47 protein-coding genes (2 of these 47 cut by a window edge) are annotated in these 57671 nt (G+C 57.0%); 38 read left to right on the forward strand and 9 right to left on the reverse strand.

The annotated features are described in order from the left end of the window. Window positions 1-533, reverse strand: the 5' portion of a protein-coding gene (locus NR126_RS09980; protein WP_027620075.1) for a hypothetical protein. 52 nt of this gene lie to the left of the window's left edge; only the first 533 of its 585 coding nucleotides appear in the window; it begins with the start codon at window positions 531-533; its stop codon lies off the left edge, out of view. 287 nt (window positions 534-820) lie between these two features. Between NR126_RS09980 and NR126_RS09985 the strand changes: the two genes are divergently transcribed. The 3 genes from NR126_RS09985 (at window position 821) to NR126_RS09995 (ending at window position 4027) form a co-directional block, all read left to right on the forward strand. Continuing rightward, window positions 821-1177 carry a DUF3302 domain-containing protein gene (locus NR126_RS09985; RefSeq protein ID WP_027620076.1) on the forward strand — a complete coding sequence of 119 codons (357 nt, stop codon included), beginning with the start codon at window positions 821-823 and terminating at the stop codon, window positions 1175-1177. 3 nt (window positions 1178-1180) lie between these two features. Next, window positions 1181-2140 carry an HlyD family secretion protein gene (locus NR126_RS09990; RefSeq protein WP_027620077.1) on the forward strand — a complete coding sequence of 320 codons (960 nt, stop codon included), beginning with the start codon at window positions 1181-1183 and terminating at the stop codon, window positions 2138-2140. A 120-nt stretch (window positions 2141-2260) separates the two neighbouring features. Then, window positions 2261-4027, forward strand: a complete 1767-nt coding sequence (locus tag NR126_RS09995; protein ID WP_027620078.1) for a SulP family inorganic anion transporter — start codon at window positions 2261-2263, stop codon at window positions 4025-4027. A gap of 2 nt (window positions 4028-4029) precedes the next feature. Here the strand turns inward: NR126_RS09995 and mnmC are convergent, their stop codons facing one another. Continuing rightward, window positions 4030-6018 (reverse strand): bifunctional tRNA (5-methylaminomethyl-2-thiouridine)(34)-methyltransferase MnmD/FAD-dependent 5-carboxymethylaminomethyl-2-thiouridine(34) oxidoreductase MnmC, encoded by a 1989-nt coding sequence (gene mnmC / locus NR126_RS10000; protein WP_256830113.1) that lies wholly within the window; start codon window positions 6016-6018, stop codon window positions 4030-4032. 195 nt (window positions 6019-6213) lie between these two features. On the opposite strand from mnmC, the gene pap reads away from it, so the two are divergent. From pap to NR126_RS10015, 3 genes are all read left to right on the forward strand, one after another. Next, window positions 6214-7737 (forward strand): polyphosphate:AMP phosphotransferase, encoded by a 1524-nt coding sequence (pap, locus tag NR126_RS10005; protein ID WP_027620080.1) that lies wholly within the window; start codon window positions 6214-6216, stop codon window positions 7735-7737. Between the two features lie 105 nt (window positions 7738-7842). Further along, window positions 7843-9027 (forward strand): thiolase family protein, encoded by a 1185-nt coding sequence (locus tag NR126_RS10010; protein ID WP_256830114.1) that lies wholly within the window; start codon window positions 7843-7845, stop codon window positions 9025-9027. A gap of 114 nt (window positions 9028-9141) precedes the next feature. After that, window positions 9142-10107 carry a DMT family transporter gene (locus tag NR126_RS10015; RefSeq protein ID WP_027620082.1) on the forward strand — a complete coding sequence of 322 codons (966 nt, stop codon included), beginning with the start codon at window positions 9142-9144 and terminating at the stop codon, window positions 10105-10107. 37 nt (window positions 10108-10144) lie between these two features. Here the strand turns inward: NR126_RS10015 and NR126_RS10020 are convergent, their stop codons facing one another. Next, window positions 10145-11539 (reverse strand): class II fumarate hydratase, encoded by a 1395-nt coding sequence (locus NR126_RS10020; protein ID WP_105753781.1) that lies wholly within the window; start codon window positions 11537-11539, stop codon window positions 10145-10147. Between the two features lie 193 nt (window positions 11540-11732). On the opposite strand from NR126_RS10020, the gene NR126_RS10025 reads away from it, so the two are divergent. The 5 genes from NR126_RS10025 (at window position 11733) to NR126_RS10045 (ending at window position 16057) form a co-directional block, all read left to right on the forward strand. Beyond that, a complete protein-coding gene (locus NR126_RS10025; RefSeq protein WP_027620084.1) occupies window positions 11733-12254 on the forward strand; it encodes a DUF2059 domain-containing protein in 522 nt (173 codons plus the stop codon). 12 nt (window positions 12255-12266) lie between these two features. Further along, window positions 12267-12566, forward strand: coding sequence for a BolA family transcriptional regulator (locus NR126_RS10030; RefSeq protein WP_027620085.1), 300 nt, complete (start codon window positions 12267-12269; stop codon window positions 12564-12566). A gap of 100 nt (window positions 12567-12666) precedes the next feature. Then, on the forward strand, window positions 12667-13608 hold the full coding sequence (locus NR126_RS10035; RefSeq protein ID WP_027620086.1) for a rhodanese-related sulfurtransferase: 942 nt from the start codon (window positions 12667-12669) through the stop codon (window positions 13606-13608). Between the two features lie 36 nt (window positions 13609-13644). After that, the gene (locus tag NR126_RS10040) at window positions 13645-14247 is read left to right on the forward strand and encodes a DsbA family protein (RefSeq protein WP_177327275.1); all 603 of its coding nucleotides are present in this window, start codon (window positions 13645-13647) and stop codon (window positions 14245-14247) included. Next, window positions 14240-16057 carry an ABC transporter ATP-binding protein gene (locus NR126_RS10045; RefSeq protein ID WP_256830115.1) on the forward strand — a complete coding sequence of 606 codons (1818 nt, stop codon included), beginning with the start codon at window positions 14240-14242 and terminating at the stop codon, window positions 16055-16057. Before NR126_RS10040 ends, NR126_RS10045 begins: the two co-directional genes overlap by 8 nt. A 1-nt stretch (window position 16058) precedes the next feature. On the opposite strand, the gene NR126_RS10050 is transcribed toward NR126_RS10045, so the two are convergent. Further along, entirely contained in the window at window positions 16059-20522 is a 4464-nt protein-coding gene (locus tag NR126_RS10050; protein WP_256830116.1) for a deaminase domain-containing protein, read from the reverse strand. 207 nt (window positions 20523-20729) lie between these two features. On the opposite strand from NR126_RS10050, the gene NR126_RS10055 reads away from it, so the two are divergent. Both NR126_RS10055 and NR126_RS10060 read left to right on the forward strand, forming a co-directional pair. Next, window positions 20730-23192 carry an EAL domain-containing protein gene (locus NR126_RS10055; RefSeq protein WP_256830117.1) on the forward strand — a complete coding sequence of 821 codons (2463 nt, stop codon included), beginning with the start codon at window positions 20730-20732 and terminating at the stop codon, window positions 23190-23192. A gap of 44 nt (window positions 23193-23236) precedes the next feature. After that, complete coding sequence (locus NR126_RS10060) at window positions 23237-24031, forward strand: TenA family transcriptional regulator (protein WP_027620091.1); 795 nt, start codon at window positions 23237-23239, stop codon at window positions 24029-24031. 45 nt (window positions 24032-24076) lie between these two features. On the opposite strand, the gene NR126_RS10065 is transcribed toward NR126_RS10060, so the two are convergent. The 5 genes from NR126_RS10065 to NR126_RS10085 all read right to left on the reverse strand — a co-directional run bounded on the left by NR126_RS10065 (window position 24077) and on the right by NR126_RS10085 (window position 28731). Beyond that, the gene (locus NR126_RS10065) at window positions 24077-25003 is read right to left on the reverse strand and encodes a GGDEF domain-containing protein (RefSeq protein ID WP_256830118.1); all 927 of its coding nucleotides are present in this window, start codon (window positions 25001-25003) and stop codon (window positions 24077-24079) included. Window positions 25004-25139: 136 nt separating this feature from the next. Then, window positions 25140-25880, reverse strand: coding sequence for a YciK family oxidoreductase (locus NR126_RS10070; RefSeq protein ID WP_027620093.1), 741 nt, complete (start codon window positions 25878-25880; stop codon window positions 25140-25142). 82 nt (window positions 25881-25962) lie between these two features. Then, the gene (mupP, locus tag NR126_RS10075) at window positions 25963-26634 is read right to left on the reverse strand and encodes an N-acetylmuramic acid 6-phosphate phosphatase MupP (protein WP_027620094.1); all 672 of its coding nucleotides are present in this window, start codon (window positions 26632-26634) and stop codon (window positions 25963-25965) included. Window positions 26635-26638: 4 nt separating this feature from the next. After that, window positions 26639-27337, reverse strand: a complete 699-nt coding sequence (gene ubiG, locus NR126_RS10080; protein WP_256830119.1) for a bifunctional 2-polyprenyl-6-hydroxyphenol methylase/3-demethylubiquinol 3-O-methyltransferase UbiG — start codon at window positions 27335-27337, stop codon at window positions 26639-26641. 62 nt (window positions 27338-27399) lie between these two features. Further along, window positions 27400-28731, reverse strand: a complete 1332-nt coding sequence (locus NR126_RS10085; protein WP_027620096.1) for a TRZ/ATZ family hydrolase — start codon at window positions 28729-28731, stop codon at window positions 27400-27402. Window positions 28732-28839: 108 nt separating this feature from the next. Between NR126_RS10085 and mtnA the strand changes: the two genes are divergently transcribed. The 25 genes from mtnA to NR126_RS10215 all read left to right on the forward strand — a co-directional run. Further along, window positions 28840-29916, forward strand: coding sequence for an S-methyl-5-thioribose-1-phosphate isomerase (gene mtnA, locus NR126_RS10090; RefSeq protein WP_256830120.1), 1077 nt, complete (start codon window positions 28840-28842; stop codon window positions 29914-29916). 349 nt (window positions 29917-30265) lie between these two features. Further along, on the forward strand, window positions 30266-32920 hold the full coding sequence (gene gyrA / locus NR126_RS10095) for a DNA gyrase subunit A (RefSeq protein WP_256830121.1): 2655 nt from the start codon (window positions 30266-30268) through the stop codon (window positions 32918-32920). A 213-nt stretch (window positions 32921-33133) separates the two neighbouring features. After that, window positions 33134-34219 (forward strand): 3-phosphoserine/phosphohydroxythreonine transaminase, encoded by a 1086-nt coding sequence (gene serC / locus NR126_RS10105; protein ID WP_027620099.1) that lies wholly within the window; start codon window positions 33134-33136, stop codon window positions 34217-34219. Next, on the forward strand, window positions 34219-35313 hold the full coding sequence (gene pheA, locus NR126_RS10110; RefSeq protein WP_027620100.1) for a prephenate dehydratase: 1095 nt from the start codon (window positions 34219-34221) through the stop codon (window positions 35311-35313). Before serC ends, pheA begins: the two co-directional genes overlap by 1 nt. Window positions 35314-35324: 11 nt before the next feature. Beyond that, on the forward strand, window positions 35325-36437 hold the full coding sequence (gene hisC / locus NR126_RS10115; protein WP_027620101.1) for a histidinol-phosphate transaminase: 1113 nt from the start codon (window positions 35325-35327) through the stop codon (window positions 36435-36437). Between the two features lie 28 nt (window positions 36438-36465). Continuing rightward, entirely contained in the window at window positions 36466-38673 is a 2208-nt protein-coding gene (locus NR126_RS10120; RefSeq protein WP_027620102.1) for a bifunctional prephenate dehydrogenase/3-phosphoshikimate 1-carboxyvinyltransferase, read from the forward strand. Then, the gene (cmk, locus tag NR126_RS10125) at window positions 38670-39359 is read left to right on the forward strand and encodes a (d)CMP kinase (RefSeq protein WP_027620103.1); all 690 of its coding nucleotides are present in this window, start codon (window positions 38670-38672) and stop codon (window positions 39357-39359) included. Before NR126_RS10120 ends, cmk begins: the two co-directional genes overlap by 4 nt. 119 nt (window positions 39360-39478) lie before the next feature. After that, window positions 39479-41173, forward strand: a complete 1695-nt coding sequence (gene rpsA / locus NR126_RS10130) for a 30S ribosomal protein S1 (protein ID WP_027620104.1) — start codon at window positions 39479-39481, stop codon at window positions 41171-41173. Window positions 41174-41364: 191 nt separating this feature from the next. Then, window positions 41365-41646 carry a hypothetical protein gene (locus NR126_RS10135; protein WP_256830123.1) on the forward strand — a complete coding sequence of 94 codons (282 nt, stop codon included), beginning with the start codon at window positions 41365-41367 and terminating at the stop codon, window positions 41644-41646. Between the two features lie 161 nt (window positions 41647-41807). Next, entirely contained in the window at window positions 41808-42104 is a 297-nt protein-coding gene (gene ihfB / locus NR126_RS10140) for an integration host factor subunit beta (RefSeq protein ID WP_204934187.1), read from the forward strand. A 27-nt stretch (window positions 42105-42131) separates the two neighbouring features. Beyond that, window positions 42132-42374, forward strand: a complete 243-nt coding sequence (locus NR126_RS10145) for a lipopolysaccharide assembly protein LapA domain-containing protein (RefSeq protein ID WP_256830124.1) — start codon at window positions 42132-42134, stop codon at window positions 42372-42374. Window positions 42375-42586: 212 nt separating this feature from the next. After that, complete coding sequence (gene rfbB, locus NR126_RS10150) at window positions 42587-43663, forward strand: dTDP-glucose 4,6-dehydratase (protein ID WP_256830126.1); 1077 nt, start codon at window positions 42587-42589, stop codon at window positions 43661-43663. Further along, entirely contained in the window at window positions 43660-44553 is an 894-nt protein-coding gene (rfbD, locus tag NR126_RS10155) for a dTDP-4-dehydrorhamnose reductase (RefSeq protein ID WP_256830128.1), read from the forward strand. Before rfbB ends, rfbD begins: the two co-directional genes overlap by 4 nt. Continuing rightward, a complete protein-coding gene (gene rfbA, locus NR126_RS10160) occupies window positions 44550-45434 on the forward strand; it encodes a glucose-1-phosphate thymidylyltransferase RfbA (RefSeq protein ID WP_256830129.1) in 885 nt (294 codons plus the stop codon). The genes rfbD and rfbA overlap by 4 nt, the downstream gene beginning before the upstream one ends. Before the next feature lie 220 nt (window positions 45435-45654). Next, window positions 45655-46704 (forward strand): LPS O-antigen chain length determinant protein WzzB, encoded by a 1050-nt coding sequence (locus tag NR126_RS10165; protein WP_256830130.1) that lies wholly within the window; start codon window positions 45655-45657, stop codon window positions 46702-46704. Window positions 46705-47234: 530 nt separating this feature from the next. Next, on the forward strand, window positions 47235-48380 hold the full coding sequence (locus tag NR126_RS10170) for a hypothetical protein (RefSeq protein WP_256830131.1): 1146 nt from the start codon (window positions 47235-47237) through the stop codon (window positions 48378-48380). Further along, window positions 48377-49588 (forward strand): hypothetical protein, encoded by a 1212-nt coding sequence (locus NR126_RS10175; RefSeq protein WP_256830132.1) that lies wholly within the window; start codon window positions 48377-48379, stop codon window positions 49586-49588. The genes NR126_RS10170 and NR126_RS10175 overlap by 4 nt, the downstream gene beginning before the upstream one ends. A gap of 69 nt (window positions 49589-49657) precedes the next feature. Beyond that, on the forward strand, window positions 49658-50380 hold the full coding sequence (locus NR126_RS10180; RefSeq protein WP_256830133.1) for a glycosyltransferase: 723 nt from the start codon (window positions 49658-49660) through the stop codon (window positions 50378-50380). Between the two features lie 12 nt (window positions 50381-50392). Then, on the forward strand, window positions 50393-51427 hold the full coding sequence (locus tag NR126_RS10185; protein ID WP_256830134.1) for a polysaccharide biosynthesis protein: 1035 nt from the start codon (window positions 50393-50395) through the stop codon (window positions 51425-51427). Window positions 51428-51430: 3 nt separating this feature from the next. Next, on the forward strand, window positions 51431-52549 hold the full coding sequence (locus NR126_RS10190; protein ID WP_256830135.1) for an NAD-dependent epimerase/dehydratase family protein: 1119 nt from the start codon (window positions 51431-51433) through the stop codon (window positions 52547-52549). A gap of 23 nt (window positions 52550-52572) precedes the next feature. After that, the gene (wecB, locus tag NR126_RS10195; protein ID WP_256830137.1) at window positions 52573-53703 is read left to right on the forward strand and encodes a non-hydrolyzing UDP-N-acetylglucosamine 2-epimerase; all 1131 of its coding nucleotides are present in this window, start codon (window positions 52573-52575) and stop codon (window positions 53701-53703) included. A 15-nt stretch (window positions 53704-53718) separates the two neighbouring features. Beyond that, entirely contained in the window at window positions 53719-54972 is a 1254-nt protein-coding gene (locus tag NR126_RS10200; protein WP_256830139.1) for a glycosyltransferase family 4 protein, read from the forward strand. Beyond that, a complete protein-coding gene (locus NR126_RS10205) occupies window positions 54972-55934 on the forward strand; it encodes an SDR family oxidoreductase (protein ID WP_256830140.1) in 963 nt (320 codons plus the stop codon). Before NR126_RS10200 ends, NR126_RS10205 begins: the two co-directional genes overlap by 1 nt. Before the next feature lie 2 nt (window positions 55935-55936). Then, window positions 55937-56956 (forward strand): glycosyltransferase family 4 protein, encoded by a 1020-nt coding sequence (locus NR126_RS10210; protein ID WP_256830141.1) that lies wholly within the window; start codon window positions 55937-55939, stop codon window positions 56954-56956. Between the two features lie 109 nt (window positions 56957-57065). Beyond that, on the forward strand, window positions 57066-57671 hold the 5' end (the start) of the coding sequence (locus NR126_RS10215) for a nucleoside-diphosphate sugar epimerase/dehydratase (protein WP_256830142.1). Its footprint extends 1389 nt past the window's final position; the window shows 606 of its 1995 coding nt (coding positions 1-606); it begins with the start codon at window positions 57066-57068; its stop codon lies off the right edge, out of view.

Consider the following 57671-nt stretch of genomic DNA (forward strand, 5'->3'; position numbering starts at 1 on the left):
ACCGTCTGCCCCACCTGCAGCTTCTTCATGCGCTCTTGAAGCTGCGGGTCCTCGACCTTGACCACCCTGACCTTGCCTTCTGGAGGCATCAGGGTCACTTCATGGGTCTTCAAATCGATCTGGGTAATCTTCGAGGTGACCTTGACCTGGCGTACCGCCTCGCCGCCGGGATTGGGGTTGTCTTTGGTGGCGCGAATGGTCATGGCTTCATCGCTGACTTTGGGTGCACCCCCCACCTGGGTGTCGAGTACATAGGCCACCGAGCGCAGCACCTGGATGTCGACGTTATCTCCGACTTTCAGGTTGGGCAGGGCTTTGGCTTGATCGGTCAGTTGCAGGGGAATCGGCTGCTTGTTGAGGCCTTCGATGGTGACCTGATAATTCGCCGCATCGACTGCCAGCACTTTCGTCACGAAGTGGCCTTCCATCGCGGTACTGCCCAACGGAATATCAGCCGCCTGGGCACTGATGCCGGCAGTCGACAGGAGAGTGGCAAACGCGACACGCAAGGCGAAGGATTTGACGGATTTCATGAGCTTGGTTTCCCTGTGATAGCTGACGGACACGCCCAAGAATAGTCGGTGTTCGGCAACTTGCCTGGTGACCTTATCGATTGAATTGCCGAGCATTTCGCCCTGCATGGGACTGTCTGCTATCTGCGATTTCACTGAGTTAAGTCAGCGAGCGATAGCCGGGCAGGCGATTAAACTTGAACTATTCTGATTTCGAACGGGCGCGCGCGGAGCAGCGACCGCAGTCGACCATCACAGCACTCACGTGGTGCGTACGCGCTGTTTTTGTTTTTCGGGAGGGGGGCGTCGTGCTCGACTACATTGCGCTGGGCATTCTTTTTTTTGCGGCAATCGTGTTGTTCTACGGGATTATCGTGCTGCACGACATACCCTACGAAATTGCCGTACACCGCAAACATCCGCATCAGGACGCCATTCATGCAGCAGGTTGGGTGAGTCTGTTCACCCTGCATGCGTTGTGGCCGTTCCTGTGGATCTGGGCGATGTTGTACCGGGAGGATCGCGGCTGGGGATTTCGCACGGATCCCGAGCAGTTGAAACTCGATGCGGAGCTGGTCAAGGAGCTGGCTGAACTGCGCCAACGCGTGCAGCGCCTGGAAGGGAAGACGCAGTCCGATGACTCTTCTATAGAAGGACGGCAATAAACCATGGACTTATTACTGATCCTTACCTACACCGCCATCTGCGTGGCAATCTTCAAGATTTTCCGTATTCCCCTGAACAAGTGGACGGTGCCGACCGCCGTGTTGGGCGGCGTGGTGTTGATTGGCGCGCTGATCTTCCTGATGAACTACAACCACCCGTATTCGGAGGTGGCGCGTTCGTACTTCGTCTCGGTGCCGATTATCCCGACCGTGACGGGCAAGGTGATCGAGGTGCCGGTCAAGGGCAACGAGCCGCTGAAAACCGGGGATGTGCTGTTTCGCATCGACCCCGAGCCGTTCCAGAACCGCCTCAAGTCGCTGAAAGCCCAGCAAATCTCCGCACGGGCTGATTTGTTCCGAATCAACGAACTGATCAAGCGCAACTTCGGTACGCGGCGCGAGCTGGATGCGGCCCAAGCCCTGGTGGACGACCTGCAGGGGCAGATCGACAACGCCCAGTTCGATTTGGACAACACCACCGTACGGGCACCGAGCAAGGGCTTCGTGACCCATGTTTCGCTGCGTGCGGGGATGATGGCGACCAAGTTTCCGCTGCGTCCGTCGATGGTCTTCATCCCGGAAGAGGGCCAATACTTTGCTGCCTGGATGCGCCAGAACAGCTTGCTGCGCCTGGTGCCGGGCGATGAGGCGGAGGTCGCCTTCGACGGCATTCCCGGACGAGTGTTTACCGGTAAGGTGAAGAATGTCATCAGTGTGATAGGCGAGGGGCAGATCCAGCCATCCGGCACCTTGCTCAGCTACACCGGATCGCCACCACCGGGTCGGGTGCCGGTGATCATCGAGATCACTGACCCGGATTATCCGGAGTACGCCAAGTTGTTACCCGGTGGCTCATATGGTCAGGCGGCGCTGTACAGCCAGCACTTCCACCATGTGGCGATCATGCGCAAGATACTGCTGCGCATGGCCGCCTGGATGAACTACATCTTCCCGTTCCATTGACAGATGAGGGGGGGAGACCGGCACTGGTCGGCTCCCCCTCGGTCATTCTCGCGATTCTTCACAAGTCCCTGAACAACGCTGACGGGCGCTACACATCTTCCACACTTAGGGGCCAGACCCATGAACCTTGCGGACTCGCCGTCGCCAAGTCCCGAGCCGGGGCGCATCGTGCGCAAGACCGGCGTCAACACCGGCTGGAACCGCTGGCTGCCCGGATTTCGCACCTTGCGCGAGTACCAGATCGCCTGGTTGCGCCACGACATCCTCGCCGGTCTGGTGCTGACCACCATGCTGGTGCCCGTGGGTATCGCCTATGCGGTGGCATCCGGGTTGCCTGGCATCTATGGCCTGTATGCGACCATCGTGCCGCTGATTGCCTATGCCCTGTTCGGTCCCAGCCGGATTCTGGTGCTGGGCCCGGACTCGTCGCTGGCGGCGGTGATCCTCGCCGTCATCCTGCCGCTGTCCGGTGGTGATCCGCAGCGCGCCGTGGCCCTGGCAGCGGCGATGGCGATTGTCTCAGGCGTGGTGTGCATCCTCGCCGGCATTGCGCGTCTGGGTTTTATCACCGAGTTGCTGTCCAAGCCGATTCGCTATGGCTACATGAACGGGATTGCCCTGACCGTATTGATCAGCCAGTTGCCGAAGATGTTCGGTTTCTCCATCGAGTCCGAAGGCCCACTGACCAACCTCTGGTCCATTGCCACGTCAATAGTCGACGGCAAGAGCAACTGGATCACCTTTGCGGTCGGCGCCACGACCCTGGCGGTGATCCTGCTGCTCAAGGGCAACAAACGCATCCCCGGCATCCTCATCGCCGTGGTCGGGGCGACGGTCGCTGTCGGCGTGCTGGATCTGGGGGCGAGTGCCGGGGTCTCGGTGCTCGGCGCGTTGCCCCAGGGCTTGCCGGCATTCGCCATTCCCTGGATTACTCGCGAAGACCTGGTCCCGGTGTTGATTGGTGGCTGCGCGGTGGCGCTGGTTTCATTCGCCGACACCAGCGTGCTGTCAAGAGTCTACGCGGCGCGCACCCGCAGCTACGTCGACCCCAACCAGGAAATGGCCGGTCTGGGCTTTGCCAACCTGGCGGCCGGGTTCTTCCAGGGCTTTCCCATCAGCAGCAGTTCGTCGCGGACCCCGGTGGCCGAAGCCGCAGGCTCGAAAACCCAGTTGACCGGGATCGTTGGTGCTTTGACGGTGGCCTTGCTGCTGATGGTGGCACCGAACCTGTTGCAGCACCTGCCCAATGCCGCACTGGCGGCGGTGGTGATTGCCTCGGCGATCGGCCTGATCGAAGTCGCCGACCTGCGGCGTATCTATCGCATCCAGCGCTGGGAGTTCTGGCTGTCGATTGTCTGCACCATCGGCGTTGCGGTGTTCGGTGCGATTGAAGGGATCGCCCTGGCCATCGTGCTCGCCGTGATTGAGTTTCTCTGGGATGGCTGGCGTCCCTATTCCGCGGTGCTGGGGCAGCCCGACGGGGTCAAGGGCTACCACGATATCCAACGTTATCCACAGGCCAGTTTGATCCCCGGGCTGGTGCTGTTCCGTTGGGATGCGCCGCTGTTTTTCGCCAACGCGGAACTGTTCAACGACCGTGTGCTGGACGCCGTGGCCGCCTCGCCGACGCCGGTACGCTGGCTGGTGGTGGCCGCCGAACCGGTGACCAGCGTCGACGTGACCTCAGCCGATGTGCTGGCGGAACTGGACGAAACCCTGCATGCAGCGGGCATCAAGTTGTGCGTGGCCGAGATGAAAGACCCGGTCAAGGACAAGCTCAAGCGCTTCGGCCTGTTCGCCCGTCTGGGCGAAGCGGCGTTCTTTCCCACAATTGACGATGCGGTCAGCAACTATCTGGCGCTGTATCCCGGCGACCGCCAGCACTGAAATCATTGGCCGGCCTTGCCCCTGATCAATTGGCGCAAAGCGAAGCGATTGGGGTGGCAGGCCTCAGCCACACCGCGCGGCAGCGGCAACGGTTCGTTGTCCAGCCAGGCGGCCAGCAATTCGCCGGACAGCGGCGCGGTGATCAAGCCGCGCGAGCCGTGGCCGCTGTTGGCGTAGAGGCCTTCTAGCCACGGGCAGGCGATGTCCGGAACCTGCCGCGCATCTCGGGCCAGGGCTGCATAGGCCTCTATGAAGGCCTGGCGATCGGCGAGCGGGCCAACGATGGGCAGGTAGTCCGGGCTGGTGCAGCGAAAGGCGGCCCGGCCTTGTAACTGCTGCGGATCGAGTTGATCGGCGTGCAGACGCGTCACCAGGTCAGTGGATATCTCTTTGAGCATTTCCAGGTTGCCTAGGTGTTCGGCGGTGGTCGGCGTCAGATCGTCGCTGTGGAAATCGAAGCTGGCGCCCAGGGTGTGTTCGCCCAAGCGGGCCGGAGCGACGTAGCCTTCGGCGCAGACCACCGTGGAAAGGCACTGGCTGTCGGCGGTTTGCGGCAGGCGGGTGATTTGCCCGCGAATGCGCTTGAGCGGCAGTTCGGCGCTTTGCGCGAAACGCTTGATTTCGGCGGCGCCGGCGAGGACCACCAACGGCGCGCTGGCCAATAAGCTCTCGCCGTCCCAGGCTTGCCACTGATCATCGACCTTGCGTAACTCCACGGCCTCGCGGTGACTCAGCAACTGCACGCTGGGGTGGGCCGCCTGCCATTGGCACAGCGCTGGCGGGTGCACCCAGCCGCCTTCCGGGTAGAACAAGCCGCCGTGCTCCAGGGCTACGCCTGCGCGGGCCTCGGCCTGCTGTTGATCAAGCTGATGCACCAGATCGGCGGGAAAGGCCGCTGCCAGTTGCGCCTGGCGCTCGGCTTCCTTGGCGTTGAACGCCAGTTGCAGCACGCCGCAGTCGTCCCAGTCGCTGCCGCGTTGCAGGTGTTCGAGCAGACGGCGGGTATGGCCGAAACCGCTGACGATCATCTGTGACAGGGCGGTGCCATGGGCCGAAAGCTTGAGGTACAGCACGCCCTGAGGATTGCCCGAGGCTTCCTGGGCCAGATCGGCATGACGCTCCAGCAGGCTGACCTGCCAGCCACGGGCTGCGAGGCTGGCGGCGCTGGCGCAACCGGCCAGGCCGGCACCGATCACCAGCGCGCGACGTTCACCGCGCCATGGCGCCGGGCGGGCGAACCAGGGTTTGGCGCTGGCGGCGGGCGGGATGTCTTCGGGCCAGCCAAGAAACGCCCCGCGCAGGATCTCCCATTTATGACCGATGCCCGGCGTGCGGCGCATTTTGAATCCCGCGGCATTGAGCAGGCGGCGTACCCAGCCGGTGCTGGTGAAGGTGCTGATGGTCGAGTCGGGGGCTGCCAGGCGCGCCAGTTCGGCGAACAGTTCGGCGGTCCACATGTCCGGATTTTTTGCCGGGGCGAAGCCATCGAGAAACCAGGCGTCGACCTGGGCATCGAGTTGCGGCAATTGCTCCAACGCATCACCTATCAACAGGGTCAGGGTCACGCGCCCGTTATCCAGCACCAGTCGCTGGAAACCCGGGTGGATCGCCACGTACTGCGCCAGCAGTTGATCGGCGAAAGGTTTGAGCTGCGGCCAGAGCGCCAGCGCTCGCTGCAGGTCGGGTGGGCTCAGCGGGTATTTCTCGACGCTGATGAAATGCAGGCGCGCACCGGCCACGGCCTGTTGCTCGAACAGTTGCCAGGCACAGAGAAAATTCAGCCCGGTGCCAAAGCCGGTTTCGCCAATCACCAGCTTTTCGTTTGCCTTAAGTGCGGCAAAGCGTTCACTCAAGCGGTTCTGCTCGATGAACACGTAGCGGGTTTCGTCAAGGCCCGACTGATCGGAAAAGTACACGTCGTCGAACACCCGCGAGCGCGGGCGGCCTTGGTCGTCCCAGTCGAGTTGGGCGTGGGGCAGTGCAGGATTCATGGCAGGCTCGGTGTGGGCAAGGCGGGCATTCTAGCTGATCGCGAAGAACGTCAACGATGACGCGGGCATTTTGAATAAACGCGGCGCTCTCGAGTTTTTCGCGAGCGGGCTCGCTCCTACAAAAAGCAGAGCAGCATTGCGCACACGAGGGCCATCAATCCGCTAGTCTTGAGCCATCTTGGAAGGGAGTCAGCCATGTTCGAATCCGCCGAAATCGGTCACGTGATCGACAAAGAAACCTATGAGGCCGAAGTCCCGGCGCTGCGTGAAGCCCTGCTCGAAGCTCAGTTCGAATTGCAGCAGCAAGCGCGCTTTCCGGTGATCGTGTTGATTAACGGTATCGAAGGCGCCGGCAAGGGCGAGACGGTCAAGTTGCTCAATGAATGGATGGATCCGCGGCTGATCGAAGTGCGCACCTTCGACCAGCAAACTGACGAAGAGCTGGCGCGGCCACCGGCCTGGCGCTATTGGCGAATGCTCCCGGCCAAGGGCCGCATGGGGGTGTTTTTCGGCAACTGGTACAGCCAGATGCTGCAGGGGCGGGTCCACGGCCTGTTCAAGGACGCAGTGCTCGATCAGGCGATCACCGGAGCGGAGCGCCTGGAAAAACTGCTGTGCGACGAAGGTGCGCTGATCTTCAAGTTCTGGTTCCACCTGTCCAAGAAACAGATGAAGGCGCGCCTCAAGTCGCTGCAGGACGATCCGCTACACAGCTGGCGCATCAGCCCGCTGGACTGGCAGCAATCGCAGACCTACGACAAGTTTGTGCATTACGGCGAGCGGGCGATCCGCCGCACCAGTCGCGACTATGCGCCGTGGCACGTTATCGAAGGGGTCGATCCCTATTACCGCAGCCTGGCGGTCGGCAAGATTCTGCTCGAGGGCCTGCAGGGGGCGCTCAAGCGCGCCAAGCTCAAGCCGGAGAAGGTCAGCGCCGCGCCATTGACCACCAGCGTCGACCATTTCAGCCTGCTCGACAGCCTCGACCTCAACCAGCGCCTGGACAAGAAAGACTACGAAGAGCAACTGATTACCGAGCAGGCCCGCCTGGCCGGCTTGTTGCGTGACAAGCGCATGCGCCGGCACGCGCTCATCGCGGTGTTCGAGGGCAACGATGCCGCCGGCAAGGGCGGGGCGATCCGCCGTGTGGCGGCGGCGCTGGACCCGCGTCAGTACAGCATCGTGCCGATTGCCGCGCCGACCGAGGAAGAGCGTGCGCAACCTTACCTGTGGCGCTTCTGGCGACACCTTCCAGCGCGCGGCAAATTCACCATCTTCGACCGCTCCTGGTACGGCCGGGTGCTGGTGGAGCGCATCGAAGGTTTCTGCACCCAAGCCGACTGGATGCGCGCCTACAGCGAGATCAACGACTTTGAAGAGCAGATCAACGCCTCCAATGTGATTGTGGTGAAGTTCTGGCTGGCCATCGACAAGCAGACCCAGCTGGAGCGTTTCCAGGAACGCGAGCAGATCCCCTTCAAGCGCTTCAAGATCACTGAGGACGACTGGCGTAACCGCGAGAAGTGGGACGACTACCGCACGGCTGTGGGCGACATGGTCGACCGCACCAGCACCGAGGTCGCGCCCTGGACGCTGGTGGAGGCCAATGACAAGCGCTGGGCTCGGGTCAAGGTGTTGCGCACCATCAACCGCGCCCTGGAAGCAGCGTTCGAGAAATCCGACCGGCATGCCAAAAAGCACAAGGACGACAAGAAGTAGTTCGATGGGTTTGCATACGCGAGGTGAATGATTGTCGCGGTCAGCGATCAGGTGGATCTATGCTCGATTCACTTCTTTCAATGACAACAACATTCGAGGTATGCCATGCGTGAAGTAGTGATCGTCGATAGCGTACGGACCGGCCTGGCCAAATCGTTTCGCGGCAAGTTCAACCAGACTCGCCCGGACGACATGGCGGCCCATTGCGTCAACGCATTGCTGCAGCGCCATGGCATCGATCCGGCCAGCGTCGAGGACTGCATCGTCGGCGCAGGCTCCAACGAAGGTGCCCAGGGTTTCAACATCGGGCGCAACGTCGCGGTGCTCTCGTGCCTGGGCACCGGCACTGCCGGCATGACCCTCAACCGTTTCTGTTCCTCGGGCCTGCAGGCCATTGCGATTGCCGCCAACCAGATCGCCTCGGGTTGCAGCGACATCATCGTCGCCGGCGGTGTCGAGTCCATCAGCCTGACGATGAAAAGCGTCAACACCGACAACCTGATCAATCCCTTGCTCAAGGAGCAGGTGCCGGGGATTTACTTCCCCATGGGCCAGACCGCTGAAATCGTCGCCCGACGCTATTCGGTCAGCCGTGAAGAGCAGGATCGCTATGCCTTGCAGAGCCAGTTGCGTACCGCTCAGGCGCAGGCGGCCGGGTTGTTCAGCGACGAAATCGTGCCGATGGCGGTGAAATACAAGGTTGAGGACAAAAACTCCGGGGAGGTGCAAATCCTCGATGGCATCGTTGACCGCGACGATTGCAACCGTCCCGACACCACCTACGAAAGCCTCGCCGGATTGAAACCGGTGTTCGCCGAAGACGGTTCGGTGACGGCAGGCAACTCTTCGCAGTTGTCTGACGGCGCCTCAATGACCCTGGTGATGAGTCTGGAAAAGGCGTTGCAACTGGGGCTCAAGCCCAAGGCGTTTTTCCGTGGCTTTACCGTGGCCGGCTGCGAACCGGACGAGATGGGTATCGGCCCGGTGTTCTCGGTGCCCAGGCTGCTCAAGGCCAAGGGCTTGCAGGTGGCGGATATTGATCTGTGGGAACTCAACGAAGCCTTTGCCTCGCAGTGCCTGTACAGCCGCGACCGACTGGAAATCGACAACGACAAGTACAACGTCAACGGCGGTTCGATCTCAATCGGTCACCCGTTTGGCATGACCGGCTCGCGTCAGGTCGGTCATCTGGTGCGTGAGTTGCAACGGCGCAATCTGCGCTACGGCATCGTCACCATGTGCGTCGGCGGTGGCATGGGCGCGAGTGGCTTATTCGAAGCGGTGCGCTAGCCTGGCAGCGACCGATACAGTCCCAGCAGCGGCTGGTCGCCAACTGTCACTGTGTGTGCGCGGCGAGGAAGCCTAGAATGGGCTTTTCTCGCCGTTGGTTCTTTTGGGGTTCGCATGCACATTTCGTCCGGTCGCTGGGGTTACGGTCTGTTCCTGGCGCTGTTGACCTCTTTCTTGTGGGGAATCCTGCCGATCAAGCTCAAACAAGTGCTGGTGGTGATGGACCCGATCACCGTCACCTGGTTTCGCTTGTTGGTGTCCGGCGGTTGCCTCTTCGTCTACCTGGCCGCCACTCGCCGGCTGCCGAGCCGCCAGGCGCTGGGGCCGAAAGGTGGCTGGCTGGTACTGATGGCGGTGTTCGGGCTGGTGGGTAACTACATCCTGTACCTGATGGGCCTGAATCTGCTGAGCCCCGGCACCGCTCAGTTGGTGGTGCAAGTGGGGCCGATCCTGCTGCTGCTCGGCAGCGTGGTGGTGTTCAAGGAACGCTTCACCCTCGGGCAGGGCATTGGCCTGCTGGTGCTGATGGTCGGTTTCGGCCTGTTTTTCAATGAGCGCCTGGCCGAGCTCCTGACCTCCTTGAGCGACTACACCGCCGGCGTGTTGCTGATTCTGGCAGCGTCGACGGTCTGGACCTTCTATGCGATGGGGCAAAAGCAACTGCTGACGGTGTGGAACTCGCTGCAGGTGATGATGGTGATTTACCTGTTCTGCGCAGCACTGCTCACGCCTTGGGTGCACCCGCTGGAAACGCTGGCGCTGACGCCTCTGCAAGGCTGGCTGTTGCTGGCGTGCTGCCTCAACACCCTGGTTGCCTATGGCGCGTTTGCCGAGGCGCTGGCGCACTGGGAAGCCTCGCGGGTGAGTGCGACCCTGGCAATCACGCCCTTGGTAACCTTCGCGGCAGTGGCGCTGGCGGCCTGGATTTGGCCCGAGTTCGTGCACGCCGAGCAGATCAACAGCCTGGCCTACGGCGGTGCGGTGCTAGTGGTGCTGGGTTCGGCGCTGGTGGCGTTGGGGCCTTCGCTGATTGCCGGGCTCAGGGCGCGGCGGTTGCGTGCGGTGGGTGGTCAGAGCTGATCGCCGCTGCTTATAAAAGCAGCGGCGAGGAGCGGAATCAGCCCTGCTTGCCGGCCTCGAGCATGTTTTCCGGGCGCACCCAGGCGTCGAACTGCTCGTCCGTCAGGTAGCCCAACTGCAACGCCGCTTCGCGCAGGGTCAGGTTTTCTGCGTAGGCCTTCTTGGCGATCTCGGCCGACTTGTCGTAGCCGATGTGCGGGTTCAGCGCGGTCACCAGCATCAAGCCACGTTCCAGATGGGCAGCCATTTGCTCGGCATCCGGCTCCAGTCCGGCGATGCAGTGCAGTTGGAAGTTACTGCAGCCATCCCCCAGCAGACGGATCGATTGCAGCAGGTTGTGGATGATCACCGGCTTGAACACGTTCAGTTGCAGGTGACCCTGGCTCGCCGCGAAGCCGATCGCCACGTCGTTGCCCAACACCTGGCAGGCCAGCATCGACAGGGCTTCGCATTGAGTCGGGTTGACCTTGCCCGGCATGATCGAGCTGCCGGGTTCGTTGGCCGGCAGCTTGACCTCAGCAAAACCGGCGCGCGGGCCAGAGCCGAGCAGGCGCAGGTCGTTGGCGATTTTCATCAGGGTCACGGCCAGGGTTTTCAGGGCGCCGGACAAGTTGGTCAACGGCTCATGGCCGGCCAGCGCAGCGAACTTGTTCGGTGCGGTGACGAACGGCAAGCCGGAGAGGGCGGCCAGTTCGGCGGCAATCGCCTCGCCAAAACCATGGGGCGAGTTGAGCCCGGTGCCGACGGCGGTACCGCCCTGGGCCAGCTCGCAGACCGCCGGCAACGCCGCGCGAATGGCGCGTTCGGCATAGTCGAGTTGGGCGATGAACGCAGAAATTTCCTGGCCGAAGGTGATAGGCGTGGCGTCCATCATGTGGGTACGCCCGGTCTTCACCAGCTTCATGTGGCGCGCGGCCAGTTCGGCCAGGCCGCCGGATAGCTCGTTGATCGCCGGCAGCAGGTGCTGTTGCACGGCCTGGACAGCGGCAATGTGCATGGCGGTGGGGAAGCAGTCGTTGGAACTCTGCGAGCGATTGACGTGATCGTTCGGGTGCACCGGAGTCTTGCCGCCACGCGGGTTGCCGGCCAACTCGTTGGCGCGACCGGCAATCACCTCATTGACGTTCATGTTGCTCTGGGTGCCGCTGCCGGTCTGCCAGACCACCAATGGGAATTGCTCGTCGTGTTCGCCGTCGAGCACTTCGTCGGCAGCTTGCTCAATCAGCCGGGCGATGTCGGCAGGCAGGTCGCCATTGCGATCATTGACCCGCGCCGCGGCTTTCTTGATCAGCGCCAGGGCGTGCAGGACAGCCAGTGGCATGCGCTCGGTGCCGATGGCGAAATTGATCAGCGAACGTTGGGTCTGGGCGCCCCAGTAGGCGTCATCCGGGACTTCAACCTGGCCAAGGCTGTCGGTTTCTATACGGCTCATGGGTCACATTCCTTTAGGGCTGATAGCGCAGTTTAGGTCCTGTTTGTCACCTGAGGTTCCATCAGTCGACTTTTCCACGCTTTTGTTGCTGCCCGTCAGGCCGGCCAAGGGGTGGGGGTTGAGCACGTGTGTTTTTTAGGCGCAGAATGGCTGCCCTTGGGGTTTAACCTCGCCAGCTAGAAAAGGACACTCGATGACCCGTCTTCGTGCCATCTGTACTGCGGTTGCTCTGGTCTGTGCCAGCGGCCAGGCTTTCGCCGATACCGCCAGCCACAACGCCAGCGCCGAGGCCTTCCTGACCCTGGCGCATGCTGACAAGCTGGGCACTCCGGTGTACATGCAGGTGCAGCAGATGTTCGCCCAGCGCTTTGCCCAGACCCAGGCACCGGAGTCGAAAAAAGCCCTGCTGGAAACCTACCAGGCCAAGGCCAACGCCGCGCTGGATCAAGCCATTGGCTGGAACAAGCTGAAGCCGGACATGGTCAAGCTGTACACCAGCAACTTTAGTGAATCCGAACTCAAGGACCTGGTGGCGTTCTACAAGTCGCCTCTGGGCAAGAAAGTCCTGGAAAAAATGCCTCAGCTGACCCAGCAGTCGGCCCAGATGACCCAGGCCAAGCTGGAAAGCGCAGTGCCGGTGGTCAACAAGCTGTTGGCCGACATGACGGCCGAACTTGATCCAAAAGCGGCCGCCGCCGCGAAGAAAAAGCCATAAGCGGAGCCCGCAATGACCATGCAACAACGTATTGAGTCGACGCTGAGCGCGTTGCAGCCTGCTCACCTGGAGGTGCTGGACGAAAGTCACATGCACAGCCGCGGGCTGCAGACCCACTTCAAGGCAGTCGTGGTCAGCGAGCAGTTCGCCGGACTCAACAGCGTCAAGCGTCACCAGAAGGTCTACGCCACCCTGGGTGACCTGATGGGCGAGTTCCATGCCCTGGCGCTGCACACCTACACCCCTGAAGAATGGGCAAAGATCGGCGTCGCGCCTGCGTCACCGACCTGTGCCGGCGGCAGCAAGCACTAAACTTCGGTTTTTGCTAGAATCCGCAACGCGCCGCACAGTCGGCGCGTTTTTTTTTGATCCGGTTCACCCTTTGCGAGGGTAGCCACCTGGAGAAATACCCATGACACAAGCCATTGTCGTGGCGGCACTGTATAAGTTCGTCACCCTGGAAGATTACGTCGCCCTGCGCGAGCCACTGCTGCAGGCAATGGTTGATAACGGCATCAAGGGCACCCTGCTGATTGCCGAAGAAGGCATCAACGGCACCGTTTCCGGCAGCCGTGAAGGGATCGATGGCCTGATTGCCTGGCTGAAGAACGACCCCCGCATGCACGATATCGATCACAAGGAATCCTACTGCGACGAGCAGCCGTTCTATCGGACCAAGGTCAAGCTCAAGAAAGAGATCGTCACCCTGGGCGTTGAAGGCGTCGACCCGAACAAAAAGGTCGGCACCTACGTTGATCCAAAAGACTGGAACGCGTTGATCAGCGACCCGCAAGTGCTGTTGATCGATACCCGTAACGACTACGAAGTGTCGATCGGCACCTTCGAAGGCGCCATCGACCCGAAGACCACCAGCTTTCGCGAATTCCCCGACTACATCAAAGCCAACTTCGACCCGGCGGTTCACAAGAAGGTCGCGATGTTCTGCACCGGCGGCATTCGTTGCGAAAAAGCCTCGAGCTACATGCTCAGCGAGGGTTTCGGCGAAGTTTTCCACCTCAAGGGCGGGATCCTCAAGTACCTCGAAGAAGTGCCGCAGGAAGAAACCAAATGGCAGGGCGACTGCTTCGTGTTCGATAACCGGGTCACGGTTCGTCACGACCTGAGCGAAGGCGACTACGATCAATGTCATGCCTGCCGTACGCCGGTAAGCGTTGAAGACCGTGTGTCCGAGCATTACGTGGCCGGCATCAGTTGCCCGCATTGCTGGGATACGCTGAGCGAGAAAACCCGCCGCAGTGCCATCGACCGGCAGAAGCAGATCGAACTGGCCAAGGCTCGCAACCAGCCGCACCCGATCGGCTACAACTACAAGCAACCATCGACCGAGGCCTGAACCATGTCCGCGCGCCTGCTCTATGTGATGGACCCGATGTGTTCCTGGTGCTACGGGTTCGCCCCGGTGGCCGAGGCATTGGTCGAGCAGGCGCAGGCCGCAGGCGTCGAGTTGCACATTGTGGTGGGTGGTCTGCGCACCGGTAGCGGCGCGGCGCTGGAGCCTACGACCCGACGGTATATCCTCGAGCACTGGCAGGCGGTCCATGAGGCCACCGGTCAGCCGTTCAAGTTCGACGGCGCGCTGCCCGACGGTTTTGTCTACGACACCGAGCCCGCGTGCCGGGCCCTGGTCGCGGCGCGCAGCCTGGCACCGGATTGTGCGTGGACACTGCTGAAGCTGATTCAGCAGGCGTTTTATGCACAGGGTCGCGACGTTACCCACGCCAGCGTGCTGGTGGAACTGGCCGAACAAGCGGGCCTGCCGCGTATCGAATTCGCCGACGTGTTCGACCGTGCCGAGCAGCATACGGCCACCGCTACCGATTTTACCTGGGTCCAGGATCTGGGCATCGCCGGCTTTCCGACCCTGCTGGCCGAGCGCAATGGTCAACTGGCTTTGTTGACCAATGGCTATCAACCGCTCAGCGAGCTGTCGCCGCTGCTCGGTCGTTGGCTGGAGCGCGCCGCCTGTGTATGACCAGCCTGACGGTGGGACACAATCCAAACGGGTAGATCGACTGAGTTGGGCCGAAATCCGTCGTCTGGCGCTGAAACACAAAAAAGCCTTGTGGATCGCCAACGGCGTCGCCGTGCTGGCGACCCTGTGCAGTGTGCCGATTCCTTTGCTGCTGCCGCTGCTGGTGGATGAAGTGCTGCTCGGGCATGGCGATGCTGCGTTGAAAGTCATGAACCACGCACTGCCAACGGCCTGGCAAAGCGCTGCTGGCTACATCGGCCTGATGCTGCTGATTACCCTGACGCTGCGTTGTTCAGCCCTGTTGTTCAACGTGGTCCAGGCCAAGCTGTTCGCCGGTCTGGCCAAGGACATTGTCTACCGCATTCGATTGCGCCTGATTGAGCGTCTCAAGCGTATTTCTCTGGGCGAGTACGAAAGCCTGGGCAGTGGCACGGTCACCACCCACCTGGTCACCGACTTGGACACCCTGGACAAGTTTGTCGGTGAAACCCTGAGTCGCTTCCTGGTGGCCATGCTCACACTGGTGGGCACCGCCGGGATACTGATGTGGATGCACTGGCAGCTGGCATTGCTGATCCTGCTGTTCAACCCGCTGGTGATCTACGCCACGGTGCAGTTGGGCAAGCGGGTCAAGCACCTGAAGAAGCTGGAGAATGACAGCACCTCGCGTTTCACCCAGGCGCTGACCGAAACCCTCGATGCGATCCAGGAAATCCGCGCCGGCAACCGCCAGGGCTTTTTCCTCGGCCGACTCGGGAGCCGCGCGCAAGAGGTGCGCAACTATGCAGTCAATTCGCAATGGAAGAGTGATGCGTCGAGCCGTGCCAGCGGTTTGCTGTTCCAGTTCGGCATCGATATCTTTCGCGCCGCGGCCATGCTCACCGTGTTGTTTTCCGACCTGTCGATCGGCCAGATGCTCGCGGTGTTCAGCTACCTGTGGTTCATGATTGGCCCGGTCGAGCAATTGCTGAACCTGCAATACGCCTATTACGCCGCCGGTGGTGCGCTGACGCGGATCAACGAGTTGCTGTCGCGCGCTGACGAACCGCAGTACCCGGCAGGCGTCGACCCGTTCAAGGGGCGAGACACCGTGGGCATCGAGGTCCAGGGCCTGAGCTTCAGTTATGGCGACGAACCGGTGCTGGACCAGATGAACCTGATCATCGCCCCGGGGGAAAAGGTCGCCATTGTCGGTGCCAGCGGTGGCGGGAAGAGCACCCTGGTGCAGTTGCTCCTGGGGCTCTACACGCCGCAAGCCGGGGCCATTCGGTTCGGTGGCGCAACGCAGCAGGAGATTGGCCTCGACACCATCCGCGAGAACGTCGCCGTGGTGCTGCAACACCCGGCGTTATTCAACGACAGCATCCGCGCCAACCTGACCATGGGCCGCGAGCGCAGTGACGAGGCGTGCTGGGCGGCTCTGCAGATTGCTCAACTCGACAGCACGGTCAGGTCGCTGCCGCATGGCCTGGACAGTATTGTCGGGCGTTCCGGGGTACGCCTGTCCGGTGGCCAGCGCCAACGCCTGGCAATCGCGCGCATGGTGTTGGCGGAGCCCAAGGTGGTGATTCTCGATGAAGCCACTTCGGCGCTGGATGCCGCCACCGAGTACAACCTGCACCAGGCCCTGGCCCGGTTTCTCAGTGGCCGGACCACCTTGATCATCGCCCATCGCCTGTCGGCGGTTAAACAGGCGGATCGGGTGCTGGTGTTCGATGGCGGGCAGATCGCCGAAGACGGCGACCACCAGCAATTGATTGCCGAGGGTGGCTTGTACGCCAAGCTGTATGGGCATTTGCAGCAGTTGTAGGTCAGTTCCACAACACCTGAAGTGCACCCTCGGTGCCGTCATGTCCGAACTGCTTCATGACCACGGAGCAGGATTCGCAAGGGCGCATGGTAGTGGCGATATCCACTGAGCTGATTTCCTTCGGGTCCGGGTATTTTTCCTGTATGACTCGAATCAGTTTGCTTTCGCTGTCGAGCGAGGTCGGGCGGGCGAACGTTGCCGCTGTGTACTTGCCTGGATCCTTGAGGGTCAAAGGCACTGCCAGCAACCGTCCCTCAAGGGTGACGTCCAGCGAGGTTTTCGGGACGCTGTTGCTGTAGTCGATGTTGATGTAGGTCGTATCCCCCATGCGTACATGATTGGCGCCCAGGTGCCGGAATAGCGGCAAACGGGTCGTGGAACCTTGGGCACCGGAGACGCTGACATAGACTTCTCTGTGGCCGCTCGCGGTGGTCACGTCGGCGTAAGCGATGTTGCGCGGATTCAGTGGACGTTCGTAGCGGGGCAGCAAGTTGTGCAGTTTCTGCATTGACTGTTCGATACGCAGCGCGGCGTCGGCACCTCTGTGTGTAATGGTTTCCGACAGAAAAAGTCTGTCGAAAATCTCCGCCGTTCGCTCCCGAAATCGCTGCGGAGCCTCCTTGCTGCGTGTCCAGTTGGCGGCACCTTTTGGCAAGCGAGCCACAATCATGCGCGTCGAGTGATCGAACATCAGCGCCTCACCGGGGCTGGTGTCGACTTTGATGAATCTCATATTGGCAGAAGGGTTAGCTGTGGTGCCAAGGGGGATGGCGATGTCTTCCATGGCCTTCATGGCTCGTTCGACAGCATCGGCGCCGTGGAAACGCACCATGTTGTTGGCATGCAGCGAGCCGGTATACACCTTCAATAATTCAGCACCGAGCGTGCCTTCTACCAAGTCATCAGGGGTCAGGCGCGTGAAGGTCAGCTCATTGGGCGATGTCCGGGTCTTGGGGACGGTCGCCAGGTAATACTCGCGGGTGTTCACCCGAAAGAATGCGTAGTTGGCCGTGTCATCGATGGCTGGCACCACAATGGCCCCCACCTGCTGCGTATCGTCGACACCTTGATACGTACCTTTGACACTCACGCGGGCATAGATACCTTTGCGAAACTGCCACGTCGCTTGTATCTGCGGTCTAGGCAGCAAAGGGCCGCGCTTGAGCCCAAGTCGGGCGAGATCGCCGGTGTAGCGTACCGGTCGGTCATCCAGTATCTGATAGAGCTGGGCATCCACGGCCAGAAATTCACCCTCACGGCGAGGGACGGAACCGGCTGCGGAAATCCGGTCGCCAAACCATGGTGCGTAGCCCTTGGTGCGGTCGATGGTCCCGACCTCCGGGGTCGGGGCGAGCCCGTCCCTGACATAGCTGACACGACAATCAGTGCTGCCCGGAGCGCGTCGGGGGCGACAGGGCAGTCGCTGCATGGCTGGGCTGTCATCGATCAGGTCGACGCGTCGTAACGTCCCGGCATCCAGTCGATAGGGGACTTCATCGATGAGTACTGTAGTGCGTCCATCGATTTCTGGAATGTGCTGAATGCGCGCCTGCTCTGGCATCTGGACGAAAACATGCTCCTCGTCTGTTTTCACTGTATTGAAGCGCGAGCGCCCGAGGGACATCCCAATATGTCGTGGTGACAGTCGTGGCCCGAACGGCAGGTCTGTCAGCGGGTCGACCATATGAAAACGCGGGAAAAGCCTGTCGACGTTGCGTACCTGAACATCTTCAATACCTCTGACGGTGGCCAGTTGATCAGTGGTGTTGAGCGGTTTCCAGCTTCCGGGATTGTCGATCTGCGGCAGCCTGCTGACGAATTCGTAGCGCCCGGCTCTTCCCCCCAGTTCCTTGATTTGGAAAAGGCCGACCCGGGCGATTTTCAGCCCTTTTGCCGCCAGTGCGCGGAGCAGCAAGACGATGCCGTCCACCGGATTCAGCGCTTGTATGCTTTGTGCCAGGAGTTCCGTGGTCAAGGATTTGAATGCCGGCAGTCTGGCGCTCAATGTCAGTCGATTGGCGTTGCTGAGTAGTTTCACCGAGCCCGAAACGAATTTTCCGATCGGCGTAACGAAGGGGATGAAATCGATGAACAGGCCGAAGGCACCATTGATCTGGCGGATCCTGTTGCCAGACATCAGGTCTTCAATGCTTCCCCAGAATGGCACTAGCCTTTTGTAAACATCGAGGATTTTGTTGTAAGCCTCATCCTTGCGTTCGAACAGGGTCTTGCCGTTGCAGAATACGCGCAGTTGCCGAGGGTCGTCGTAATGCAGGGAGCCAGTGATGCGCAGGCTGATCGCCTGGCAGCGTGCCGAGTCAAAGGTCAGGGGCGTTTGCTGATGGTCGGATGCCGCCGGAAATGCGTCGCCGAGTTGCTCGATGATCGCCTCGCAGGTTGCTCCCGCCTCGGGGGTGCTACCGGTCGAATGAGCATTCCAGTCGAACGGAAGTTGCCGGTTGCGCAACACCGAAACTGAAACTCTTCCCCCCTTCAAGCGCCAGTGTTCGATTGTTTTCAGGCCACCGAACAAGGACGACTCAAGATTGTTGATACGGCGTATAAGGCCTGCGCGGGGGATCAGTTCGTAGGTGCGTGTCAGTCCGGCCTGGCTGGTCAGAAAAATTAATCCGTTGCGGCTGCGCAGTGGCAGAACGTCTTCAGCCGTTTCATTCTGGGCTTCAATCCCGCGAGTTTCCTTTCTCAAACTGTAGATGCGCAGTTGTCCGCATTCGATGGCCACGCGATCTTCAAAGGGCAATGAGGTCAAAAGAGTGCGAAGCAGCGTTGAGTAAGCAGCGGTCTGTCGCTCCATATAGCTCTGGAATTGTTGGTGAAACATTGACTTGATGTTGGGAAAGTCTCCGTAAGTCAGCGGGATACCTGGTTTATCAAAGTAGTAGGGCGAGGTGATTCTTCTAGCCTTGTTGATACGGAAAAACCAGGGTGTGACGGCACGATCAGTTGTCGTGTAGTACCACTTCTCGTCATGACCCCATTTGTCCTCGGCAATGATGTCGACGAGCGAGTAGAAGTCATGCACTTCTCCTGGCGTGGTGTTCCATCGAATATAGTCAGGTCTTTTCCTGGCCAGTCTGGTGTTTCCCTCCACAAAGGTTTTTCCGAAGACCTTCTCGGCGAGATCTTTGGCCATCGTCAGGCGCTTGGGTGGGGCTTCGTTGATTTCGGTAATGGCGTTATTAAGTTCCGCGGTACGTTCATCCAGTTTGCGAATGGCCTGCTCAATCTCTGACTGGCTCAACGTCTCTAAGGCTTTTTCAGGGAGATAGCCTTGGGTGACAGCCCAGTTGAGTGTGGGTAGCAACCTTGCGAGGCTGATTTCCTTGAGTTTCTCATTGGTTGCACCTTCGGCTTGCTTGATGGGAAGGTCGAGCAACTGTTGAAAACTCATCCGGCATAGCGCTTCGGGTTGGTTGGCGGTGATCAAGTTGACGCCATTCAGAAAGTTCACCCAAACAACGGAGTTGCGGTAGCTGATTTCGGGCGGGATATCGGGCACTCGGAACTCGACCGGAAATCGATTTAAGAACAGCCGGGCCAAAATAATCGCCTCTTTCGCCGACGCGGCCTGGCGTGAGGTGAGCAAGTGGTTTTCGAATTCCCTGCGAAGCGTTGCGTAACTCTTTCCCCAATGAGTCCGCGCTTGGCAGTCAAAGCCGACTATCTGTTGGGGATTGCGATAGGCGTCTTCGAACCCGTTCACCAAGGCATTGGCCAAGGCTCTATTGCGGATATGAGGCGAGGTTTTTTCCGCGCTCTCCCCGCCGTACCACGTCAGTGTCGAGAGCACGGCAGTTGCCATGCTTTGGGCAAGTGGGCTTTGCAGGATTTTTTCCAGATAAACGCTGGGTGTAGCGCGCAGTTGTTCGATGTTGGCAGTCAACAGTATGTCGCGGGCCAGGTAACTGAATGGGGACGTTTCACCTTCGGGCAAAAGTGCTTTAAGGGTGTCAATGACTTCTCTGGTGATCACTGTCTTCTGGACTTCCTCCATATCGACACTGTCAGGATCAGCTGACGCCAGCCGTTCGGCAGCAAAGCGTTGGCGGTCCTTTTCGATAGGGGGGCGAATCAGGCCGTCGATGTTGGTGCTGTCTTCCAGCATCAGGCGATAACTTGCCTGTTTTTCCTCGAGGGCTTTGATGACGGCGCGAAGTGCCACAGGATTGGTCGTGTCCCAAGGCGCTATCCCATAAAACATGGCCATTTGCGTAACGCTGACCGTGCCGGCAATGTCGAGTTTTTTCAGTGCGGAAAACTCGGAAGGTTTTATCCGCAGCTTTGCCAGATCGATCATCTTGCTGAGTTTCGCAGGCGTTACGGACAGGAAAAACTCATAGGGACGCAACGCGTTCAACAGCAACTCATAATCCTGAAGTTGGCTGTTATGGCGTTGGGCAGCGGTGGGTGCGGTTTTTACTCTGTGGTTCGATTCGGTTTGCATGAGGCTGTCACTTATTCAGAGAGGCGCATGGCTCCACGTGCTCGGATGAGCATTGAAGATCGACTCCGATTACAGCGATCCCCGGAAACCATCGTGCGGTACACAGGTAGTGCGGGAGCCCATCCGACTTGCCGGGATCCTGAACGCACCCTAGGCTAGCTCTAGCGGTCTCCTTTCGATGATGGCAGCGCGCGCACTAAGGACCTCATGAAGCAAAAAAGGACTCTCGGAACACCACGCCTGCTGGGCATCGTCTGGCCATTTATTGCCGTTGTGCTGTTTCAAGCCCTTCTGGGCGGCGTCAGCCTTTATATGATGTCTGCGGTACGTGGTTACGTGGCCGGCGAAAGCCTTTGGTCCAAAGGTCAGAAAGACGCGATCTATTACCTGAACCTCTATGCCGACAGTCGTGACGAGTCGATCTTTGGCAAATATCAGAAAGCCATGGCGGTTCCCCAGGGCGGGCATGAGCTAAGGGTTGCCCTGGACCGTCAACCGCCCGACCTGGAAGCTGCCCGTCGGGCCATTCTGAAAGGGGGCAATCACCCCGACGACGTTCCGAGCCTGATCTGGCTGTACTTGAATTTCCGTCATTTCAGCTACCTGGAGCGGGCCATTGATCGCTGGATCGTCGGCGATGCCTATCTGGTCCAGTTGGACCAGGTCGCTCAAGACATGCATCAGCGGTTCGTTGCCGGCCAGGCTTCGGCTGCCGAAGTCGAGGGCTGGAAAGAGGAAATCTTTGCGATCAACGAGGCCGTAACCCCCGCCGCCCGAGCCTTCAGTGATGCGCTTGGGGAAGGGTCGCGCCTGATTCTGCGGTTGCTGCTGGTGGTCAACCTGGCAACGGCACTGGGGCTGATCGTGCTGGCCTTGTTGCGTACCCACAAGTTGCTGGCACAGCGGCATGCTTTCGCCGATGCCTTGCAGCAGGAAAAAGAACGCGCGCAGATCACGCTTCAGTCGATTGGCGATGGGGTGATTACCACTGACGTCGATGGCGCCATTGCCTATATGAACCCTGCGGCCGAAGTGCTGACCCATTGGAAGGCCGAACAGGCTGTTGGATTGCCACTGTCTGCATTGTTCAATCTGCTGGACGAAAACGCCCAGGCCGACAGCTTCACCCTGATCGAGCATATCCTCAGCGGCCAACTGAGCGGTGGCGTTAGTGATCATTCCAAGCTGATCCAGCGCCTGGATGGCAGTACGGTGTCGGTCACGCTGGTCGGCTCACCCATCCACACCACCGGCAAGGTCAGCGGCACCGTGCTGGTGCTGCATGACATGACCCAGGAGCGACAATACATCGCCAACCTGTCCTGGCAGGCAACCCATGATGCCCTGACCGGGCTGGCCAACCGTCGCGAGTTCGAGTTTCGCCTGGAGCAGACGCTGCATCAGTTGAGTCGACAGCCTGCCCGTCACGCGTTGATGTTCCTTGATCTCGACCAATTCAAGTTGGTCAACGACACCTGCGGGCATGCGGCAGGCGATGAACTGTTGCGACATATCTGCGCGTTGTTGCAATCGGGACTGCGCGAGGGCGATACCCTGGCGCGGCTGGGCGGCGATGAGTTCGGCATTCTCCTGGAAAACTGTACGGCAGAGGCGTCGGAGAAAATTGCCGAGAATCTGCGTCAGACTGTGCAGAACCTGCATTTTGTCTGGAAAGGCCGGCCATTCGTGACCACGGTCAGCGTCGGCCTGGTCCACATTACGCAATCGCCGGCTACGTTGGAGTCTCTGCTGCGCGCAGCGGACATGGCCTGCTACATGGCCAAGGAGAAGGGGCGCAACCGCGTCCAGTTGTACCATCCCGACGATTCCGAGTTGTCCTTGCGCTTTGGCGAGATGGCCTGGGTGCAGCGCTTGCACATGGCGCTGGAAGAAAACCGCTTCTGTTTATACGCCCAGGAAATCGCCAGCCTGGGGCATGTCGGAGGGGCGGGCGGGCATGTCGAGATTTTGCTGCGTTTGCATGACGAAGCCGGACGCATGATTCTGCCGGACAGCTTTATACCGGCGGCCGAACGTTATGGTTTGATGACTTCTCTGGATCGTTGGGTCGTGGAGAATGTTTTCAAGATCATTGCTCAATGTATGACTCGCCAAGACCCGCGGCCTATGGCTATGTGTGCGATTAATCTGTCAGGTAATACTATTGGTGATGATGAATTCTTAATCTTTCTACGCCAACAATTCGTAACTTATGCTGTGCCGCCTGAAATGATTTGTTTTGAAATTACAGAAACTAGCGCAATTTCAAATTTGGCCAGTGCAATTAAATTTATCAATGAGCTCAAAGACTTAGGTTGCCACTTTTCGTTAGATGACTTTTGTGCCGGAATGTCCTCGTTCGCATACTTGAAACATTTGCCTGTAGACTTTCTGAAGATCGATGGAAGTTTCGTCAGGGATATGCTGGACGACCCGATAAATCGGGCCATGGTCGAGGTGATCAATCACATCGGCCATGTCATGGGTAAACGCACAATTGCCGAGTTTGTTGAGACACCCCAGATTGAGCAGGCCTTGCTGGAGATCGGCGTGGATTATGCTCAGGGCTACATTATTCAACGTCCGCAGTTGTTTACGTGTGACAGTTTGCAAACCCGGCCGGCTCGTCCGCGGCCTTTGTTATTCAAGGCGCCAGGCACATTTCGTTGAAGTTTCCGTCGATCCGGACAATCACAATCAAAAGGAGTGCGACAGTGATCGAATCATTCAACAGATCTGGCCCGCTTATGGAAGCTGCAAGTTATCCGGTTTGGGCTCAGCAACTTATCCAGGCCTGCAGCGAGAGCAAGCGTCGGGTTGTCGAGCACGAACTGTATCAGCGGATGCGTGACAACAAACTCAGTGGCAAAACCATGCGTCAGTACCTGATCGGTGGCTGGCCGGTTGTCGAGCAGTTTGCCTCGTATATGGCGCAGAACCTGACCAAGACTCGCTTCGCCCGCCATCCCGGTGAGGATATGGCGCGTCGCTGGTTGATGCGCAATATACGGGTTGAACTTAACCACGCCGATTACTGGGTGAATTGGAGTGCAGCCCATGGCGTCAGTCTCGAGGACTTGCAGGCACAGCAGGTTGACCCTGAGTTGCACGCGTTGAGTCATTGGTGCTGGCACACCAGTTCTTCCGATTCATTAATCGTCGCTATTGCCGCGACCAACTACGCAATTGAAGGGGCGACAGGGGAGTGGTCGGCGGTGGTCTGTTCCAACGGCATCTACGCGGCTGCCTTCCCTGAAGACGAACGCAAGCGTGCGATGAAGTGGCTGAAAATGCACGCTCAATACGATGATGCCCATCCCTGGGAGGCGCTGGAAATAATCTGCACGCTGGCGGGCCTCAACCCAAGCAGGGCACTGCAGGCAGAGCTGCGTCAGGCCGTGTGCAAGAGCTATGACTATATGTACCTGTTCCTGGAGCGTTGCATGCAGTTGGAGTCTGCGCAAAAGGCTCCGTTGGCTCGGGAGCGATTGGCCTTGGTAGAAGGTTAAGCGTCCGCCCGTCGATAGCAGCTTGCCTGTTTGGCAAGCTGCTGTTTATCCCGCCATCGCCAACCGATTGCGCCCTTCGCGCTTGGCCGCGTACAGCGCATTATCGGCGCGGCGCAGCAAACTGTCCGCAGACTCCCCTGGCAACAAGGTTGAACAGCCCAGGCTGACCGTCAGCTCGATGCGTGTGTTGGCGGCCCAATAGTCATTGCTCTGCGCGGCATAACGCAGGCGCTCGCCGACCAGTGCGGCCGACTCTCGGCCGGTGTTGGAAAGCAAAATCAAAAACTCCTCGCCGCCATAACGAAACACCATGTCGACGTTGCGCAGTTGCTGTTTGATCGACGCAGCGACCTCCCTCAACACATGATCTCCGGCAGCGTGGCCGTGGGTGTCATTGACGCTCTTGAAGTGATCGATATCCAGCATCAGCAATGACAGGGGTTGCCGGTGACGCCTCGACATGTCGATTTCCCGTTGCAGGGTCTGTTCCATGGCGATGCGGTTGCCGGTACCCGTCAGCGGGTCGCGCAGCGCCCTTTGCGTCGCGGCACGATAGAGCAAGGCGTTGCGGATCGGGAACAGTAACGTCGATAACAGGGATTCAAGCTGGGCCTGCTCGTGATCGCTGAAGCGTTGATTACGCCGAAACACCAGGTCGCCCAGGTGCTGGCCCTCGTGGCTCAAGCTGTAACTCACCAAATGATGCCCGCGTTGGCCGAATTCCAGGCGTAGATCGCTCGCGGCGTGCTGATAGACCAGTGCGTCCACTGGCACCAGGCGTTGCAACTCACGAAAAAACAGGCCGAGGATGCGCTGCGGCTCAAGGCTGGTTTGCAGCTGCTGGCTCATCCGCTGACGCAACTGGGCCAGGCTCGCGGGCCGGGGCAACAGCGGGGGGATCTGTCCAAAGCCCAGGCGTTGTAATTTGGCGCTATCAAAGTCGATAGCCTGGGGCTGGGTAGGAGATTTCATGGTTTTTATCACTCAAACACTGCCTGCTTCTCGCCACTTAGAGCGAAAGACCGGCGATCGGTTCCTTTGAGCCTGAACCTACTGGAGTGACTTTTCCGAGCCTGGCTTGACGGCATGCCAGGCTCGGACGGCGCATTTACTGGGCGTCGAATGCCTGGCCGTTGATGCCGCTGCTGTCCGGACCCATGAGGTACAGGTAGACCGGCATGATGTCCTCTGGCGCAGGGTTGTTGGTCGGGTTTTCCCCTGGGTACGCTTGCGCACGCATGCTGGTGCGCGTCGCTCCGGGGTTGATGCTATTGGCGCGAACAGGCGCGACATTTTCCACTTCGTCGGCGAGGGTCTGCATCAGGCCTTCGGTGGCGAACTTCGACACGCCATAGGCGCCCCAGTAGGCGCGGCCCTTGCGACCGACACTGCTGGACGTGAAGATCACCGAGGCGTCGCTGGACAATTTGAGCAGCGGCAGCAAGGTGCTGGTCAGCATGAACATGGCATTGACGTTGACTTGCATGACGCGCATGAAGTTTTCACCGGACAACTGCTCGATCGGCGTGCGTGGGCCGATGATCGAGGCGTTGTGCAGCAGGCCGTCGAGATGGCCGAATTCGGTCTCGATCATGGCCGCCAGTTCGTCGTATTGGTGCGGCAGGGCGGTTTCCAGGTTGAAGGGGATTACCGCTGGCTGTGGATGGCCGGCGGACTCGATTTCATCGTAGACCTGGCTCAGGTTGGCCTCGGTCTTGCCCAGTAGCAGCACGGTGGCACCGTGGGCGGCGTAGGTCTTGGCGGCGGCGGCACCGATGCCGCGACCCGCGCCGGTCACCAGAATGACTCGGCCCTTGAGCAGTTCCGGGCGAGCGGAATAATCAAACATAAAAACCTCATGACAAATTCAACAGGAGGATGAACGCCGGACTCGTGGCGAGCACCGTGCCTTCATCTCGTGATCAGCCTGCTCAGCAGCCGCAAAGGGCGTTGTCCAGTACTTTGCGCAGTTCCAGCGGATGATCCACCACCACATCGGCGCCCCAGTTCCTCGGGTTGTCGTCCGGGTGGATGTAGCCGTAGGTAACAGCGGCGGTACGGGTGCCGGCATCGCGCCCCGACTCGATGTCGCGCAGGTCATCGCCGACAAACAGCACGCTGGCCGGATCGAGGTCGAGCATCTTGCACGCCAGGATCAACGGCTCGGGATCGGGTTTGCTGTTCTTTACGTGGTCCGGGCAGATCAGCAGGGCCGAGCGCTCGGCGAGCCCCAGTTGCTGCATGATCGGTTCGGCGAAGCGCAACGGCTTGTTGGTGACCACGCCCCAGATCAGCCTGGCCTGTTCGATATCGGCCAGCAATTCGCCCATGCCGTCGAACAGCTTGCTGTGCACCGCGCAGCCTTTGACATAGCGCTCGAGGAACTCCAGGCGCAGCTCTTCAAAGCCGGGCGACTCCGGATCCATCATGAAGGTGGCAGCGACCATCGCCCGGGCGCCGCCGGAGATCTCGTCGCGAATGCGCTTGTCCGGAATAGCTGGCATCTGGCGGTCGAGGAGCATGTCCTGGCAGATGGCGATGAAGTCCGGCGCGGTGTCGAGCAGGGTGCCGTCCATGTCGAAAAGAACTGCTCTGATTGCCATGGGCTTACTCCTCGCGCAGGGTCTGGATCATATAGTTGACGTCAACGTCGGCGGCCAGCTTGTAGTGCTTGGTCAGCGGGTTGTAGGTCAGGCCGATGATGTCCTTGACGGTCAGGCCGGCCGCGCGACTCCAGGCACCCAGTTCGGAAGGGCGGATGAACTTCTTGAAGTCGTGGGTGCCGCGAGGCAGCAGCTTCATGATGTATTCGGCGCCGACGATGGCGAACAGGTAGGCCTTCGGGTTGCGGTTGATGGTCGAGAAGAATACCTGGCCGCCGGGTTTGACCATGCGCATGCAGGCACGAATCACCGACGATGGATCGGGTACGTGTTCGAGCATTTCCAGGCAGGTGACCACATCGAACTGCTCCGGCATCTCTTCAGCCAGGGCTTCGGCGGTGATCTGCCGGTACTCGACGCTGACACCGGATTCGAGTTGGTGCAGTTGGGCGACAGCCAGCGGTGTCTCACCCATGTCGATGCCCATCACCGTGGCGCCACGCTGGGCCATGGATTCGCTGAGAATGCCGCCGCCGCAGCCGACGTCCAGCACCTTCTTGCCGGCCAGTTTGACGCGTTCGTCAATCCAGTTGACCCGCAGCGGGTTGATATCGTGCAGGGGCTTGAACTCGCTTTCGCGGTCCCACCAGCGATGGGCCAGGGCCTCGAATTTGGCAATTTCAGCGTGGTCGACGTTGCTCATGGATATTCCTCTGAATCTGAAAAATTCTGCTGTCAGCCTTGAGGGCGGCTCAAGGCTCCATTCTATTGGGTATGACCGCTGATGCGCTGGCCCCAGGCATTGGCTGTGGCGCACAGTTGTTGTTCATCGAGGCGCGTCAGGCGCCGGTCGTCGAGCAATTGCTTGCCAGCGACCCACAGGTGTTTCACACAATCGCGGCCAGTGGCATAAATGAGCTGGGACACCGGGTCGTAAATCGGCTGTTGAGCCAGTCCAGACAAGTCGAAACACACCAGGTCGGCCGCCTTGCCGACTTCCAGCGAGCCGATTTCGCTTTCCAGGCCCAGCGCGCGGGCGCCGTTGAGGGTGGCCATGCGCAGCGCGCGATGGGCATCCAGAGCTGCGGCCGAGCCGGCGACAGCCTTGGCCAGCAGGGCTGCGGTGCGGGTTTCGCCGAGCAAGTCGAGATCGTTATTGCTGGCCGCGCCATCGGTACCGATTGCCACATTGACGCCGGCCTGCCAAAGGCGTTCCACCGGGCAGAAGCCGCTGGCCAGTTTCAGGTTGGATTCCGGACAGTGGATCACGCTGCTGTTGCTTTCTACCAGCAGTCCGAGGTCGTCATCGCTGATCTGGGTCATGTGCACAGCCTGGAAGCGGGGTCCGAGCAGCCCCATCCGTGCCAAGCGCTCCAGCGGTCGTTCGCCGTGTTGCTCGACCGCCTGTTGCACCTCCGAGGCGGTTTCGTGGACGTGCATGTGGATGGGCGCATCCAGTTCCTCAGCGATCACCCGGATTTTTTCCAGGTTTTCGTCGCCGACGGTATAGGGAGCATGAGGGCCGAAGGCGATCTTGATTCGCGGATGGTGCTTCAAATCGCCGAACAGCTCGACGCCTTGGCGAATCGCTTCGTCGGCGTTGCTGGCTCCAGGGATCGGGAAATCAAGGATTGGAATGGCAATCTGTGCTCGAATTCCGCTGTTGTGCACCCGCTCACTGGCAACTTTCGGGAAGAAATACATGTCCGAAAAACAGCTGATGCCGCCTTTGATCTGCTCGGCAATCGCCAGGTCGGTGCCATCGCGCACGAACGCCTCGTCGACCCATTTGCCCTCGGCTGGCCAGATATGCTGCTCCAGCCAGGTCATCAGCGGCAGGTCATCGGCCAGACCGCGAAACAGCGTCATCGCCGCATGTCCGTGGGCATTGATCAGGCCGGGGCTGAGCAACGTGCCCGGCAACTCGCGGATTTCCCTGGCGGCAAGCTTCAGTGCTTCGCGGCGCGGGCCGATAAAGGCAATGCGCCCATCGCGAATGCCCAGGCCATGCTCTTTGAGGACCACGCCGGCAGGTTCGACAGGCACCAGCCAGGTCGGCAGCAGGAGAAGGTCAAGCGCAGCAACAGGGGTGGGCATCAAGAATTCGGTCCAGTGCTTTTATGAAGGATGGCGAAGTATACCCGAGCGTCTTCGCGGGGGGATCGCTATAATCGACGGCTTTTGTTCATGGCTACGGGGTAAGGGATGCGCGATCGACTGTTGGCTACTGAAAAGGTGAAAGCCATCGATTGGCGCGATGGCACGCTGTTCCTGCTGGACCAGCGTGTTTTGCCGTTCGAGCAGACTTGGATTGCCTGCACCGACGTGTCCGGCGTGGCCGAGGCCATTCGTTCGATGCAGGTGCGCGGTGCGTCGGCGATCGGCATCGCTGCTGCTTATGGCATGGTGCTCGCCGTGCGCGCGCGGATTGCCGAAGGCAGTGACTGGTACGCGGCGCTGGAAGAAGATTTCGCACTGCTGGCTGACGCTCGTCCTACGGCGGCACACCTGTTCTGGGCGCTGAACCGTATGCATGATCGACTGGATCGCCTAAAGGACAATGCCGATCCGGTAGCGACCCTGGAGGCCGAGGCCGTTGCCATCCATGAAAGCGACCGCGAAGCCAACCTGACCATGGCCCAGTTGGGTGTGGACGTGATCCGCAGGCATCAGGGCAATGCCCAGGCGATCCTGACCCATTGCAATGCTGGCGCGTTGGCCACGGGTGGGTTCGGTACTGCCCTGGGGGTGATTCGCGGGGCGTTCCTGGAAGGGATGGTCGAGCGCGTCTACGTCAACGAAACCCGTCCCTGGCTGCAGGGCTCGCGGCTGACTGCATGGGAACTGCTCAACGAAGAGATTCCGGTGATCCTGAATGCCGACTCCGCGGCGGCCCATATCCTCAAGGCCAAGGGTATTACCTGGGTCATAGTGGGTGCCGACCGGATCGCCGCCAATGGCGATGTGGCGAGCAAGATCGGTACCTATCAGCTGGCGGTCAATGCCATGCACCACGGCGTGCGTTTCATGGTGGTGGCGCCGAGTTCGACGATCGATATGCACACCGCCAGTGGCGAGGACATTCCGCTGGAAGAGCGCGATGGTGACGAATTGCTCGCCGTCGGCAGCGTGCGGGTGGGGGCGGATGTCGAGGTCTTCAATCCCGTGTTCGATGTGACCCCGGCGGACCTGATTGACGTGATCGTCACCGAAAAAGGCATCGTCGAGCGGCCAGATACCGCGAAACTGGCGCAGTTGATGTGCCGCAAGCGGTTGCATTGAGGGTGGGTGGGCCCCATCGCGGCGGTGCGATGGCGCCATAAAGTGCAATGAAATCGCCCGATTTCGGCACAATTTCCCCTCGCGAAACCTCTCAGAGCCCCTCAGCTCTTGCTCAAGCCTGTCATCGGTCAACTAACTATGCTCCATGCGCATCTGGGGGATAGGTGCGTGGCGGCTCTTGTGATAACATCCGGCGGTTTCCAAGGCAGCCCTGCGGGGATGCCTTCACTGCGCAGATCCATGGCTTAACTCGTTGATTTGTCGTAAGTCGATGTATGGCACTCAGCCTGCAGCGACGAGCTTCGTTGGTCCTGACGAAGTTTCACCAGAAAAAGGAATCAGGCTTCTCATGGGCGAACTGGCCAAAGAAATCCTACCGGTCAATATCGAAGACGAGCTGAAGCAGTCCTACCTCGACTACGCAATGAGCGTAATTGTCGGGCGGGCACTGCCTGATGCGCGCGATGGCTTGAAGCCCGTGCATCGGCGAGTGCTGTTCGCGATGAGCGAGCTGGGTAACGACTTCAACAAGCCGTACAAGAAATCTGCCCGTGTAGTCGGTGACGTGATCGGTAAGTATCACCCGCACGGTGATACCGCGGTGTACGACACCATCGTTCGTATGGCGCAGCCATTCTCGCTGCGTTACCTGCTGGTCGACGGCCAGGGCAACTTCGGTTCGGTCGACGGCGACAACGCCGCGGCGATGCGATACACCGAAGTGCGCATGACCAAGCTGGCGCATGAGCTGCTGGCTGACCTGCACAAGGAAACCGTGGACTGGGTGCCGAACTACGACGGCACAGAAATGATCCCGGCGGTCATGCCGACCCGTATTCCGAACCTGCTGGTCAACGGCTCCAGCGGTATCGCCGTGGGCATGGCGACCAACATCCCGCCACACAACCTCGGTGAAGTGATCGACGGTTGCCTGGCGCTCATCGACAATCCCGAGCTGACTGTCGACGAGCTGATGCAATACATTCCCGGTCCGGACTTCCCGACTGCTGCGATCATCAACGGTCGTGCCGGCATCATCGAGGCCTACCGTACCGGTCGCGGCCGCATTTACATGCGTGCTCGCTCGACCATCGAGGACATCGACAAGGTCGGCGGTCGCCAGCAGATCGTCATCACCGAACTTCCTTACCAGTTGAACAAGGCGCGCCTGATCGAGAAGATCGCCGAGCTGGTTAAAGAGAAGAAGCTCGAAGGTATCACTGAGCTGCGCGACGAGTCCGACAAGGACGGTATGCGCGTCGTGATCGAGTTGCGTCGCGGCGAAGTGCCTGAGGTCATCCTCAACAACCTCTACGCGCAGACCCAACTGCAAGCGGTGTTCGGTATCAACATCGTTGCGCTGATCGACGGCCGTCCACGGATCCTCAACCTCAAGGATCTGCTGGAAGCCTTCGTCCGTCACCGTCGCGAAGTGGTGACCCGCCGTACCGTGTTCGAACTGCGCAAGGCGCGTGAACGCGGTCACATCCTTGAAGGTCAAGCGGTTGCCCTGTCGAACATCGACCCGGTCATCGCCCTGATCAAAGCCTCGCCAACGCCGTCGGAAGCCAAGGAAGCGCTGGTCAGCACGCCTTGGGAATCCTCGGCCGTCGTTGCGATGGTTGAGCGTGCCGGCGCTGATTCCTGCCGTCCGGAAAACCTCGATCCGCAATACGGTCTGCGCGACGGCAAGTACTTCCTCTCACCAGAGCAGGCGCAAGCCATTCTGGAGCTGCGTCTGCACCGCCTGACCGGCCTGGAGCACGAGAAGCTGCTGGCCGAGTACCAGGAGATCCTCAACCAGATCGGCGAGCTGATCCGCATCCTCAATAGCGCCACGCGCCTGATGGAAGTGATCCGCGAAGAGCTGGAAGTGATCCGTGCCGAGTACGGCGATGTGCGTCGCACCGAGATCCTCGATGCCCGCCTGGACCTGACCCTGGGTGACATGATCCCGGAAGAAGAGCGCGTCGTGACCATTTCCCATGGCGGCTATGCCAAGACCCAGCCGCTGGCTGCGTACCAGGCCCAGCGTCGTGGCGGTAAAGGCAAATCGGCTACCGGCGTCAAGGATGAGGACTACATCGCCCACCTGCTGGTTGCCAACAGCCACACCACGCTGCTGCTGTTCTCCAGCAAGGGCAAGGTTTACTGGCTGAAAACCTACGAAATCCCGGAAGCGTCCCGCGCTGCCCGTGGTCGTCCGCTGGTCAACCTGTTGCCACTGGATGATGGTGAGTACATCACCACCATGCTGCCGGTCGAGGAGTACACCGAAGGTCACTTCATCTTCATGGCCACCGCCAACGGCACCGTGAAGAAGACCCCGCTGGAATCCTTCAGCCGTCAGCGCAGCGTTGGTCTGATCGCGTTGGAACTGGACGAAGGCGACGTGCTGATCTCTGCAGCCATCACCGATGGCGAGCGTGAAGTCATGCTGTTCTCCGACGGTGGCAAGGTAACTCGCTTCAAGGAATCCGACGTACGCGCCATGGGCCGTACTGCTCGTGGTGTTCGCGGCATGCGCCTGCCGGAAGGCCAGAAGCTGATTTCCATGCTGATCCCGGAAGAAGGTAGTCAGATCCTCACCGCTTCGGCGCGTGGTTACGGCAAGCGTACCGCCATCACCGAGTTCCCGGAGTACAAGCGTGGCGGCCAGGGTGTTATTGCCATGGTCAGCAACGACCGTAACGGCCGTCTGGTCGGTGCGGTGCAGGTGCTCGACGGCGAGGAAATCATGCTGATTTCCGACCAGGGCACGCTGGTTCGTACCCGTGTCGACGAAGTTTCCAGCCTGGGTCGTAACACCCAGGGCGTGACCCTGATTAAGCTGGCCAGCGACGAAACGCTGGTAGGCCTTGAGCGGGTACAGGAGCCGTCGGAAGTCGAAGGTGAAGAGCTGGAAGGTGAAGAGGGTGCAGTGTTCGAGGGCGAGATCGTGATTGACGATCTTGTCGAGGACCAGCAGCTCGACGCCGCCGCTGACGAAGAGCCGCAGGAATAAACAGGCAAGCAGGGGGCGGATGAGAATTCGCCCCCTTGTTGTTTATCCCTTTTGAATTTTTTGCCCCTGTAGGAGCGAGCTTGCTCGCGATGGACGACAACGATAACGCGGGAATTCTGGTATCGCGCAGCGTCCTCAGGTTTCTCGCGAGCAAGCTCGCTCCTACAAGGGTTGATTGAATGTAGATACCACCAAATCAGAGCGAGAGTGGATGTGAGCAAGAGAGCCTATAACTTCTGTGCCGGTCCTGCGGCGCTTCCCGAAGCTGTCCTGAAGCGCGCCCAGGGTGAACTCCTCGACTGGCACGGCAAGGGCCTTTCGGTCATGGAAATGAGCCATCGCAGCGATGAGTTCGTGTCCATTGCGACCAAGGCCGAGCAGGATCTGCGTGATCTGCTGAATATCCCCTCGAACTATAAAGTGCTGTTTCTGCAGGGCGGCGCCAGCCAGCAATTTGCCCAGATTCCGCTGAACCTGTTGCCGGAAAATGGCAGCGCCGACTATATCGACACCGGTATCTGGTCGCAGAAAGCCATTGAAGAAGCCTCGCGCTACGGCCACGTCAATGTTGCCGCGACCGCCAAGCCTTACGATTACTTCGCCATTCCCGGCCAGAACGAGTGGAAGTTGTCCAAGGACGCGGCCTACGTTCACTACGCGCCGAACGAAACCATTGGCGGTCTTGAGTTCCAGTGGATTCCGGAAGTCGGCGATGTGCCGCTAGTGGCCGACATGTCTTCCGACATTCTCTCGCGTCCTGTGGATATTTCGCGTTTCGGCATGATCTACGCCGGTGCGCAGAAAAACATCGGCCCGAGCGGCATCGTCGTCAACATCATTCGCGAAGACCTGCTGGGCAAGGCGCGCTCGCTGTGCCCAACCATGCTCGACTACAAGGTAGCAGCCGATAATGGCTCGATGTACAACACCCCGCCGACCCTGGCCTGGTACCTCTCGGGGCTGGTCTTCGAGTGGCTGAAAGAGCAGGGTGGTGTCGAAGCCATCGGCAAGCTCAACGACGTCAAGCAGCGCACCCTGTACGACTTCATCGACGCCAGTGGCCTGTACAACAACCCGATCAACAAGTCCGATCGCTCGTGGATGAACGTGCCGTTCCGCCTGGCCGATGATCGCCTGGACAAGCCGTTCCTGGTCGGTGCCGAGGCGCGCGGGCTGCTCAACCTCAAGGGTCACCGTTCGGTCGGCGGCATGCGTGCCTCTATCTACAACGCCGTCGACATCCATGGTGTCAACGCGCTGGTTTCGTACATGGCAGAGTTCGAGAAGGAACATGGCTAATGTCTGAGCAAGAACTCAAGGCACTGCGCGTTCGCATTGATGCCCTGGACACTAAAGTCCTGGAGCTGATCAGTGAGCGTGCACGTTGCGCCCAGGAAGTCGCGCGGGTAAAGATGGCCTCGCTGGCCGAAGGCGAAGTGCCAGTGTTCTACCGTCCCGAGCGTGAAGCTCAGGTGCTCAAGCGCGTGATGGAGCGTAACCAGGGGCCGCTGGGCAACGAAGAGATGGCGCGTTTGTTCCGCGAAATCATGTCTTCGTGCCTGGCGCTCGAGCAGCCGCTGAAAGTGGCTTACCTGGGCCCTGAGGGTACGTTCACCCAGGCGGCGGCGATGAAACATTTCGGTCACGCGGTGATCAGCAAGCCGATGGCGGCCATCGACGAAGTGTTCCGCGAAGTGGCGGCGGGCGCGGTGAATTTTGGTGTTGTGCCGGTGGAAAACTCCACTGAAGGCGCGGTCAACCACACCCTGGACAGTTTCCTCGAGCACGACATGGTCATCTGTGGCGAAGTCGAGTTGCGGATCCACCACCACCTGCTGGTCGGTGAAAACACCAAAACTGACAGCATCAGCCGCATTTACTCCCATGCCCAGTCTCTGGCCCAGTGCCGTAAGTGGCTGGATGCCCATTACCCGAACGTCGAGCGTGTTGCCGTGTCGAGCAATGCCGAGGCGGCCAAGCGGGTCAAGGGTGAGTGGAACTCGGCAGCGATTGCCGGCGACATGGCTGCCGGCCTGTATGGCTTGACCCGCCTGGCCGAGAAAATCGAGGATCGGCCGGACAACTCCACGCGGTTCCTGATGATCGGTAACCAGGAAGTGCCGCCGACCGGTGACGACAAGACGTCGATCATTGTGTCGATGAGCAACAAGCCGGGTGCGCTGCATGAGTTGCTGGTGCCATTCCACGATAACGGGATCGACCTGACGCGTATCGAGACTCGTCCGTCGCGCAGTGGCAAGTGGACCTATGTGTTCTTCATCGATTTCGTCGGCCACCACCGTGATCCGCTGGTAAAAGGTGTGCTGGAAAAAATCAGTCAGGAAGCAGTGGCACTCAAAGTGCTGGGTTCCTACCCGAAAGCAGTTCTCTAAGGGCATAGACAATGAGCGGCGACTTCCTCGCCCTGGCGCAGCCGGGCGTGCAACAACTTTCGCCTTACGTTCCGGGCAAGCCCGTGGACGAACTGGCCCGTGAGCTGGATCTGGAGCCGGCCAGCATCGTCAAGCTGGCGAGCAACGAAAACCCGCTGGGCGCCAGTCCCAGGGCTCTGGCGGCGATCCGTGAAGAGCTGGCCGAGCTGACCCGTTACCCGGATGGCAACGGCTTCGCGCTCAAGAGCCTGCTGGCCGAGCAGTGCCGGGTCGACCTTAATCAGGTGACCTTGGGCAATGGCTCCAACGACATCCTCGAGTTGGTGGCGCGTGCCTACCTGGCTCCGGGCTTGAACGCGGTGTTCAGCGAGCACGCGTTTGCCGTTTATCCGATTGTCACCCAGGCGGTCGGTGCCGACGCGCGCGTGATCCCGGCGAAAGACTGGGGGCACGACCTGGCGGCCATGCTGCAGGCGATCGATAGCAATACCCGCGTGGTATTCATCGCCAACCCGAACAACCCGACCGGGACTTGGTTCAGTGCCGAAGCGCTGGATGAGTTCCTGCAGGACGTGCCTGAGGGTGTACTGGTAGTTCTGGACGAGGCGTACATCGAGTATGCCGAGGGCAGTGATTTGCCGGACGGCCTGGACTTCCTCGCCGCGTACCCGAACCTGCTGGTGTCGCGTACCTTCTCCAAGGCCTATGGCCTGGCAGCGCTGCGCGTGGGTTATGGCTTGTCGACAGCGGTGGTCGCGGATGTGCTGAACCGTGTACGCCAGCCGTTCAACGTCAATAGCCTGGCATTGGCCGCAGCCTGCGCAGCTTTGAAAGACGAAGAGTACCTGGCTGAAAGCCGCCGTCTGAACGATGCCGGCATGCAGCAGTTGGAAGCGGGCTTTCGTGCATTGGGGTTGAGCTGGATTCCGTCGCGAGGCAATTTCCTCTGTGTGGATCTGGGGCAGGTGGCTGCTCCTATCTTCCAGGGGCTGTTGCGTGAAGGGGTGATCGTGCGTCCGGTGGCCAACTACGGTATGCCGAACCACTTGCGCGTCACCATCGGCCTGCCGGCAGAAAACACACGCTTCCTCGAGGCGTTGAGCAAGGTTCTGGCACGTGGTTGATGTGATTGCCGTGGCACCTGTCGTACCTGTGGTCGGCCGCCTGGTGGTGGTCGGCCTGGGCTTGATCGGTGGGTCGTTCGCCAAGGGGCTGCGTGAAAGCGGCTTGTGCCGGGAAGTGGTCGGCGTCGATCTGGATCCGCAATCGCGCAAGCTCGCGGTTGAGCTGGGAGTGGTCGATCGTTGCGAGGATGACTTGGCCAGCGCCTGTGTGGGGGCTGATGTCATTCAGTTGGCAGTGCCGATCCTGGCGATGGAAAAACTGCTGGCGATCCTGGCTGGCATGGACCTCGGGTCGGCGATCCTCACCGACGTCGGTAGTGCCAAAGGTAATGTGGTACGCGCTGCGACCCGTGCTTTTGGCGGCATGCCAGCGCGTTTCGTGCCAGGGCATCCCATCGCCGGCTCCGAGCAGAGTGGGGTGGAGGCTTCCAACACCGAGCTGTTCCGTCGGCACAAGGTGATTCTCACGCCGCTGGAGCAGACCGATCCTGCGGCGCTGGCCGTGGTGGATCGGCTGTGGCGCGAGTTGGGTGCCGATGTCGAGCACATGCAGGTGGAGCGCCACGATGAAGTGCTGGCGGCTACCAGCCATTTGCCGCACTTGCTGGCCTTTGGTCTTGTTGATTCGCTGGCCAAGCGCAATGAAAATCTCGAGATCTTCCGTTACGCTGCGGGCGGTTTCCGTGATTTCACAAGAATCGCCGGAAGCGACCCGGTCATGTGGCACGACATCTTCCTCGCTAATCGCGAAGCTGTCCTGCGCACACTCGATACATTTCGCAGCGACCTCGACGCCTTGCGCGACGCGGTCGATGCAGGGGATGGGCACCAATTATTGGGCGTGTTCACGCGCGCCCGGGTTGCCCGCGAGCATTTCAGTAAAATCCTTGCCCGCCGGGCCTATGTGGACGCTATGAATTCCAACGATCTGATTTTCCTGGCTCAACCTGGTGGCCGCTTGTCCGGTCGGATTCGCGTACCAGGTGACAAATCGATTTCCCATCGCTCGATCATGCTCGGCTCGCTGGCTGAAGGTGTTACCGAAGTCGAAGGCTTCCTCGAGGGCGAAGATGCCCTGGCAACCCTGCAAGCCTTCCGCGACATGGGCGTGGTCATCGAGGGTCCGCACCATGGTCGCGTGACTATTCATGGTGTGGGTCTGCATGGCTTGAAACCGGCGCCAGGCCCTATCTACCTGGGCAACTCCGGTACTTCGATGCGTTTGCTGTCCGGCCTGCTGGCCGCACAGAGCTTCGATAGCACCTTGACTGGCGACGCGTCGCTGTCCAAGCGTCCAATGAATCGCGTGGCGAACCCGCTGCGTGAAATGGGTGCAGTGATCGAAACCGCCGCCGACGGCCGTCCACCGATGATCATTCGCGGTGGTCATGCACTCAAGGGCCTGACCTACACCATGCCAATGGCCAGTGCCCAGGTTAAGTCCTGCCTGTTACTGGCGGGTTTGTACGCGGAAGGTAAAACCACCGTGACCGAGCCGGCGCCTACCCGAGATCATACCGAGCGTATGTTGCGTGGTTTCGGTTACCCGGTCAGCGTCGAGGGCGCAACCGCCTCGGTCGAGTCTGGCCATAAACTGACCGCTACCCACATTGAAGTGCCGGGTGATATTTCTTCTTCGGCATTCTTCCTGGTGGCGGCGTCGATTGCCGAGGGTTCCGAGCTGGTGCTTGAGCACGTTGGCATCAACCCGACCCGTACCGGCGTTATCGATATCCTGCGCCTGATGGGCGCCGACATTACCCTGGAAAACCAGCGTGAAGTCGGTGGCGAGCCGGTTGCGGACCTGCGAGTGCGCGCGGCCAAGCTCAAGGGCATCGAGATTCCCGAGGAGTTGGTACCGCTGGCGATCGACGAGTTCCCAGTATTGTTCGTCGCCGCAGCCTGTGCTGAAGGCCGGACCATCCTGCGCGGTGCCGAAGAGCTGCGGGTCAAGGAATCCGATCGCATCCAGGTCATGGCTGATGGTCTTCTGGCGTTGGGCGTGAAATGCGAGCCTACTGCCGATGGCATCATCATTGATGGCGGCCAGATCGGCGGCGGCGAAGTCCATGGTCACGGTGACCACCGAATCGCCATGGCATTCAGCGTCGCTTCGTTGCGGGCTAATGCGCCGATCCGCATCCATGATTGCGCCAACGTCGCGACATCCTTCCCGAACTTCCTGGCGTTGTGCGCGCAGGTCGGTATCCGTGTTGCCGAAGAGGCTCAGTCGTGAAAAGCATTGCTCCCGTTATCACCATCGACGGCCCTAGCGGGTCTGGCAAAGGTACTATTGCCGGCATGCTCGCCAGGCGCCTGAGCTGGAATCTGCTGGATTCCGGAGCGCTGTATCGGCTGCTGGCATTCGCTGCACGCAATCATGGTGTCGACCTGACCAATGAAGAGTTGCTGACAAAACTTGCCGCGCATCTGGATGTGCAATTCATCGCGGCGACGGACGGTCAACTGCAGCGGATCATCCTTGAGGGTGATGAAGTCAGCGATGCTATTCGTACCGAAAGCGCCGGTGCCGGCGCTTCGCAGATTGCTGCGCTGCCTGCGGTGCGTGACGCGCTGTTGCAACGCCAGCGCGCCTTTCAGGAGTTTCCGGGCCTGGTGGCTGACGGTCGCGACATGGGCACCGTGGTGTTTCCCGATGCTCCGTTGAAGATTTTCCTGACCGCCAGCGCCGAGGAGCGGGCTCGTCGCCGATATTTGCAGTTGAAGGGCAAAGGCGAGGATGTTAGTCTGTCGAGTCTGCTAGATGAGATCCGTGTGCGCGATGAGCGCGACACCCAGCGCGCTGTAGCCCCGCTCAAGCCGGCGGCCGACGCGATCCAGCTGGATTCCACGGAGTTGTCCATCGATCAGGTGCTTGAACGCATCATGAGCGAGATCGCCATTCGCGATATCGCCGGGTGACCAAGAAGGCCACAGGGGACCAGTCATAGTCCTGCGGTGCTTCTTTTAAATGAAACTGACCCACATCGTCTGGGATGTGGAGATGGGCGTATTTTTCGCCCTTATCAACAGGAATTAAAATGAGCGAAAGCTTTGCGGAACTCTTTGAAGAAAGCCTAAAGACCCTGAACCTTCAGGCAGGCTCCATCATCACCGGTGTTATCGTTGATATCGATTACCAAGCTCGCTGGGTAACTGTTCACGCTGGCCTGAAGTCCGAAGCACTGATCCCTCTGGAGCAGTTCTACAACGACGCTGGCGAACTGAACATCAACGTCGGTGACGAAGTTCACGTTGCTCTGGACTCGGTTGAAGACGGTTTCGGTGAAACCAAGCTGTCCCGTGAAAAAGCCAAGCGCGCTGAATGCTGGATCGTTCTGGAAGCAGCCTTCGCAGCTGAGGAAGTGGTCAAGGGCGTTATCAACGGTAAGGTTAAAGGCGGCTTCACTGTCGACGTTAACGGCATCCGTGCGTTCCTGCCAGGTTCCCTGGTTGACGTCCGTCCAGTGCGCGACACCACGCACCTGGAAGGCAAAGAGCTGGAATTCAAGGTCATCAAACTCGACCAGAAGCGCAACAACGTTGTCGTTTCCCGTCGTAGCGTCCTCGAAGCCGAGAACTCCGCTGAGCGTGAAGCTCTGCTGGAATCCCTGCAGGAAGGCCAGCAAGTCAAAGGTATCGTCAAGAACCTCACCGATTACGGCGCATTCGTCGATCTGGGTGGCGTCGATGGCCTGCTGCACATCACCGACATGGCTTGGAAGCGTATCAAGCACCCATCGGAAATCGTCAACGTTGGCGACGAGATCGATGTCAAGGTTCTGAAGTACGATCGCGAGCGCAATCGTGTTTCCCTGGGCCTGAAGCAACTGGGCGAAGATCCATGGGTTGCTATCAAAGCTCGTTACCCAGAAAGCACTCGCGTAACCGCGCGTGTAACCAACCTGACCGACTACGGCTGCTTCGCTGAGCTGGAAGAAGGCGTTGAAGGTCTGGTACACGTTTCCGAAATGGACTGGACCAACAAGAACATCCACCCTTCGAAAGTCGTACAAGTCGGCGACGAAGTGGAAGTTATGGTTCTGGACATCGACGAAGAGCGTCGTCGTATCTCCCTGGGCATCAAACAGTGCAAATCTAACCCATGGGAAGATTTCTCTGGCCAGTTCAACAAGGGCGATAAAATCTCCGGCACCATCAAGTCGATCACCGATTTCGGTATCTTCATTGGTCTGGACGGCGGCATCGACGGTCTGGTTCACCTGTCCGACATCTCCTGGAACGAAGTGGGCGAAGAAGCCGTGCGTCGTTTCAAGAAGGGCGACGAGCTGGACACCGTTATCCTGTCGGTTGACCCAGAGCGCGAGCGTATCTCCCTGGGTATCAAGCAACTGGAAAGCGATCCGTTCTCCGAGTACGTTCAAGAGAACGACAAAGGCGCAATCGTTAAAGGCATCGTGAAAGAAGTTGACGCTAAAGGCGCCATCATCACTCTGGCCGACGATATCGAAGCGACTCTGAAAGCCTCCGAAATCAGCCGTGACCGCATCGAAGATGCACGTAACGTTCTGAAAGAAGGCGAAGAAGTAGAAGCCAAGATCATCAGCGTTGACCGCAAGAGCCGCGTAATCCAGCTCTCGATCAAGTCGAAAGACGTTGAAGACGAGAAAGAAGCTATCCAGAGCCTGCGCGACAAGCCAGCCTCGGACAGCATCGCTGCTGGTCCTACCACTCTGGGCGACCTGCTGCGTGCACAAATGGAAAAGCAGAACTAAGTTCTGTCAGACCATAAAAAAGGGCGACTTCGGTCGCCCTTTTTTGTGGCTGGAATTCAGTGCTGAATGCTTTAGTGAAACCAAAACCGGGTAGCTGTTGTCTTTTTCTTCAAGCAGATCATTCGTTTATTTGAGCTAGGCTTAGCCTGAAGTCATCGGCGACAGGGCGAATGTCCAGTCTAAGGAAGTGAATGAACAGATTCGGAGCGTTGCTTGTTGTGCTGGCGCTGGCAGGCTGTACCACGAACGTGAAGACTCATGCGGTACGAGGTGTCAGCGGTATCGAGATCGACTGTTCAGGGCTGGGGTCAGGTTGGGACAAGTGTTACAAGCGCGCAGACAAGGAGTGCAAGGCTCAGGGCTACAAGGTGGTTGTCAGGTCGAGCGATGCCAAGGAGGAGGAAGGGGATTACCCGTTTGGTTGGAATCCGGCGGGCTACTTGACTCGGACCATGTTGGTCATTTGTCGGTGATCCAGCGTCTGACGATTCCGAATCAAATGCCGGAAAAATTACACTGGTTCTGCGAGTTGGCTCTTCTGCAGATTAGTCAATGCATGGGCTGTTCAAATACCGTCGGGCATGCTAAAACCTTTGAAGCGCTGACCTAGCTGCTTGAAAAAGAAGGGAAAAATATGACGAAGTCGGAGTTGATCGAACGAATTGTCACCCATCAGGGCCTGCTTTCATCCAAAGATGTAGAGCTGGCTATCAAGACTATGCTTGAACAGATGTCCCAATGCCTGGCCACCGGTGATCGCATCGAGATCCGCGGCTTTGGCAGCTTCTCACTGCACTACCGCGCGCCTCGTGTAGGGCGAAACCCGAAGACGGGTCAGTCCGTCAGCCTCGATGGAAAATTCGTGCCGCATTTCAAGCCGGGCAAGGAGCTGCGGGATCGGGTGAATGAAGATGAGGAAGACGGCCTTTGACGGTCCACGCATTCCAAGGAATCTTTTATGCGTAGCTTGATGCGTGTATTGCTGGTTGTTTTTGTTCTGTTGCTGGCGCTGGCGACAATACTGTTTGTGCTTGAAAACCGGCAGACAGTTTCCCTGCTGTTTCTTGGTTGGGTGGGGCCACAAATCCCACTGTCAGTGGTTCTGGTGCTTACGCTATTGACAGGCATGATGATCGGGCCTGTTTTGGGGTGGTTCCTGGGGCGTCGTTCCAGAAGGGGGCAAAAGCAGGTACTGCCCTAGCGAGGCGCCGTTTGCACGCCTTCGACTTTCACTGCAGGCTATCCATCTTCAATAGTCAAACCGGCATTAAGCTGTAAAATGTTGAAATTGCCCGAAATGATAGGGCCACATATCGTTCGATCTGCGACTAAAAAAGCATTGATAGATGCATAATTGGATTAGACGGCGGTTCGGTTGGTGATACTGTCTGCAACTCAAGGGTGTGCTTTCGCGTGAAAATTCTAGTAACCGGCGGCGCCGGATTCATCGGTTCGGCAGTCATTCGCCACATCATTTCCAATACAAATGACGCTGTCGTTAACGTCGATAAGCTTACTTATGCGGGCAATCTGGAGTCTCTGGCCGAGGTAAGCCAAAGCCCGCGCTATGTGTTGGAGCGCGTTGATGTTTGCGACCGTGACCAGATCGATCGTGTCCTGCGTGAACACCAGCCGGATGCCATCATGCATTTAGCTGCAGAATCCCACGTGGATCGCTCGATCAGTGGTCCATCAGAGTTTATCCAGACCAATATCATTGGTACCTATACGCTACTTGAAGCTGCGCGGCACTACTGGGCGGCGCTGGACGATGCGCGCAAAGGCAGATTCCGATTCCACCATATTTCGACAGATGAAGTTTACGGAGACCTTGAAGGTCCGGAACTGCTTTTCACCGAAACCACGCCTTATCAGCCAAGCTCGCCATACTCGGCCAGCAAGGCCAGTTCTGATCACCTGGTTCGCGCTTGGGCTCGTACGTACGGGTTGCCAACGGTGGTCACCAATTGCTCGAACAACTACGGCCCTTGCCACTTCCCGGAAAAACTGATTCCACTGATCATTCTCAATGCATTGGAAGGCAAAGCGTTGCCCGTTTACGGCAAAGGTAATCAGGTGCGTGACTGGCTCTATGTCGAGGATCATGCGCGAGCTTTGTACAAGGTCGTGACTGAAGGTGTCATCGGTGAGACATACAACATCGGTGGCCATAACGAAAAGCAAAATATCGAAGTGGTACTCACGCTGTGCACGCTGCTCGATGAGTTGCGTCCCGACTCCGTCCATTGTCCACACGCCAATCTGATCGCTTATGTTCAAGATCGCCCTGGGCACGACCAGCGCTACGCGATCGACGCCAGCAAGATTCAGCGTGAACTTGGCTGGGTTCCTGAAGAAACCTTCGACACCGGTATCCGCAAAACGGTTGAGTGGTATCTCAACAATACGCAATGGGTCGACCATGTGAAAAGCGGTAGCTACCAGCAGTGGATAGATCAGAACTACACCGATCGTTCGACTAACGCATGAAGATCCTACTCCTGGGAAAAAACGGCCAGGTAGGCTGGGAGCTGCAACGCTCGCTCGCGCCACTGGGTGAAGTGATCGCTCTGGATCGTCAAGCCATTGATGGACTCTGCGGCGACCTATCGAATCTTAGTGCGTTGCGCGCGACGATACGCCAGGTAAAGCCTGACATAGTTGTCAATGCGGCTGCTTACACGGCGGTTGATAAGGCCGAGTCCGACACTGAGTTGGCCGACCTTGTGAATGCAAAGGCGAGCGAGGTGATGGCGCAAGAGGCTGTCGCCTTGAACGCATGGCTGGTTCACTATTCGACGGACTATGTTTTTAGCGGGCAGGGCATTACGCCCTGGAAAGAATCCGATGTCACGGCTCCGGTTAATCATTACGGAGCCAGCAAACTCGCTGGAGAGCAAGCGATTATCGACTCCGGATGCAAGCACCTGATCTTCCGGACCTCATGGGTTTACGGCGCTCGAGGCAATAACTTCGCCAAGACCATGTTGCGCCTTGCGCGTGAGCGCGAAACCCTAAACGTTATTGCTGATCAAATTGGCGCACCAACAGGGGCCGACCTGATCGCCGACATCACCGCTCTGGCCATAACGAAAATCCAGGGTCGTCCCGAACTGTCAGGTCTTTATCATTTGGCCGCCAGCGGTGAAGTGTCATGGCACGGTTATGCGACTCATGTCATTGAGTTCGCCAAAGCTCAGGGTGAGCATTTCGCCGTGACAGCGTTAAATCCAATCGAAACAAGTGCCTACCCAACGGCTGCGCGCCGCCCTTTGAACTCACGATTGAATCCCCAAAAGCTGTGTGAGAATTTCTCTCTACACTTACCGGATTGGCAAAGTGGTGTAACCCGAATGCTTAGGGAAGTCCTGAATAAATGATAAATCGCAAAGGCATCATTCTCGCTGGTGGCTCCGGTACACGGCTTCACCCGCTGACGCTCGGCGTATCCAAGCAGATGCTGCCGATCTATGACAAGCCAATGATTTTCTACCCGCTGTCGGTGCTGATGCTTGCGGGTATGCGTGAGATCCTGATCATCTCCACTCCGGAAGACTTGCCCTGTTTCCGCAAGCTGTTAGGGGATGGCAGCCAGTATGGCATCAAGCTTGTCTATGCCGAGCAACCAAGCCCGGATGGTCTTGCGCAAGCCTTTATCATTGGTGAGGAGTTCATTGGCAAGGACCCATGCTGCCTGATTCTTGGAGACAATATCTTCTATGGTCAGCACTTTTCGGAGAAGCTTCGTTCGGCCAGTAGCAAGGCTCAGGGTGCGACGGTTTTCGGTTATCACGTCAGTGATCCGGAGCGTTTTGGTGTCGTCGAGTTTGATGCAACGGGGCAAGCACTGAGTATCGAAAAAAAACCGCCGCAACCGAAATCCAACTACGCAGTGACAGGTTTGTATTTCTACGATAACCACGTTGTCGATATTGCGAAGAATATCAAGCCTTCGGAACGTGGCGAGTTGGAAATTACTGACGTCAATCGCGCCTATCTTGAGCAAAAAAACCTCAGTGTCGAGATGCTCGGCCGTGGATTTGCCTGGTTAGATACTGGAACCCACGAGTCACTTCTTGAAGCCAGTCACTTTGTTCATACCATAGAGCAGCGCCAGGGACTGAAAGTGGCTTGCCTGGAAGAGATTGCCTATAACAGCGGCTGGATCACCGCAGATCAGTTAGCAGCACAGGCAGTAGCGTTGAAGAAGACCGGCTATGGGCAATATTTGGCCAAGCTGCTTGACTCACGCTCACGTTAAGGGAGAGCTTCCGGGCTGTTTGAAATTTCACGAGTGCAGGGACCCCTACATAATGAAATGGATAAAGTTGCCACAAACCAGTGCGGTCCTCCAGTGAGTCCACGTGCTGAAGCAGCCTTGATGCACGGTAAGTGCCCGGGTGTTGAACTGAATGGGTAAGGATGCGAAGAGTAAAAAAGCATTCGATCCACTATAACTATTGAAAAAGGTCAAACGTGTAATGGCTAACACTCCGGCAACGACGCCAAATGCGTCGGAGATTGATCTGCTTGAATTAGTTGCGGCGTTATGGGCTCAGAAGCTACTGATCATTAGTGTTGCGTTGATCGCGACGTTAGCGGCTGCCGGCTATGCGTTTTTTAGTAAGCCAGTCTATGAAGCGCGTGTTTACTTGCAGCCACCGACCTTGAACGGTATCGCCGATTTCAACTATGGCCGCACCAAAGACTCAGAGCTGACACCTTTTACGATTGAAGAAGTTTACGAGGTTTTTACCCGTAATCTGCAGAGTGAGTCGCTACGGCGTAGTTTCTTCAATGAGGTCTATCTCCCATCGCTGTCGGAGTCTGATCGGGATGAATCGCAAGATAAACTGTATGCTGACTTTCTAAAAAAGCTGGCCATTGGTCCGCCGAGCAAAGATCAACCGGATCGATACTCCGTAACCGTGCAAGGCGAAGATCCAGCCCGTGTTACTGATTGGGTGAAAATGTTCGTAGCTCGAGCCGGTGCCGCAGCGGAGAAAGAGATGATCAGTAACGCGACTCGTGAAGCCGAGGTGCGGGCGCGTAACCTTGGTCAGCAGATCACTACACTACAGGAGACCGAGAGCCGGATTCGCGAAGACTCCATCATTCGTTTGCGTGAAGCGCTATCGATTGCCGAGGCAATTGGCTTACAAGATCCTCCAATCATTTCGGGTGAGCTTTCTGCCGAGATTTCCGGTGGCATGGATGGCCGCCTGGACTACATGCGCGGTAGCAGGGCTCTCAAGGCCGAAATCCAGAACCTTGAACAGCGTAAATCCGACGATCCCTTTATCGGTACCCTAAGAGCGCTGCAAATCAAGAAAAGTTTCTACACCGACTTGCAGGTAAGCCCGGAAAGCGTTTCCGTCTACCGACAGGACGGTACTATCGAACAACCCGATAGTCCGATTAAGCCAAAAAAGGGCCTTATTACACTTCTCGGTTTGGTCTTGGGTGGCATGTTGGGGCTGATAATTGCGCTGGTTCGTCATTTTGTACGACTCAGGAGCGCAAGGAGTTAGGTGCTCTGCCATACGACTCGTCCTTTGATTACGTGGCTTCTTGCAAATTGCAAAAAAGAAAGGACTAGGCGCAACGCTCCAGGAAGTAAGATTGAGCGAGCTTGGCTGTAGGAAAGCTCCCATTGTTCGGAAGGCTGAGGCTGGAGTTCGGTCTTGAGGCGCATCTGGAAGAAAAGGTTTGCTAGAATTTGTAAACGGTGCGAAACATCGTAAGCGAACCTTTTCAGCCAATGATTCTAGCTCGGACTGCGGGTGATTTGGCTTCTTCAGCAAGACAGCGATAAGTCCTGCGGCGGTAACGTGTATTCGTCGAGTTTGCAGGGCCTTTGAGGTGGCATGAGGTCTTGATGTCAACCAGGGTTGCAAGGGGTGCTCTGCACTAAAGTAACGAAGGCGGGGTTCACAACGTGATTGCTGGGCTCAAGTATTTGGGTCCGGGTGTGACAGGCCATAGGAATTATCAATGAACGGTACGCTAGATGTAAAAGAAAAGTGTATTTCCGCTTTTCGCCACTTTTAGGCTGCTTTAGATGAGTAATTTTGTTCTGGCTTTTTTGGCGAATGTTTTCTTTAGTGCGCCTTCTATATTTTTAGTTGTCGTGTCGTCGCACTTTGGAAGTTTCGATGAGGTGGCGTTGTTGGGCGCATCGTTCGCCATTTGCGCACCAGTGCAACTGTTTTTTTCGATGCAGCATAACGTTTCGATACTTGCAGGTCGTCTAAGTATAAGTGATTCGCTGCGCACGCGTGTTGTGCTCGTTATACCTTTTTTGTTGTGTGGTGTTCTCGGTTCGCTTTATTTTTCATCACTGATTATATTCTGGTTCTTCCTTTATAGATGTGCGGAGTTTTTGTACGAGCCATTTTTGTGCGATCGAATAAGAAAAGGCGCCTACCGCATGGCTTGTATGCAGAGCTTTTTGCGTTTTCTTGTTTTTTCTTCAATCGTACTAGTCTTGTTCTATCAAGGCGTCGGTCTTGGCAACGTGTTGCTTGCGCTTGGAGCGGTATTTTCTTTACTTGCGCTTAAGTCCATCTACGTTGCATTTACAGAAGGAGCCTTTTCATCTGACGGGCTTTATTTGGGAGTGGCCGCGTTTTTGTCAAGTTTCATAGTTAATATTCCCAGGTACTATGTGACGGAGGCGGATCCCTCATTCGCGGCGTTTTACTCGAGCATGCTGACGCTGGTTTTGGGTGGCGGTTTGCTGTATGGAGCTTTCAATAACTATGCATTCCCCAAATTTTCTGTATCGGGTAAAAGTGGTGCATTTAAGTTTTTGAATGTGTCTATGGGCGTTTTCGTAGTGGGTTTGCTGTTGTCATTTCTGTTGTTCTCTAGTGATGTTATCTCCAGTTTGTTTTTGCAGTTGTTTCTGGGTGAAAAGTATCTGCAGTATTCTGGCTTGGTAATCGGGTTTGCAGTGTTCTACTTTGTCCTCTATTTTCATGCTGCGTTGAATTTTCTGTTTGTGTATTTTGGGTTGGGGCGACTTTATATGGGGTCGTTGATGGTGTATGGCATTTCTATGATCGCGTATGTGTATATCAGGTTGAATGTGCTGCTTGATGACTTTAGTAGTTTGATATGGATAGTCGCTGGGTTTGGAGTGTCTTATGCGTTGATTTCTTATGTCTTTCTTATGTCGAAATTTGTAAGAGGGTGTGAGAAGTGATTTTTCTGAGTTTGTTTCTCATCTTTATACTTTCGATAGTGGATGGCCGGTACTCTTATTTAGGGGTCGCGTTATTTATTGTCGCTGCAGTTGCGAAAATTTTTCTTTCCTCGCCTGGGGTCGGATTGAAAAAAATCGGTGGGGCGCAATTTGTAGTTTTTATACTGCCTTTATTTGTTTTTTTATCATGGTGCTATGGTGTTCTTGTCGGCTTATCGAACGGTGTGAATGTCAGCTATGTGTTTTCTAATTTTGCTGGCCTTGCGTTGTATATTCTTTTTTATTTCTTCTACTATGCTGTTGGAGTCGATGTCTCCAAAAAAGCGTTGTTTTTTTCGGCGATCTGTAGTTGTGCGTTCGGTATTTACTCGGTTTTTGTCGCGTTTGCCTCTGTAGGTGGGGGGGGGGAGGCCGACCAAGTCGGACTATCTGGTTTTCGAACACTGTATTCTGTCACCTTCCTTTACGTAGTCCCTTTTTTGTTTGTGTGTTTGCTGCGTTTGTTTCTGCAGGACAAGGGGCAGGTGGGCTTGAGCAGTGATTTGAAAACTTGCATATGCCTTTTGCTTTTTGGATTCACCTTGGTAGTTCCTGCTATGTCCAAGGGCTTTATTCTTATATTTATACTCATGTTTGTTCTGGTTTTTATGAAGGGTTATGCACTAGCCCTTCGCTCGTTGGTCATTGGGAAGAATCTGCTTGTCATGACTTTTTTGGTTGCGCTTGCAGGTATTATGCTGTTGCTGTTTACAGATTTTTTTAATGTTCTGCTCTTCAGCTTTTCATCAGGTGAGGGTAGTAACTCCATCCGCAGTGAACAGTTTGACTACTTGGTGTCTGAGTGGAGTTTCAGTGGTGCAGGATTAGGTAGTTCGTTGATGTCAGGCTATCAGCGTGACGAGACGGGGTACGGTTTTGAATTGACATATATAAACTTGGTAAACAAGCTTGGGTTTTTTAGCTTCCCTTTGTTTGCTTCATATTGCGTTACTCTATTTTTTGGCTTCAAGTTCTTCTTTTTTGAAGATAAGCGAGTGTCAGGTGCCTGGATTCTGGGGTTGATGGCGTTTTTGATTCCCGGGGCGGGAAATCCACTGCTGTTGGCTCCGGTGTTTGTTTTTATGCATTTTATCGCAATGACTTTGGTTATTCGGGAACTTTCTCCTCGTGGTGAAGTCGATCGGGGCAACGGTGAGGCGTCACGGTGATGGCTTTTTTGGAGGCTCGTCAGAAGCCTTGTGCAGTATTGAACGTTGTTGTTGGGAGGTAGCTTGAGCATGGATATGTTTTCAGTGAGTGTTTGTATAGCTACTTACAATGGGGCTGGCTTTATTAAAGAGCAGCTTGATTCAATTCTCATGCAGATTCCAGCAACTGCTGAAGTCTTGATTGGTGATGACGGGTCGGTAGATGAAACCATTTCCATTGTTGAAGGTTTCAACGATCCAAGGATCCGAGTTATCAGGAATTCCAGTAATCTTGGTTACGTACGAAACTTCGAAAACCTGATTGGAAACGCAAGGGGTGATTACATCTTTCTAAGCGATCAAGATGACATTTGGCCCGCGGGAAGGGTTGATAAAATGATTTCCGCGATGGATTCCTCGCAAAGTTTTTTGGTCGTGGGAGGGATGGAGTCATTTGTCGATGATGTGGAGTCTCGTCATTTTTTTTGTGGTTTTGATGCCTCAAGGAACACCACGCCAATCAGGAATGTAGTGGACATGTTTGTTGGGAAGAGTGTCCCCTATTATGGGTGCGCGATGCTGTTGTCGCAAAAAATAAAGCCCTATCTGATTCCGTTCCATTCGGCAGCGATTAGTCATGATATATGGATCGCTTTTGTAGCAAATAGACGTCGTTCAATCACACACATCATTGATGCGGTGACGTTGCGGCGGATTCATGGCAGTAATCTGACCAATAGCAATCGGAGTTTTGTCGACAAGATAAAAACTCGCTTGTTGTGGGTTTTCGCTATTTTAAGGCTTTACAAATAAAGAGGATTGGCTGTGTTCGATAAAAAAACTCTACTTATAACTGGGGGCACAGGATCTTTTGGCAATGCTGTGCTCAAGCGATTTCTGGATACAGATATCGATGAAATTCGTATTTTTAGTCGAGATGAGAAAAAACAGGACGACATGCGCAAGCGCTATGCCAGTTCTAAGCTTAAATTTTACATCGGCGATGTCCGGGATTATCAGAGCGTATTGAATGCGACCCGTGGCGTTGACTTTATTTTTCATGCCGCCGCGCTTAAACAAGTCCCATCTTGTGAGTTTCATCCGATGGAGGCGGTCAAGACTAATGTGCTCGGCACCGAGAATGTACTTGAGGCTGCCATTCAGAATCAGGTCAAGCGGGTAGTTTGCCTAAGTACAGACAAAGCGGTGTACCCGATCAACGCCATGGGTATTTCCAAGGCTATGATGGAAAAAGTCATGGTCGCCAAGTCCCGTAACGTCGATGAGACCAAAACAGTGATTTGCGGTACTCGTTACGGTAATGTGATGGCTTCTCGTGGATCGGTCATTCCGTTGTTCATCGATCAGATTCGCGCAGGTCAGGCGTTGTCGATCACTGACCCTAACATGACGCGCTTCATGATGACGCTGGCCGATGCCGTTGATTTGGTTCTGTACGCGTTCGAGCACGGAAACAATGGTGATCTTTTCGTCCAGAAGGCCCCGGCGGCCACCGTCGAAACACTTGCTCAAGCCCTGACGTCCATGCTCGCGAAGCCTGAACATCCGATCCAGATTATTGGGACAAGGCATGGCGAGAAACTTTATGAGGCGCTCTTGAGCCGGGAGGAGATGGCCTGCGCAGAAGATATGGGCGACTATTTCCGCGTTCCGCCAGACCTGCGTGATCTGAATTACAGCAAGTTTGTGGAGCAGGGCGAAGAAAAAATTTCAACCATGCAGGATTACAACTCTCATAACACACAGCGTTTGGACGTTGAGGGCATGAAGACGCTGCTGCGCAAGCTGGAGTTCATGCGTGCCATCGAGCGTGGTGAGCACGCTGTTCCTGAGGAATAAGTCATGAAAGTACTTATCACCGGTGCCAACGGTTTCGTTGGAAAAAATCTTGTTGCTCATTTGAACGAGCGGAAGGATATCGAGGTACTGCAGTTCTGCCGTGAGCATGATATCGCCAGCCTGCAATCGCTCGTATCAAAAGTGGATTTCATTTTTCACTTGGCCGGTGTCAATCGACCTCAGAATGTCGAGGAATTCAAGTCGGGTAACGCAGATTTCACGCAAGTGTTGTGCGCGGCGGTGGTAGCAAGCGGGCGTAATATCCCTTTGCTTTATACCTCTTCCATACAGGCCGAACTGGACAATGCTTATGGCTCAAGCAAACGTGAAGCCGAAGAAACGCTATTAAATCTTTCCGTGCAATTCGGCATTGATGTTCATCTGTTTCGTCTGCCCAATGTTTTCGGGAAATGGGCGCGGCCGAACTACAACTCGGCAGTAGCGACGTTTTGCCATAACATTGTCCATGGTTTGCCAATCAGTATAAACGACGCGAACGCAAAAATATCGCTTGTTTATATAGATGATGTGATCAGCAAGTTTGTCTCCGTTATGGATGGAAAACTGTCGGGTGATCCATTTGTTGGGGTCGAGCCGGTTTACTCTATCTCCGTCGGTGAGCTTTCGTCGCAGTTGTACGCCTTCAAGGAAAGCCGACAATCAATGGTCACCGAGCGGGTCGGTACCGGGCTCGTTCGTGCATTGTACTCGACCTATCTCAGCTACCTGCCACCGGAAGACTTCACGTACGAAGTGCCGAAGTATGGGGATGCCAGAGGCGTTTTTGTCGAGATGCTGAAAACCAGAGACTCAGGCCAGTTTTCGTATTTCACCGCACATCCAGGTATTACTCGAGGCGGTCATTATCATCATACAAAAACCGAGAAGTTCCTGGTTATCAAAGGGAACGCCTGCTTCCGCTTTCGCCATATCACGTCCGGTGAATTCTATGAGTTGTTCACAGACGGCGATACGCCAACGGTCGTAGAGACGGTGCCAGGCTGGAGCCATGACATCACCAACGTAGGTGATAATGAAATGGTTGTCATGCTGTGGGCTAACGAAATTTTCGATCGTGAACTCCCAGATACCTACACTATGCCAGTGGGCACCAACGCCTGATGGCATCAGGAAAGAGCATAGCAATGAAAAAGTTGAAGATAGTCACTGTCGTAGGCACCCGTCCCGAAATTATTCGCCTGTCACGCGTCATTTCGGCGCTGGACAACCATTGTGAACACGTCCTGGTTCACACTGGCCAGAACTACGACTATGAATTGAATGAAATATTTTTCCAAGACCTCGGTATTCGCAAACCGGATCATTTTCTCAATGCCGCGGGAAGCAACGGCGCCGAAACCATTGGGAATGTGATCATTGCGGTAGATCGCGTGTTGGCTTCAATCGAACCTGAGGCCCTGCTGGTTCTGGGCGATACCAACAGCTGCATGGCGGTGATTCCTGCCAAGCGACGTAAGATCCCCACGTTCCATATGGAAGCAGGCAATCGCTGTTTCGACATGCGGGTCCCGGAGGAAATCAACCGACGGATCGTGGACCATACTGCCGACATCAATCTGACGTACAGCACAATTGCGCGGGATTATCTGCTCAGAGAAGGTTTGTCGCCGGACCGGGTGATCAAGACAGGCAGTCCGATGTTCGAAGTCTTGAATCACTACCGTGATGGTATCGATGCTTCAGATGTATTGACGCGGCTGGGCCTCGAGGCAGGCAAGTTTTTTGTCGTCAGTGCACATCGTGAAGAAAACATCGATTCTGACAAGAACCTGCTCAAGCTGGTCGATGTCCTCAATACTGTCGCCAGTACCTTTGGCTACCCGGTTATTGTGTCGACCCACCCACGCAGCCAAAAGCGCTTCGATTCGATGGGGGTGGTTTTCAACGAAAATGTGAAGCTACTTAAACCGTTGGGATTCAAGGACTACAACAAGTTGCAGTTGGCGTCCAAAGCAGTGCTTTCTGACAGTGGCACCATCAGCGAAGAATCTTCGATTCTTAATTTCCCGGCGTTGAACATTCGAGAAGCGCATGAGCGTCCGGAAGGTATGGAAGAAGCTGCGGTGATGATGGTAGGGCTTGAGGTTGAGCGGGTCTTGCAGGGCTTGATGATTCTGGAAAGCCAAGCAAGCGGTACGGAGCGTACGCTGCGTCTGGTTGAAGACTACAGCATGCCCAATGTTTCCGAAAAAGTAGCGCGGATTGTCCACAGTTATACGGATTATGTGAATCGGGTCGTCTGGAAACGCTACTAAATTCGAGTTGTGATCATGCCTGGAAAGAAACTGAGGGTGTTGGTGGTTACGCAGTATTTTTGGCCGGAAAATATGCGTATCAACGATTTGGTTCGAGATTTTACCGAGAAAGGACACTCGGTTACGGTGTTAACAGGTCTGCCTAACTACCCGGAAGGTAAGGTGTTCTCGGAGTTTCAAGCGGCGCCAGAGCGTTTCAATGATTATTTCGGTGCTGAAATTGTCCGGGTTCCAATGCTTGCGCGGGGTAAGCGCAGTATCACTCTGATGCTAAATTACCTCAGTTTTTTTACCAGCGCTTCGGCTATTGGCGCCTACAAGTTACGGGGCAAAGACTTCGATTCCATCTTCGTTTACGCAGTATCACCAATAATGGCGGCAATCCCGGCCTTGGTGTTGGGGCGATTAAAAAAAGCCCCCGTCTTCGTGTGGGTACTTGATCTATGGCCTGAGACACTCAGAGCGGTTGGGGTTCTCAAGAGTCCAAAATTGTTGTCGCTGGTCGGCAAGATGGTGTCATGGATTTACAATCGTACTGATTACTTGCTCATGCAATCCCATGGTTTTTTCGAGAACGTGCAAAAATATTGCACGAAAGACATAGCTCCTGAACGTCTGGTGTATTTTCCAAGCTGGGCTGAGGATGACTTCTCAGTGGCAGAAACGCCAGACTCGAGCTTGCTCACCGCTGACGAGAGTGTCTTCACGGTCGTATTCGCCGGTAATCTTGGCGAGGCCCAGGATCTACCGGCCGTTCTTGATGCGGCGCAACAGTTGGTAGGTAAGGTCGCTGTGCGCTGGGTCATTGTTGGCGACGGGCGCATGAGTGAATGGTTGGGTCAACAAGTTCATTCGCGCGGACTTGATAACGTGCTGTTGTTGGGGCGGCATCCGCTGGAAGAGATGCCCGGGCTTTTCGCACGGGCGGACGCGTTGCTGGTTTCTCTGAAGACCAATGACGTGTTTGAAAAAACCATACCCGGAAAGGTACAGGCGTACTTGGCTTCCGGCAGGCCGCTTCTGGGGATGATTAACGGCGAGGCGGCAAGAGTGATCGACGAGTCCGGTGCCGGTTTTACCTGTGCTTCGGGTGATGCACAGGGATTGGCAAATATCACGCTGGCCCTGGCGAGTACTGATGCTACTCAGTTGAAGGCCATGGGCGATTCTGGTCGAGAGTATTACTTGAGCCACTTTGCCAAATCCCGCCTGTTGGCCCGGCTGGAGGATCTTTTCCGAAATGCCACTTTAAGAAAGGTCAGTGACTGATGCGCAACCAGATTATTTTGACAGGCGCGACAGGCTTTGTGGGTGGTGCCATCCTCAATCGTTTGCAACGCGAGCAGAAATACCCAGTGACCGCGGTTGTTCGTGGTGGTAGCGCGCTTCAGGTGTCGGCTGTACCGGTGATCCGCATTAATACTTTTGATGGTGATACCCAGTGGCAGAATCACCTCGAAAGTGCCGATGTGATTATTCATTCAGCGGCTCGGGTGCATGTCATGAATGACGTCGAATCCGATCCGTTGGCGGCGTTTCGCAAAATCAATGTCGAGGGCACGCTGAATCTTGCCCGGCAGGCGGCCGCTTCCGGGGTGCGACGATTCATTTTCGTCAGCTCGATCAAGGTCAATGGTGAAGGTACGCAGTCCGGGGAAGCTTACACCGCTGATGATGTTCCAGCGCCGGCTGATCCTTACGGTATTTCGAAGATGGAAGCGGAGCAGGGGCTGCGTCAACTGGCAACACAAACCGGCATGGAAGTTGTGATAGTCCGGCCTGTTCTGGTCTACGGGCCTGGAGTTAAGGCTAATTTCCAGAGCATGATGCGCTGGCTGAGTAAAGGTGTCCCACTTCCTTTTGGGGCGATCCACAACCGTCGTAGCCTCGTGGCGCTGGATAATCTCGTCGATTTGCTCCTGACATGTATCACTCATCCGGCTGCGGCCAACCAGACTTTTCTGGTAAGTGACGGCGATGATTTGTCCACTACCGCATTGTTGAGCAAGATGGCTCGAGCGCTACAAAAACCGGCTCGACTGATTCCGGTGCCGAGTTGGATGCTGAAGACCGGAGCTGCTTTGTTGGGTAAAAAAGCCCTCTCCCAGCGACTTTGCGGATCGTTACAGGTCGATATTTCCAAGACACGCACGCTTCTGGGATGGACGCCACCAGTCAGTGTTGATCAGGCACTGATGGCCACGGCGTTACACTTTAAGGAACATCAATAATAATGATTTACTTGTGGTTGATTCCGGCTATTGCCGTACTGTCCCTGGTGCTAACGGCAGTGTTGCGTCGCTATGCGTTGAGTCGAAGTATTATCGATATCCCAAATGCGCGTAGTTCACACTCCATTCCGACACCTCGCGGCGGCGGCGTAGCGATTGTCATTGCCTTCCTTGTAGCACTTCCCATCCTCGGCGCCATCGGGTTGGTCCCTTGGTCGCCACTCATTGCTGTCGGTGGCGCTGGGGCTTTGGTTGCTGTAATTGGCTTCATGGATGACCATGGGCATATTGCCGCGCGCTGGCGCTTGCTGGGGCATTTCACTGCTGCCATTTGGGCGCTGGCGTGGTTGGGCGGATTACCGCCGGTCGTGTTTTTTGGCGTAAGCCTGGACTTGCACTGGTTCGGTCATATTCTCGCGGCCATTTATTTGGTCTGGATGCTGAATCTTTACAACTTCATGGATGGCATTGACGGTATTGCCAGCGTAGAAGCGCTCTGTGTGTGTCTCGGAGCCTGCTTGATTTACGGGCTCAACGGCACGCCGGCTCTCACATGGGGGGCACTGATCCTGGCGATGGCAGTTCTGGGTTTCTTGTACTGGAACTTTCCCCCAGCACGTATTTTCATGGGGGATGCAGGTAGTGGCTTCCTGGGCATTGCCTTGGGTGTATTGTCTGTACAAGCTGCCTGGGAGTCTTCAGCGCTATTGTGGGTATGGCTGATTCTTCTAGGTGTTTTTATCGTCGATGCGACATTTACCCTGATGCGTCGATTGATCCGAGGCGATAAGGTTTACGAGGCTCACCGCAGCCATGCCTACCAATTCGCCTCGCGTCTGGCGGGTCGCCACTTGCCGGTCACGATGGCTGTTGTCTTCATCAATCTGGTTTGGCTGTTGCCGATCGCGGTGAGCGTCGGTGTGTTCGGCTTGGATGGTTTTACGGGCTTGCTTCTGGCGTATGTGCCACTCATTCTGCTGGCGATCAGATTTCACGCCGGAGCATTGGAGAAGGTGAGTTAAAATTCGCTTATCCGATTATGGGTCAAGCTGCGGTTCAGGTGTTTTAATGTCAGAACACCTGAAATTACGGGTTTGAGTGCTGGGAGCTGCTGGGGTGCGAAATAAGGTTATGGATACTGTTCGGGCGTACTTGTTGAATCTGCCGCGTCGCCAGAAACGCACGCTACAGGTCGTCACAGATTGCATGCTCGTGTGGCTGGCGTTGTGGATGGCATTTGCAGTGCGCTTGGGCATTGATGAGATGAACAACCCTTTGACTCAGCATGTCTGGTTGTTCATTGCGGCCCCGGTTGTTGCTATTCCGTTGTTTGTTCGTTTCGGCATGTACCGCGCCGTGATGCGTTACTTCGGTAATGATGCACTTATCGCAATCATCAAGGCAGTCAGCCTCTCATCATTGATTCTTGGTATCGTGGTTTATTGGTATAGCAACCACCAGAACGTTGTGCCGCGGTCAATTATTTTCAATTATTGGTGGTTGAGCCTCATTCTGGTAGGCGGTCTACGTTTAGCCATGCGCCAGTATTTTCTTGGCGACTGGTTTTCTGCGGCTCAGCATGTTCCGTTCACAAGCCGTGACGATGGTCTGCCGAGGGTCGCCATTTATGGCGCCGGGGCTGCGGGCAATCAACTCGTAGCCGCCCTGCGAATGGGCCGCGCCATGCGTCCGGTGGCGTTTATCGACGATGACAACAGCATTGCTGACCGAATCATT

This window comes from Pseudomonas sp. Pse1, assembly GCF_024519635.1.
GTDB lineage: Bacteria > Pseudomonadota > Gammaproteobacteria > Pseudomonadales > Pseudomonadaceae > Aquipseudomonas.

Coding starts and splice junctions, on each gene's coding strand:
- NR126_RS10050 (WP_256830116.1), bottom strand. CDS start 20,522: ATGCAAACCGAATCGAACCACAGAGTAAAAACCGCACCCACCGCTGCC.
- hisC (WP_027620101.1), top strand. CDS start 35,325: ATGAGCGGCGACTTCCTCGCCCTGGCGCAGCCGGGCGTGCAACAACTT.
- NR126_RS10210 (WP_256830141.1), top strand. CDS start 55,937: ATGATTTACTTGTGGTTGATTCCGGCTATTGCCGTACTGTCCCTGGTG.
- NR126_RS10030 (WP_027620085.1), top strand. CDS start 12,267: ATGACCATGCAACAACGTATTGAGTCGACGCTGAGCGCGTTGCAGCCT.
- NR126_RS10145 (WP_256830124.1), top strand. CDS start 42,132: ATGCGTAGCTTGATGCGTGTATTGCTGGTTGTTTTTGTTCTGTTGCTG.
- NR126_RS10070 (WP_027620093.1), bottom strand. CDS start 25,880: ATGTTTGATTATTCCGCTCGCCCGGAACTGCTCAAGGGCCGAGTCATT.
- NR126_RS10055 (WP_256830117.1), top strand. CDS start 20,730: ATGAAGCAAAAAAGGACTCTCGGAACACCACGCCTGCTGGGCATCGTC.
- wecB (WP_256830137.1), top strand. CDS start 52,573: ATGAAAAAGTTGAAGATAGTCACTGTCGTAGGCACCCGTCCCGAAATT.
- NR126_RS10010 (WP_256830114.1), top strand. CDS start 7,843: ATGCGTGAAGTAGTGATCGTCGATAGCGTACGGACCGGCCTGGCCAAA.
- rfbA (WP_256830129.1), top strand. CDS start 44,550: ATGATAAATCGCAAAGGCATCATTCTCGCTGGTGGCTCCGGTACACGG.
- NR126_RS10035 (WP_027620086.1), top strand. CDS start 12,667: ATGACACAAGCCATTGTCGTGGCGGCACTGTATAAGTTCGTCACCCTG.
- NR126_RS10170 (WP_256830131.1), top strand. CDS start 47,235: ATGAGTAATTTTGTTCTGGCTTTTTTGGCGAATGTTTTCTTTAGTGCG.
- ubiG (WP_256830119.1), bottom strand. CDS start 27,337: ATGAGCAACGTCGACCACGCTGAAATTGCCAAATTCGAGGCCCTGGCC.
- NR126_RS09995 (WP_027620078.1), top strand. CDS start 2,261: ATGAACCTTGCGGACTCGCCGTCGCCAAGTCCCGAGCCGGGGCGCATC.
- NR126_RS10190 (WP_256830135.1), top strand. CDS start 51,431: ATGAAAGTACTTATCACCGGTGCCAACGGTTTCGTTGGAAAAAATCTT.
- ihfB (WP_204934187.1), top strand. CDS start 41,808: ATGACGAAGTCGGAGTTGATCGAACGAATTGTCACCCATCAGGGCCTG.
- mnmC (WP_256830113.1), bottom strand. CDS start 6,018: ATGAATCCTGCACTGCCCCACGCCCAACTCGACTGGGACGACCAAGGC.
- NR126_RS10205 (WP_256830140.1), top strand. CDS start 54,972: ATGCGCAACCAGATTATTTTGACAGGCGCGACAGGCTTTGTGGGTGGT.
- NR126_RS10020 (WP_105753781.1), bottom strand. CDS start 11,539: ATGAGCCGTATAGAAACCGACAGCCTTGGCCAGGTTGAAGTCCCGGAT.
- mupP (WP_027620094.1), bottom strand. CDS start 26,634: ATGGCAATCAGAGCAGTTCTTTTCGACATGGACGGCACCCTGCTCGAC.
- NR126_RS10040 (WP_177327275.1), top strand. CDS start 13,645: ATGTGTTCCTGGTGCTACGGGTTCGCCCCGGTGGCCGAGGCATTGGTC.
- NR126_RS10200 (WP_256830139.1), top strand. CDS start 53,719: ATGCCTGGAAAGAAACTGAGGGTGTTGGTGGTTACGCAGTATTTTTGG.
- NR126_RS10025 (WP_027620084.1), top strand. CDS start 11,733: ATGACCCGTCTTCGTGCCATCTGTACTGCGGTTGCTCTGGTCTGTGCC.
- NR126_RS10165 (WP_256830130.1), top strand. CDS start 45,655: ATGGCTAACACTCCGGCAACGACGCCAAATGCGTCGGAGATTGATCTG.
- rpsA (WP_027620104.1), top strand. CDS start 39,479: ATGAGCGAAAGCTTTGCGGAACTCTTTGAAGAAAGCCTAAAGACCCTG.
- NR126_RS09990 (WP_027620077.1), top strand. CDS start 1,181: ATGGACTTATTACTGATCCTTACCTACACCGCCATCTGCGTGGCAATC.
- mtnA (WP_256830120.1), top strand. CDS start 28,840: ATGCGCGATCGACTGTTGGCTACTGAAAAGGTGAAAGCCATCGATTGG.
- NR126_RS10085 (WP_027620096.1), bottom strand. CDS start 28,731: ATGCCCACCCCTGTTGCTGCGCTTGACCTTCTCCTGCTGCCGACCTGG.
- NR126_RS10135 (WP_256830123.1), top strand. CDS start 41,365: ATGAACAGATTCGGAGCGTTGCTTGTTGTGCTGGCGCTGGCAGGCTGT.
- gyrA (WP_256830121.1), top strand. CDS start 30,266: ATGGGCGAACTGGCCAAAGAAATCCTACCGGTCAATATCGAAGACGAG.
- pheA (WP_027620100.1), top strand. CDS start 34,219: ATGTCTGAGCAAGAACTCAAGGCACTGCGCGTTCGCATTGATGCCCTG.
- rfbD (WP_256830128.1), top strand. CDS start 43,660: ATGAAGATCCTACTCCTGGGAAAAAACGGCCAGGTAGGCTGGGAGCTG.
- NR126_RS10180 (WP_256830133.1), top strand. CDS start 49,658: ATGGATATGTTTTCAGTGAGTGTTTGTATAGCTACTTACAATGGGGCT.
- NR126_RS10065 (WP_256830118.1), bottom strand. CDS start 25,003: ATGAAATCTCCTACCCAGCCCCAGGCTATCGACTTTGATAGCGCCAAA.
- NR126_RS10015 (WP_027620082.1), top strand. CDS start 9,142: ATGCACATTTCGTCCGGTCGCTGGGGTTACGGTCTGTTCCTGGCGCTG.
- pap (WP_027620080.1), top strand. CDS start 6,214: ATGTTCGAATCCGCCGAAATCGGTCACGTGATCGACAAAGAAACCTAT.